The 43,745-nt window shown below is 73.1% G+C and carries 39 protein-coding genes and 1 tRNA gene; 25 read left to right on the top strand and 15 right to left on the bottom strand.

Going from position 1 to position 43,745, the window contains the following annotated elements:
• Positions 1-106: 106 nt before the first annotated feature.
• Positions 107-2,596 carry a M14 family metallopeptidase gene (locus F6X68_RS07040; RefSeq protein WP_151453482.1) on the bottom strand — a complete coding sequence of 830 codons (2,490 nt, stop codon included), beginning with the start codon at positions 2,594-2,596 and terminating at the stop codon, positions 107-109.
• A gap of 851 nt (positions 2,597-3,447) precedes the next feature.
• Complete coding sequence (locus F6X68_RS07030; protein WP_151453481.1) at positions 3,448-4,806, bottom strand: glycosyltransferase family 2 protein; 1,359 nt, start codon at positions 4,804-4,806, stop codon at positions 3,448-3,450.
• A 336-nt stretch (positions 4,807-5,142) separates the two neighbouring features.
• Between F6X68_RS07030 and F6X68_RS07025 the strand changes: the two genes are divergently transcribed.
• Positions 5,143-5,832 (top strand): hypothetical protein, encoded by a 690-nt coding sequence (locus F6X68_RS07025; protein WP_151453480.1) that lies wholly within the window; start codon positions 5,143-5,145, stop codon positions 5,830-5,832.
• Between the two features lie 89 nt (positions 5,833-5,921).
• Here F6X68_RS07025 and F6X68_RS07020 read toward each other — a convergent pair whose 3' ends face one another.
• Both F6X68_RS07020 and F6X68_RS07015 read right to left on the bottom strand, forming a co-directional pair.
• Complete coding sequence (locus F6X68_RS07020) at positions 5,922-7,058, bottom strand: hypothetical protein (protein WP_151453479.1); 1,137 nt, start codon at positions 7,056-7,058, stop codon at positions 5,922-5,924.
• Between the two features lie 121 nt (positions 7,059-7,179).
• A complete protein-coding gene (locus F6X68_RS07015) occupies positions 7,180-7,836 on the bottom strand; it encodes a 4'-phosphopantetheinyl transferase (protein WP_151453478.1) in 657 nt (218 codons plus the stop codon).
• Positions 7,837-8,105: 269 nt separating this feature from the next.
• Here F6X68_RS07015 and F6X68_RS07010 point away from each other — a divergent pair, with 269 nt between their 5' ends.
• Positions 8,106-8,375 carry a hypothetical protein gene (locus tag F6X68_RS07010; RefSeq protein ID WP_151453477.1) on the top strand — a complete coding sequence of 90 codons (270 nt, stop codon included), beginning with the start codon at positions 8,106-8,108 and terminating at the stop codon, positions 8,373-8,375.
• Between the two features lie 41 nt (positions 8,376-8,416).
• On the opposite strand, the gene F6X68_RS07005 is transcribed toward F6X68_RS07010, so the two are convergent.
• Positions 8,417-9,070 (bottom strand): HNH endonuclease family protein, encoded by a 654-nt coding sequence (locus tag F6X68_RS07005; protein ID WP_151453476.1) that lies wholly within the window; start codon positions 9,068-9,070, stop codon positions 8,417-8,419.
• A 453-nt stretch (positions 9,071-9,523) separates the two neighbouring features.
• Positions 9,524-11,239: a dolichyl-phosphate-mannose--protein mannosyltransferase gene (locus tag F6X68_RS07000; RefSeq protein WP_192581304.1), complete on the bottom strand. Its 1,716-nt coding sequence runs from the start codon at positions 11,237-11,239 to the stop codon at positions 9,524-9,526.
• A 66-nt stretch (positions 11,240-11,305) separates the two neighbouring features.
• On the opposite strand from F6X68_RS07000, the gene rsmI reads away from it, so the two are divergent.
• Complete coding sequence (gene rsmI, locus F6X68_RS06995; protein ID WP_370518919.1) at positions 11,306-12,172, top strand: 16S rRNA (cytidine(1402)-2'-O)-methyltransferase; 867 nt, start codon at positions 11,306-11,308, stop codon at positions 12,170-12,172.
• A gap of 102 nt (positions 12,173-12,274) precedes the next feature.
• Here the strand turns inward: rsmI and F6X68_RS06990 are convergent, their stop codons facing one another.
• Entirely contained in the window at positions 12,275-13,327 is a 1,053-nt protein-coding gene (locus tag F6X68_RS06990; RefSeq protein ID WP_225852030.1) for a hypothetical protein, read from the bottom strand.
• Positions 13,328-13,476: 149 nt separating this feature from the next.
• Here F6X68_RS06990 and metG point away from each other — a divergent pair, with 149 nt between their 5' ends.
• Positions 13,477-15,279 (top strand): methionine--tRNA ligase, encoded by a 1,803-nt coding sequence (metG, locus tag F6X68_RS06985; RefSeq protein WP_151453473.1) that lies wholly within the window; start codon positions 13,477-13,479, stop codon positions 15,277-15,279.
• A 94-nt stretch (positions 15,280-15,373) separates the two neighbouring features.
• Here the strand turns inward: metG and F6X68_RS06980 are convergent, their stop codons facing one another.
• Positions 15,374-16,225: an alpha/beta fold hydrolase gene (locus tag F6X68_RS06980; protein ID WP_151453472.1), complete on the bottom strand. Its 852-nt coding sequence runs from the start codon at positions 16,223-16,225 to the stop codon at positions 15,374-15,376.
• A gap of 89 nt (positions 16,226-16,314) precedes the next feature.
• Positions 16,315-17,547 (bottom strand): hypothetical protein, encoded by a 1,233-nt coding sequence (locus tag F6X68_RS06975; RefSeq protein WP_151453471.1) that lies wholly within the window; start codon positions 17,545-17,547, stop codon positions 16,315-16,317.
• Between the two features lie 82 nt (positions 17,548-17,629).
• On the opposite strand from F6X68_RS06975, the gene F6X68_RS06970 reads away from it, so the two are divergent.
• The 6 genes from F6X68_RS06970 (at position 17,630) to F6X68_RS06945 (ending at position 23,741) form a co-directional block, all read left to right on the top strand.
• Positions 17,630-18,556 (top strand): TatD family hydrolase, encoded by a 927-nt coding sequence (locus F6X68_RS06970; protein WP_151453470.1) that lies wholly within the window; start codon positions 17,630-17,632, stop codon positions 18,554-18,556.
• 55 nt (positions 18,557-18,611) lie between these two features.
• Positions 18,612-19,481 (top strand): 16S rRNA (adenine(1518)-N(6)/adenine(1519)-N(6))-dimethyltransferase RsmA, encoded by an 870-nt coding sequence (gene rsmA, locus F6X68_RS06965; protein ID WP_151453469.1) that lies wholly within the window; start codon positions 18,612-18,614, stop codon positions 19,479-19,481.
• A 10-nt stretch (positions 19,482-19,491) separates the two neighbouring features.
• Positions 19,492-20,448, top strand: a complete 957-nt coding sequence (locus F6X68_RS06960) for a 4-(cytidine 5'-diphospho)-2-C-methyl-D-erythritol kinase (RefSeq protein ID WP_151453468.1) — start codon at positions 19,492-19,494, stop codon at positions 20,446-20,448.
• 172 nt (positions 20,449-20,620) lie between these two features.
• Positions 20,621-22,426 (top strand): ABC-F family ATP-binding cassette domain-containing protein, encoded by a 1,806-nt coding sequence (locus F6X68_RS06955; protein ID WP_151453467.1) that lies wholly within the window; start codon positions 20,621-20,623, stop codon positions 22,424-22,426.
• 115 nt (positions 22,427-22,541) lie between these two features.
• The gene (locus tag F6X68_RS06950) at positions 22,542-22,997 is read left to right on the top strand and encodes a DUF4383 domain-containing protein (RefSeq protein ID WP_151453466.1); all 456 of its coding nucleotides are present in this window, start codon (positions 22,542-22,544) and stop codon (positions 22,995-22,997) included.
• Positions 22,998-23,264: 267 nt separating this feature from the next.
• Positions 23,265-23,741, top strand: a complete 477-nt coding sequence (locus F6X68_RS06945; RefSeq protein ID WP_151453465.1) for a DUF4383 domain-containing protein — start codon at positions 23,265-23,267, stop codon at positions 23,739-23,741.
• A gap of 12 nt (positions 23,742-23,753) precedes the next feature.
• On the opposite strand, the gene F6X68_RS06940 is transcribed toward F6X68_RS06945, so the two are convergent.
• Together F6X68_RS06940 and F6X68_RS06935 are read right to left on the bottom strand one after the other, a co-directional pair.
• Entirely contained in the window at positions 23,754-24,443 is a 690-nt protein-coding gene (locus F6X68_RS06940) for a TetR/AcrR family transcriptional regulator (protein WP_151453464.1), read from the bottom strand.
• A gap of 71 nt (positions 24,444-24,514) precedes the next feature.
• Positions 24,515-25,471, bottom strand: coding sequence for an acyl-CoA desaturase (locus F6X68_RS06935; RefSeq protein ID WP_151453463.1), 957 nt, complete (start codon positions 25,469-25,471; stop codon positions 24,515-24,517).
• A gap of 135 nt (positions 25,472-25,606) precedes the next feature.
• Here F6X68_RS06935 and F6X68_RS06930 point away from each other — a divergent pair, with 135 nt between their 5' ends.
• From F6X68_RS06930 to F6X68_RS06890, 9 genes are all read left to right on the top strand, one after another.
• Complete coding sequence (locus F6X68_RS06930; RefSeq protein ID WP_225852029.1) at positions 25,607-26,362, top strand: helix-turn-helix domain-containing protein; 756 nt, start codon at positions 25,607-25,609, stop codon at positions 26,360-26,362.
• A gap of 44 nt (positions 26,363-26,406) precedes the next feature.
• Positions 26,407-26,477: transfer RNA gene (locus F6X68_RS06925), tRNA-Gln, on the top strand.
• A gap of 74 nt (positions 26,478-26,551) precedes the next feature.
• Complete coding sequence (gene glmU, locus F6X68_RS06920) at positions 26,552-28,087, top strand: bifunctional UDP-N-acetylglucosamine diphosphorylase/glucosamine-1-phosphate N-acetyltransferase GlmU (RefSeq protein WP_370518918.1); 1,536 nt, start codon at positions 26,552-26,554, stop codon at positions 28,085-28,087.
• A gap of 55 nt (positions 28,088-28,142) precedes the next feature.
• The gene (locus F6X68_RS06915) at positions 28,143-29,123 is read left to right on the top strand and encodes a ribose-phosphate diphosphokinase (RefSeq protein WP_151453461.1); all 981 of its coding nucleotides are present in this window, start codon (positions 28,143-28,145) and stop codon (positions 29,121-29,123) included.
• Positions 29,124-29,556: 433 nt separating this feature from the next.
• The gene (locus tag F6X68_RS06910; RefSeq protein WP_151453460.1) at positions 29,557-30,246 is read left to right on the top strand and encodes a 50S ribosomal protein L25/general stress protein Ctc; all 690 of its coding nucleotides are present in this window, start codon (positions 29,557-29,559) and stop codon (positions 30,244-30,246) included.
• Between the two features lie 105 nt (positions 30,247-30,351).
• A complete protein-coding gene (gene pth, locus F6X68_RS06905) occupies positions 30,352-30,942 on the top strand; it encodes an aminoacyl-tRNA hydrolase (RefSeq protein ID WP_151453459.1) in 591 nt (196 codons plus the stop codon).
• 122 nt (positions 30,943-31,064) lie between these two features.
• Positions 31,065-31,898 carry an inositol monophosphatase family protein gene (locus tag F6X68_RS06900; RefSeq protein WP_151453458.1) on the top strand — a complete coding sequence of 278 codons (834 nt, stop codon included), beginning with the start codon at positions 31,065-31,067 and terminating at the stop codon, positions 31,896-31,898.
• Between the two features lie 81 nt (positions 31,899-31,979).
• On the top strand, positions 31,980-32,891 hold the full coding sequence (cysD, locus tag F6X68_RS06895; RefSeq protein ID WP_151453457.1) for a sulfate adenylyltransferase subunit CysD: 912 nt from the start codon (positions 31,980-31,982) through the stop codon (positions 32,889-32,891).
• The gene (locus F6X68_RS06890; protein WP_151453456.1) at positions 32,891-34,195 is read left to right on the top strand and encodes a sulfate adenylyltransferase subunit 1; all 1,305 of its coding nucleotides are present in this window, start codon (positions 32,891-32,893) and stop codon (positions 34,193-34,195) included. The genes cysD and F6X68_RS06890 overlap by 1 nt, the downstream gene beginning before the upstream one ends.
• A 125-nt stretch (positions 34,196-34,320) precedes the next feature.
• Here F6X68_RS06890 and galK read toward each other — a convergent pair whose 3' ends face one another.
• A complete protein-coding gene (galK, locus tag F6X68_RS06885; RefSeq protein WP_151453455.1) occupies positions 34,321-35,481 on the bottom strand; it encodes a galactokinase in 1,161 nt (386 codons plus the stop codon).
• Positions 35,478-36,461, bottom strand: coding sequence for a UDP-glucose 4-epimerase GalE (gene galE, locus F6X68_RS06880; RefSeq protein WP_151453454.1), 984 nt, complete (start codon positions 36,459-36,461; stop codon positions 35,478-35,480). Before galE ends, galK begins: the two co-directional genes overlap by 4 nt.
• 176 nt (positions 36,462-36,637) lie before the next feature.
• Here galE and F6X68_RS06875 point away from each other — a divergent pair, with 176 nt between their 5' ends.
• The 6 genes from F6X68_RS06875 to F6X68_RS06850 all read left to right on the top strand — a co-directional run bounded on the left by F6X68_RS06875 (position 36,638) and on the right by F6X68_RS06850 (position 41,297).
• Positions 36,638-37,663: a hemolysin family protein gene (locus F6X68_RS06875; RefSeq protein ID WP_151453453.1), complete on the top strand. Its 1,026-nt coding sequence runs from the start codon at positions 36,638-36,640 to the stop codon at positions 37,661-37,663.
• Positions 37,664-37,696: 33 nt separating this feature from the next.
• Complete coding sequence (gene trpS / locus F6X68_RS06870; protein ID WP_151453452.1) at positions 37,697-38,722, top strand: tryptophan--tRNA ligase; 1,026 nt, start codon at positions 37,697-37,699, stop codon at positions 38,720-38,722.
• 46 nt (positions 38,723-38,768) lie between these two features.
• On the top strand, positions 38,769-39,326 hold the full coding sequence (locus tag F6X68_RS06865; protein WP_151453451.1) for a 2'-5' RNA ligase family protein: 558 nt from the start codon (positions 38,769-38,771) through the stop codon (positions 39,324-39,326).
• 135 nt (positions 39,327-39,461) lie between these two features.
• Positions 39,462-40,385 carry a YihY/virulence factor BrkB family protein gene (locus tag F6X68_RS06860; protein ID WP_151453450.1) on the top strand — a complete coding sequence of 308 codons (924 nt, stop codon included), beginning with the start codon at positions 39,462-39,464 and terminating at the stop codon, positions 40,383-40,385.
• A gap of 14 nt (positions 40,386-40,399) precedes the next feature.
• Entirely contained in the window at positions 40,400-40,768 is a 369-nt protein-coding gene (locus tag F6X68_RS06855; protein ID WP_225852028.1) for a GntR family transcriptional regulator, read from the top strand.
• An 88-nt stretch (positions 40,769-40,856) separates the two neighbouring features.
• Complete coding sequence (locus F6X68_RS06850) at positions 40,857-41,297, top strand: hypothetical protein (protein WP_151453448.1); 441 nt, start codon at positions 40,857-40,859, stop codon at positions 41,295-41,297.
• Positions 41,298-41,336: 39 nt separating this feature from the next.
• Here F6X68_RS06850 and F6X68_RS06845 read toward each other — a convergent pair whose 3' ends face one another.
• Together F6X68_RS06845 and F6X68_RS06840 are read right to left on the bottom strand one after the other, a co-directional pair.
• Entirely contained in the window at positions 41,337-41,708 is a 372-nt protein-coding gene (locus F6X68_RS06845; RefSeq protein ID WP_151453447.1) for a VOC family protein, read from the bottom strand.
• Between the two features lie 177 nt (positions 41,709-41,885).
• Complete coding sequence (locus tag F6X68_RS06840) at positions 41,886-43,520, bottom strand: glycoside hydrolase family 13 protein (RefSeq protein WP_151453446.1); 1,635 nt, start codon at positions 43,518-43,520, stop codon at positions 41,886-41,888.
• Positions 43,521-43,745 lie beyond the last annotated feature (225 nt).

The raw sequence follows: 43,745 nt of genomic DNA, 5'->3' as shown, positions 1-43,745 counted from the left end.
CACGGCTGCGACGCTGACGCGCCCGGACTCACCATGGAAACGCTCGTTGCCTCGTCGGTGCGGCCTCCCGCACCGACGAGGCAACGAATTACCGGATGGGCGCTACCTACTTGACGATCGTCACCGTCGCCGAGCGGTAGTTCTTGCCGTTCTTCTCCGGGTCGTAGCCCTTCTCGACGTTGCCGGAGGCGTCGACCGAGAACCAGCGGAACGTGGTGGTGCTGGTGACGCGGAAGACCTGCCCCGGCTCACGGAACTCGGTGGCCTGGTAGCGCGGCGATTCGAGGGTCGGCCGGCTGCCATCCGTCGTGTAGTAGATGGTGGCCGGCTCGCTCGTCTCGAAGCGCACGTCGACGGACCCGGTGTACCTGCCGCCGCCAGGGACGAGCTCGGAGGTCGGCTTCTTCTTGTCCTTGCCCCACTCTGCCGCGATCCGGAACATCTCCATGATCCCGTTGGCGTACTCCATCGTCTCGGAGTGGCCGCTGACGAGCGCCGGATTGCCCTCCCACGCCGGCTGGAACGAGCCGCCCTGCCAGTTGCCGGTGGCCGGGTTGTAGATCGAGCCGCCGACCTCCCAGCCGAAGGAGTAGATCCCGTAGGTGTGGTACATGTCCTCACGGACGTTGCCGGCGGAGGAGTACAGGACGTCCGACGAGCCGCCGACGTTCTCCGGCGTGACGACGGTCTCCCGGTACGCCTTGACCTGCGACAGGATCCTGCCGGCCGACTGCCAGTAGAACGCCTCGTCGCCCAGCGGCGGACGCGGCGTGGTGACCCGGCCGTCCGCGATGTAGGCGCCGGGCTGCCAGAACAGCTGGCCGCCGTTGGAGTGCACCGACATCATGAACTTGATGTTCGAGTACTTCTCGACCAGCCAGACGATGTTCTTCGACTCGGGCTCGGACAGCTTCTCCGGCCCCTGGTAGGTGCCGCTCGTGCACACCGTCGACCCACCGGCGTAGCCGTCGTGGCCCGACCCGACCCGGTAGTTCCGGTTCAGGTCGACGCCCCACGAGTTACGGCGGTCCGGGTCGGCGTTCGCGTCCTCGCAGTGGTTCGTCAGGTTCTTACGCTGCGAGGCGTAGTTGTAGAAGCTGTAGTTCGCGCCGTCGGGGTTGTTCGACAGGACGAGGAAGATGTCCGTCTCCTGGACGATCTTCTTCGTGTCCTTGTCGGTCTTGTAGTTGTGCACCAGACGCTCGGCCGTCTCCAGCGTCGTCGTCGCGGGCACCCACTCGCGGGCGTGGTCCTGGGCCTGGATCAGGACACCGGGGTTGCGGCCGTCGCGGTGCTTGCCGATCCGCAGGACCGGGATGGTGGCCTCGCCGCGGGGCACCTCGCCCTCCGGCGCGCCGACGCGCTTCTGGTCGAGGAAGTCGCTCAGCGCGACCGGGGCGGACGTCGGCACGACGAGCCCGGTGCCCGCGTTGCTGCGGTACGGGTGCGCCCGGTCGATCAGGCCCTGCGACTGGGTCTCCAGTGCCGCCGCCACCTGCGCGGCGGTGCTGGCGAGCGCGCCGTTGGCGTCCTTCGCGAGGAGGACGCGGACCGCCTTGCCCGACACGTCGACGCCGAGCGGGAGGCTCGCCCCCGGCCGCTCCACGAATTCGACGGTGACGTCGTTGCCACCCTCGTGGCCCCACGCCGCCGAACTGACGACGACCGCCGCCTGCCCGGTACCGCCGATCGTGGCCTGCGCCTTGCGCTGGTAGCCGTTCGTCTTGTGCGGCAGGTAGACGATCTCGGCGATGTCCGGGTACTGCCGGGCGATCTCCTCGGCGCGGCTGAAGAGCTGCTGCGGATGCTTGTAGCCGTCGATGAAGTCCGACCTGTAGCCCGGGTTGTCCGTCAGCGGCGGCGGGGCGCCCTCGAGCCAGTTGGAGACCTTGCCGGTGGTGACGCCGCCGGTCGAGCTGCTGACCTTGATCTGGTCAGGACGCGCGTCGAGCTTGAACAGGTTCCGGTGGAACATGTACTGCCCGGAGTCGACGAAGCGGCTCATCGTCCGGGCGGAGCCGAACGGCGTACCGACGCCCGAGTCGTTCTCGAGCTGCATCAGGACGATCGGGTTGGCCTGCCCGCCTTCGGTGGTCCGTGCCTCGACGTAGAGGAAGCCCTGGCCCTTCGTGGTGAACCAGTCGGCGCGGACGACTCGTACCGTCGCGTCGTTCGCCTCGGTCACCTGCGCCGGCTGGGCGAGCGGCTGGGCGGCCCGTGCCCCGGCGGCCCGGAAGCCGCCGTCGGCCACGTCGCTCCAGGTGAAGCGCTCGTTCTCGCCGAGGATCTTGACGCCCATCGCCTTGAGCTCGGCGACCTGCCCGGCGTCCACGTGCGCCTCGCCCTCGATGCCGTCCGGCACGCGCGTGAGGCCGTGCTCGACGTCGTAGCCGGCGGCTACCACCTTGTCGAGCATGTCGGATCCGGTCAGCTTGATGCGTACGTGGTTCGACTCATGATCCGCGTGGTGGGCTCTTTCGGAGCCCGTGGCGGTGGGCTTCGTGGGGTCCGCGCCCGCAGGCGCGGTCGCGACGAAAGTGGTTGCCACCAGGGCGGACATCGCGAAGAACACGATGCGTGGCTGTCTACCTCGCATGCTCCCCTCCTTCTGTCTGTGGCCGTCAGTGATGTCGCGGCCGGCCCGAGCGCGGGCCGGACCGCATCGATTCATCCAAAGATGGACATGCTGCACCCGCGCACGACGAGCCCGGCTCCGACGGATCGCGTCGGAGGATCGTGCCGGGTGCGAGCGGGCCGGGTGCGTCGGATGCAGTGCGTCGTGTGTCCGCCCACAGCGATCCAGGCCTCGACGGATCGCGTCGAGGACCGTGTGGAGCATGGGCGGAACTGAGGCGGCGGAGGCGTCTTTCACGTCGACGACGTGGCTTGACCTGGATCTTTGCATCGCCTGAGCCGTTTGATCAACCCTTCGATGCGACGGCCAGAGGGAACCTTGAGGATTCGGTGTGCGGGCCAGCGCCGCAGGTGGCGCCCGTGCGTGACCGGCGACCACCACGACGGTGGCGCCGTCGAGGGCGACGGATGAAGGCCTACGGGCGCAGGTCGACCGAGACGTGCCCGGACAGGGCGCGAAGGAAGTCGGGCGCGTCGAAGATCGCGTCGGCGGAGGCGACGCCTACGGTCCTGGTCCGTCCCGTGAGGACAGGGTCGACGAGGCGAAGGTTTGCTACCTGGTCTGCCCGTCGTCACGCAGGGCGAGGAGCGCCGCTTCGAGCCGCAGCCCGAGCCCCCGTCATGACGAGCAGGGCGGCGAGGACGTATCCCCCGGTCGAAGGATTATCCGGGCTGATCATCAGTAGCGAGATGAGCAGCCCGGCGGCCAGGGCGACGTTGCCCATCACTCTGGTCGAGCCGCTACGCGTGTACCGGAGATCCACGCAAGTCACCGTATAGGGCTGGAGCGGGCGCCAATGTCCCTGGCCGACGTCACACGCGCGCCGGGCCCCTCCGAGCGGCGGCAGGCAGGGGCCGCAGGGTGAGCACCTCACCGAGCCCGTCGACGTGGGTCAGCCTGGTGGCGAACGCGGCGCTCAGGGCGCGGCGCAGGTAGTCCAGCACCGCCGGCCCCGGGGTGAGCGGCGCCGATCCGGTGTCGCCCGTGCCGACCAGGTGCACCTCGCGGGCGAGCCGTCCGGAGGTGTTGACGAACCGGCAGAGATCGTCCCACCGCAGGTACCGCCAGAAGTCGACGCTGACCACCGCGTCGAGGCTGCCCGGCGGGATGGGCGGGTCCATGCCGACCAGGTGGTGGTTCGTCGGGCCCGGCGGGGCGGAGTAGTCGAAGGTCAGCGCCCCGGTCGGCAGGTCGACCTGATCGCTGCCGGTGCCCACCCACAGCACGCGGGGGCCGGGCAGGCGGTCGGCGAGCCGGTCGAACGCCGGCCCGATCCGGCACGTCGAGCGCCGCGCGCAGTCGGTGGCCGCGGAGCGGTAGTACACGATGCGCTCCAGCGAGTCGTACACGTCCAGCAGGCCGTAGAACTCCCATTCGATGACGTGGTACTGCCCGGTCAGGAGGCTCCGGTTGGCCGCGAAGTCGGACCAGTTGCGGTCGGTGTTGCGGTGGTGCGGGAGGTGGAAGGCGCGGGCCTCGTCGTCGAAGGCGAAATTGAGTTCGGTCACGCCGAGGTGCCGGTGCACCCGATAGAACAGCTCGATGTCCTCCAGGCCCCAGCGCAGCCCGGAGCGTTCGTCGAATCCGCCGGTCCGGTCGAAGAGGTCACGGGCGAGCGAGATGTTGTGGGTGTAGGCGAGCGCCCAGCCCGCCCGGAGCCACTCCGGCCCCGGGGGCTGACCGTGCGGGAAGCGCAGGTCGCCGGCGCGGTCCGCGCGGCGGCGGGGGACGTCGGTCATCTCCCGGTCGTCGAGGGCGGCCTCGACGTGCTCCAGGCTCAGCTCGTCGCGCCGGCCCATCAGCACGGCGGGCCGGCCGGCGACCGCGTGGTGGGCCAGGTGGCGCTCCAGCAACTGCGGGGAGGCGTACGAGTCGGCGTCGAGGAACAACAGCAGCGGCGCCCGGGTGTGCCGGACCGCCTCGTTGCGGGCTGCGGAGCGTCCCCGCCGTCTGGGGAACTCCAGCAGGCGGAGGTCGAGACCGGTGGCGGCCTCGACGGCGTCGGCGTAACCGGCGGGGGAGCCGCCGTCGCGGATGACCACCACCTCGAAGCGCTCGGGGCTCACCGTCTGTCGCGTCAGCGACCGCAGCGTCAGCGCCAGGCACTGCGCGTCCTGGTAGGTGGGTATGACCACGCTCAGCTCGACCGCGTCGTTCGTCCGTGCCGTCATTCGACTTCCCCGTCATGGTGGTGGTGCACGATCTCCGTCGACGCGCCTCGCGCGGGAGCGCGGCCCGGCCGGGTCACGCGTGGTGGTTCACGCTCACCGGCCAGGACCATCGTCGTCGACGGTGCCGGTGGGAGCTAAGCAGCGCGCCAAATGAGGATCAATCGATTCGTCGATGTCTGGGGTGCGATCAGTGGATCGACAGGGGTCCCGACGACACCGGGTGACGAATGCGAGGCGCGGCGTCGAGGAAACCCCGCAACCCGGCCGGCAGCCGGATCCGCGGCCGCCACCGTCCGGGGACGGGCGCGCGTGCGGCCGGTCACTACGCTGCGGCCCGTGGAGCGGATGGCGGGTGTGTTCTGGACGGGTGGCTGCGCGGCAGTCGCCGTCCTGCTCGTGGCGGGCGTCGTCGCGCTGGTCGTGGCGTCCCACCGGCGGGAGCGGGAGCGGCGGGAGCACTGGCGACAGTGGGCCGCCCGGTACGGCTGGACCTTTGACGAGCGGCCCCAGATCACCTGGACCGACCGGGTGCCGGGCCGCAACCGCCGGGGCGTGCGGTTCGCGCTGACCGGGACGCTGCACGGCCGACCCGTCTGCGTGGCCGAGTACGCGTACACCGAGACGCACAGCTCGACCGGCGCGGACGGCAACCAGACGACCACCACGCACACCCACACGTACGTCGTCTGCTCGGTGTGGCTGCGGCGGCCGTTCCCGGCGCTCTCGGTCGGACCACGCCACGCGTTCTCGAAGCTGGGCCGCGCGCTGTTCGGCAGCGACACCTACGCCACCGGGCACGAGGAGTTCGACCGGCAGTGGCGGGTGGCCGCCGCGGCCCCGGGGCAGCAGGCGCTGGTCGGGCCGACCCTGATCGCCGCGCACCTGGCGGGAGCGGTGCCGGCGTGGAGCGTGCGGGGGGCGGAACTGGTCACCTACCGGCGCGGCCGGCTGGAGGACGCCGCCCTGGTGCCGTCGCTGGTGACCCCGCTGATCACGGTCGCCGACCTGCTGGAGCAGGGCCGCTGACGAGCGCCGGCCTCCCCGACGGGACGGCCGGCGGGAAGAGCGCGGGAGGCCGGACCCCAGGGGCCCGGCCTCCCGTCACGAGCTGTGGATCACGGCCGCCAGGAGCCGGTGGTCTCGAACCTGTGCAGGTACTCCAGCGCGCCGTTCTTGTCGGCCACGTTGAACACCACCGTGCCCGCGCGCCTGCTGCCCTCGGGCAGGTTGTTGCCGGAGTCCAGGGTGTCGCCGCAGCCGGAGAGCGCGCTCGCCAGGCCGTTGGCGGTGGTGCCGTTGGCGGCCACCCAGTTGAAGTAGAACGGGTTGATGGAGCTCTTGCCCTTGGTCACCGTCGCGGTGACGTGGGCGATCAGGTACATGCCCTTGTCGGGGGGCGGGGCGTACGACCGGCAGCCCTTGGTCTCCGTGGTGAACCGGGTGACCGTGATCTCCATGGTCCCGTCGTCGTCGGAGACCACCAGGGTGGCGCCGGGCTTCATGTTGAAGGTCTCGCCGTCCCTGGCCGACGGGGACGGGCCGTCCGGCTGCAGCGTGATTCGCGGGGCGGCTTTATTCAGGTCGTCCGCCGCCTTGTTGGCGCCGGCGATGAGCGCGACGACGCCGCCGACGCAGCAGAGCAGGGCCAGCACGGCCACCACGGCCACGACGATCAGGACGGTCTTGTTCTTCTTCGGCGGCGCGGCCGGATGCGGCGCGCCGAGGGGGTAACCGGGCGCGCCGCCCGGGTAGCCGGGCCCACCGGGCGCGTAGCCGGGCCCACCGGGCGGCGGGTAGCCGGGCCCGGCGGCCGGATACCCCGGCGTGCCGGACACCGGCGGGTACGGCGTGCCCGAGGTCGGCTGGTGCGGGGCGGCCCACGGCTCGCCCGGCATCCCGGACACCGGTGGCTGCGGCATCCCGGACACCGGTGGCTGCGGCACCCCCGAGACCGGCGGCTGCGCCCACGGCTCGCCGGGCGCGCCCGACACCGGTGGCTGCGGTGCCCCGGAGACCGGCGGCTGCGGCGCGGCCCACGGGTCGCCGGCCGGCTGCTGCGGCGGCACGGGCGGGAGCGGGGCCCACGGGTCGCCCGTGGCCTGCGGGGCGCCGGAGGTCGGCGGCTGCGGCGGGTGGCCGCCCTGGTCGGCGGGGAACTGCGGCATCGGTGCCGGCGGGTACGGCTGCGGCTGCTGCTCCGGGCTCGGTTGGTTCGGATCCTGCGGCCCGTAAGGGGGCGGGGGGTGACTCACCGTACTCCTAGGCACCTGACGACGACGGCAAACGCGGCTGACGCTACCGTGCGCGGACAACGGACCATCTTCGCGTCTCCGGCAGCGCCGCGCCGTCCCCTGTTCGGATTCCGTGCCCGGGTCAACCGGACAGCAGCACGGCGGCGGTGCGGACCAGCGCGTCGTCGACCGCGAACCGGCCGGTGACCAGCGCGGGCGGACGGGCGAGCGGAGTCGCGTCGAGTCGCGCCGGGGCGATCCGGGCGGTGAAGGTGCCGGCGTCCGGATCCAACTCCACCAGCGCGTCGTGGAAGTCCAGCCACGTGCCGACGACCGGGTGCCACACCTTGTAGACGGTCTCCTTGGCGCTGAACAGCACCGCCGGCCAGGAGGTGCCCACCGGCAGGCGGGCGCACCGGTCCTGCTCCTCGGGCAGGCAGATCAGCCGGCGTACGCCCGCGTTGAGCTCCCGGTGCCCCTCGGCGTCGATGCCGACCGACCGGACCTCGCCGGAGCGGGCCGCGACCGCCGCGCAGTAGCCGCGGGTGTGGGTGATGGCGCCGACCACGCCGGCCGGCCAGACCGGCGACCGGTCCGCGGCCGACGGCACCGCCACCGGGGGTACGCCGAGGGCCGCCATCGCCCGGCGGGCGCAGACCCGCCCGGCGGTGAAGTCGCGGCGGCGGCTCTGCACCGCGCGTTCGCCCAGGCAGGCCCGCTCGGCCGGCAACAGCTCGCCAGCCCAGTCCGACGCCCCGGCCACGGCCACCGCCACGGCCGGCGGCAGCAGGTCACGCACCGCCGCCCCCCGACAGGTGCGACCGTCCGCGCGCCCGCCCGGCTCCGAGCCCGTCGGCCGGTGGCCGGTGCGGCGGCTGGCGAGCGGACCGCCGGGCCGGCGCCCCGCCCACGGTCGGCGTCGCGAGGGTCATGGTTGGTGAACGTACCGCAAGGCGTAACACCGCAGCGTCCTGCGGCGCTGACAGGGCGTCGCCGGTGGGCGGGAATGGTCCACTGTCGACCAGCCCACCGGGGGCGGGTCGCCACGTGAACCGGAGAGGGAGTGCGATGACCGGTGGTGCGGAATCCTCGGCGTCCGGGGCGGACGAGCACGCTCCACTCGCTCCCGGCTGGACCTGCGGCACGTGCGGGGCGGAATGGCCGTGCCCGGCCAAACGGTCCCGGCTGCTGGAGGAGTACCGGCGGGACCGCGCCATGCTCAGCGTGTACCTGGGGTCCTGTCTCGCGGCCGCCGCGCAGGACCTGCCGCCGTCCTCCGGCACGTCCCTGCAGGACCGGTTCCTCGGCTGGCTGCCCCGCAACCCCCGGACGTCCTGACCGCACCCCGGGGCGACCGGTCGCCCCGGGGTGCCCGGCGGTCAGTACGCGTGCGTCACCGTGATCGTGATGTTCGTGCAGGAGTTCGCCCGGCTGGTCAACGCGCTCTTCTCGGCGCTGTCGACGCTCAGCCGCCACCGGGTCTTCACCGCCACCCACTCGCCGACGTACCGGCACTTCTCGTTGGTGGGCTGCCAGGTGGCCGGGTCCTGGTCGCCCTTGGCCTGGTTGACGTTGTCGGTCACCGCGACCAGCGACCTGACGTCGCCGAGGTCGTTGGCGAACGCCTGCCGCCGCGACGTGGTCCAGTTCCGGGCGCCCGAGTCCCACGCCTCGGCGAGCGGAACCATGTGGTCGATGTCCAGGTCGGACGGGTTGGTCCAGTAGGCGGCGTCGTAGTAGGAGCGCCAGCGCCCGCCGGTCAGTTGGCAGCCGGAGCCCACCGTGGGGCGGGTGGTGGCCTCGGCGATCAGCACCTCGTAGCGGGTGTTGCAGCCGTCGGAGTCCGCGTCGGTCCAGTGCGGGAACAGGTCCCGGTTGTAGCCGGTACGGCTCTCGGCGGCCACCGGCAGGTCGGCGACGAGGGTACGCAGCGGCACCGAGACGGTGGCCGCGTGGGCGGGGGCGGACAGGCCGAGGGTGGCGGCGGTGACGGTGGCCAGCAGGCCGCCGGTCCAGCGGAGGGTACGGGTCATCGTGAACTCCGTCCGATCGATCGGGATGGCTGACAGTGCAACCGGCCCGGGTGCCGACGGACCGGACCCAGGGTTACTGGAGAACCAAATCGATCGATACGTTACGGGAAGTCTCCCATCGATGGGAATCCCGATAGCTGCGAAATCTGGCAGATCCCGGTCCCGCCGGCGCTGTCGATCCGTACCGTTTGCGCGAGATGACGGACCGTTAGTGCCGGATGTAAACCATCCGTGCGGTGTCGCGTTGGTCGGAAATCTGACCGAAGTCGACCCGTTGTGCCAGTGGTAGGTGGTGGTTAAGCTCTTGATGCGCGCCCCAATCGCCCGCTTCCCCCGTGGCAGGCGATCGGGGCGCGCATCTATGTCGAACGGGCCCGCACGCCACCGCGTGCGGGCCCGTTCCTTGTGCACCCGCCGCGCCGCCCGGGGCGCGCGGCGGGTGCCGTGCCGTCCTCAGATCCAGCGGCCGTCCAGCCACATCCGCGCCGACCACTCGGCGTACGGCAGCACCTTCCCGACGAAGATCGGATGGAAGTACGCGAAGCAGAGCGCGACCAGCAGGACGTACGCCCCGGCGATCACCCCGCCGACCAGCCTGCGGTCCCGGACCTCGTCCGACTCCTCGCGCGCGGCGGCAGGTCCGCCGTCTCCCGGCTGCGCGGCGACGGCGCCCGGTGGACCGGCCGGCGTGATGATCGCGCCGAGCACGTAGACCACCGCCAGCACCAGGAACGGCAGGATCGGCGCGGTGTAGAAGGAGAACATCGTCCGGCCGTCGAGGGCGAACCAGAACCAGGGCAGCAGGCCGGCCGCCACGACGAGCAGGATCGCCCCCGCCCGCCAGTCCCGCCGGGCCAGGCCCAGCCAGACCAGCGCCGCCAGCGCGGGCAGGAACGACCACCAGAGCAGCGGGGTGCCCAGCAGCAGGACCTCGGAGGCGCAGCTCGGCGCCCCGCAGGGCCCGTTGCCAGCCCAGTAGAAGGCGACCGGCCGGCCGAGCAGCAGCCACTGCCACGGCCACGACTGGTACTTGTGCCCCTCGTCCAGCGTGCGGTGGAAGCCGTACGCGGCCTTGTGGTACTCGATCAGGTTGTTCAACGCGCCGAAGACCGGGGTGTCGCTCAGCGGGGCGTTCGGGTAGCGCTCGGCCAGCCGGTAGTAGCCCTCGTCGCTGAGCAGCCAGCCGGACCAGGTGGCGACGTAGGTGACCACGATCAGCACCCCGGCCAGCACCAGCCACGGCACCTCGTCGAGGAGGGTGTCCCGCCACGGTCGGCGTACGCCGGCGGAGCGGCGGACCCCGACCTCCCACAGGATCACCAGCAGCGCGAAGACCGGCAGGAAGTAGAGCGCGCTCCACTTGACCGCGCAGGCGCAGCCGAACAGGACCCCGGCGGCGAGCCGCCACCACGGCCAGTTCCGCCAGCCGCCCGCCGGACGCCCGGCCCGCCCGGGCTGGCCCGGGTCCAGGCCGGCCTCCAGCGCCCGGGCCCACCGGCGGCGCCGGGCGTCCCGGTCGAGCACCAGGGCGCCGAACGTGGCCAGCACGAAGAACAGCAGGAAGATGTCGAGCAGCGCGGTGCGGGAGAGCACCAGGTGGAAGCCGTCCAGCGCGAGCAGCAGGCCGGCGGCGCAGCCCAGCGCGGTCGAGCGGAACATCCGCCGGCCGATGCGGACCAGCAGCAGCACCGACAGGGTGCCGATGACCGCCGCCGAGACCCGCCAGCCGAACTCCGGGGCGGTCGTCATCAGGTGCCCCGGCACGGAGATGCCGTGCTCGGCGTCGGCGTAGCCGAAGGCCCACTCGCCGAACCCGATCAGCCACTTGCCCAGCGGCGGGTGGACCACGTACGACGCGCCGCCGTCCTTGTAGTTCCACTCGACGCCCTTGTCGATGAGCCCCCAGCCCTCCCGGGCGTAGTAGGTCTCGTCGAAGATCTTGCCCGGCGGGTGGCTCAGGCCGACGAAGCGCAGGATCGCCGCGATGGCGACGATCACGCCGGTGGCGAGCCAGGAACGCCCGTCCAGCCGGGCCTCGACGGTGGCCAGTCGCCGCCGGACCACGCCGGGGATCCCGCCGGAAGCCGGGGACCTGCCCTCCGGCGGACTCCCGTCCGTGAGGTCCTGCCCCGCCTGGTCCGCGCTCTGTGCTGTCGACGCACTCGTCACCCGGCGATCGTAGGCTGCGAAGGTGCCCGGTGGCGCCCGTCGTCCCCGATACCGGTAAAGCCGTCGATGAAGGAGTTGCATCTCGTGGGTGAAAAGTCCGAAACCGGGCGCCTGGTCCTGCTCGGCGCGCCGCTCGGCAACCCCGCCGACGCCTCCGCCCGGTTCCGTGAGGTGCTCGCCGCCGCGGACGTGGTGGCCGCCGAGGACACCCGCCGGCTGACCCGGCTGGCCCGGGACCTCGACGTCACCGTCGGCGGCCGCATCGTCTCCTACTTCGAGGGCAACGAGGAGCGGCGCACCCCCGAGCTGGTCGACGTGCTGACCGCCGGCTACCTGGTCGCCCTGGTCACCGACGGCGGCATGCCGAGCGTCTCCGACCCGGGCTACCGGCTGGTCCGGGCTGCCCTCGACGCCGGCGTGCCGGTCACCGCCGCGCCGGGCCCGAGCGCGGTCACCACCGCCCTGGCACTGTCCGGCCTGCCCTGCGACCGGTTCTGCTTCGAGGGCTTTCTGCCGCGCACCGGCGGCGCCCGGCGGTCCCGCCTGCGGGCGCTGGCCGCCGAGGAGCGGACGCTGGTCTTCTTCGAGGCGCCGCACCGGATCGCCGCCGCGCTCGCCGACCTGGCCGCCGCGTTCGGCGCCGACCGGCCCGCCGCACTCTGCCGCGAGCTGACCAAGACGTACGAGGAGATCGTCCGCCGCCCGCTCGGCGAGCTGGCCGACTGGGCGGCCGAGGGGGAGCCGCGCGGCGAGATCACCCTCGTCGTGGCCGGCGCGCCCGAGTCGGCCCCCGAGCGGCCCGACGACGACACGCTGCGGGCCGCCGTCGCCGCCCGCGAGGCCGCCGGGCTGTCCCGCCGGGACGCGATCACCGAGGTCGCCACGGAGTACGCCCTGCGCCGCCGCGACGTCTACGCCGTCGTGCACGCCTGACACCCGAGTCGGCACGCCTGACGCCCGACTGGAATTTCCACCCGGCCCGGCCGGGCACCCTCGGCGGCCCGGCCGTCGGGCGCCGCGCAGCACCCGACGGGTTCACCAGGCGGCGACGAGGAAGCCGAGGGTGATCGCCAGCGGGCCGGCCACGGCGCCCGTCACCGCCCAGCGGCGGGCGCGGGGGTCGGCGATCCGGGTGGACCCGGTCCACCGGACGATCCCCGCGCCGCAGCCCAGCACCACCAGCAGGCCGAGCAGCCAGCGCAGGTGCCCGGCCGCGCCGGTGTCCGCGTACGCGGTGCCGCCGTCCGGGCCGGTCATCCGGGCCGGCAGGATCGTGCCGGCCGCGGTGCGCTCCGCGGCCACCCCGCTCACCCGCACGCCGTACGCGGTCCACGTCTCGTCGGCGGGAGCGAAGTTGCCCCGGCAGCGCTGCGCGAGGCCGCCCCCGGTGCAGTCGGCGATCACCACCGTGCCCCGCGTGGCGTGCCCCACCGCCAGCCAGAACGGGCCCGCGCTGACCCAGGCGAAGAACGCCGCCATCAGGCTCAGCGCCAGCAGGGCGGCCAGCCCCGGCAGCGGATCGGGCGGACGCGGGGTGCGCCGGGCCCGACGCCGCGCGGCCTCCTCCCGGGCCGACCGCTCCCGCTCGTGCGGCGGTTCCTCCCGGATCGGGGTGCCGTCCCAGTGCACCAGCTCGATCGGCGGCCAGTACGCCCCGTCACCATCGTCGGACCCGTCCCCGCCGTCCGGCGTACGCCCGCCGTCGCCCCGGTCCGGAACAGGCCCACCACCCTCGCCGTCCGGCGTACGCCCGCCGTCGTCCCGGTCCGGCGGGTCACCGGCGGACGGACGCCCCCGGCGGGGCCAGCGGTTCGGCTGCCGGACGGGGACCCGGCGCGGTACGGCGTCGACCGGCGCCCCGGTCGTGGGCTCCACCTCGACGGCGGGCGCGGCGGACGGCGGGGCCGCCACCGGTCCGGCGGCCTCGACGGGCGGTTCCGGTGGCGACTCCGGCGGCGCGGCGGCCTGGACCGCCCGGGGGTGCGGCGCGCGGGTGCCCCGCGGCGCCCTCCCCGCGCCATCGTCCGTCGGGCCGGAGGGACGGTCGTCACGATCCCGGGCCGCTCGTCTGCCAGTCACGGCGTTCATTGCACCCCGCGACCAGGGCGTCCACCGGCAGCTCAGGCCGCGTGTCGGCGACAAATCGGGCGAACAGCGGACCCGGTCCCGCCGGGCCGCCGACCCGAGGGCCCTATTGGTTCGCGGTCACCGCGAGCGGGTCACTAGGCTTGCTGGTCATGAGTCACGTTCTCGCGGCGGTCGCCTGGCCGTACGCCAACGGCCCGCGCCACATCGGCCACGTCTCCGGTTTCGGCGTTCCCTCCGACGTCTTCAGCCGGTACATGCGGATGGCCGGGCACGACGTGCTCATGGTGTCGGGCACCGACGAGCACGGCACCCCCATCCAGGTGCAGGCGGACGCCGACGGCGTCACCCCGCGCGAGCTGGCCGACCGCTACAACCGGGTGATCGTGGAGGACCTGCACGGCCTCGGGCTCTCCTACGACCTGTTCACCCGCACCACCACCCGCAACCACTACGCGGTGGTGCAGGAGCTGTTCGAGGGGATGTACCGCAACGGCTACATCGTCCCGAAGACCACCATGGGGGCGATCTCCCCGTCCACCGGCCGGACGCTGCCCGACCGCTACATCGAGGGCACCTGCCCGATCTGCGGCTACGACAGCGCGCGCGGCGACCAGTGCGACAACTGCGGCAACCAGCTCGACCCGATCGACCTGATCGACCCGAAGTCGCGGATCAACGGGGAGACCCCGAAGTTCGTCGAGACCGAGCACTTCTTCCTCGACCTGCCCGCCCTCGCCGACGTGCTGCGGCAGTGGCTCGACACCCGCGAGGGCTGGCGGCCCAACGTGCTGCGCTTCTCGAAGAACCTGCTCGACGACCTCCAGCCCCGGGCCATCACCCGTGACCTGGAGTGGGGCGTGCCGATCCCGCTCGACGGCTGGCGGGACCGCCCCGACAAGCGCATCTACGTCTGGTTCGACGCGGTGATCGGCTACCTGTCGGCCTCGATCGAGTGGGCCCGCCGCTCCGGCGACCCCGAGGCGTGGCGCCGGTGGTGGTCCACCGACGGTGAGGGGAAGGACGCCCGCGCCTACTACTTCATGGGCAAGGACAACATCGTCTTCCACTCGGTGATCTGGCCGGCGCTGCTCTCCGGCTACTCGGGCGAGGGCAGCCGCGACGGCGCGCCGGGCGACCTGGGCCGGCTCAACCTGCCCACCGAGGTGGTCTCCAGCGAATACCTCACGATGGAGGGGAAGAAGTTCTCCTCGTCGCGCCGGGTCGTCATCTACGTACGGGACTTCCTGGAGCGCTACGACGCCGACGCGCTGCGCTACTTCATCGCCGCCGCCGGCCCGGAGAGCAACGACACCGACTTCACCTGGGCCGAGTTCCTCCGCCGCAACAACGACGAGCTGGTCGCCGGCTGGGGCAACCTGGTCAACCGGTCCGTCTCCATGGCGGCGAAGAACTTCGGCGCGATCCCGCCCGTCGACCCGGCCGGCCTCACCGAGGCCGACGAGGCGCTGCTCGCGGTCGCCCGGGCCGGCTTCGCCACCGTCGGCGACCTGATCGCCCGGCACCGCCAGAAGCAGGCCATCGGCGAGGCGATGAGGGTGGTCGCCGAGGCCAACCGGTACCTCTCCGAGCAGGCGCCGTGGAAGCTCAAGGGCGAGGACGACAAGCCGCGGATGGGCACCATCCTGCACGTCACCCTCCAGGTGGTCAGCGACGCCAACACGCTGCTCACCCCGTTCCTGCCGCACTCCGCGCAGAAGGTGCACGAGCTGCTCGGCGGCACCGGCGTCCACGCGCCGATGCCGGTCATCGAGGAGGTCGAGGACCTCGACGGCGGGCCCGCGTACCCGGTGCTGACCGGCGACTACACCGTCGGCGCGCGGTGGGAGTCCGTACCGCTGGAGGCCGGCCGGCCGCTGGCCGCGCCGAAGCCGGTCTTCCGCAAGCTCGACCCGTCGATCGTCGACGAGGAACTCGCCCGCCTGGCCGACTGACGGCCGCCTGCGTGCCGACGGGCGCGACCCCCGAGGGGGCCGCGCCCGTCGCCGTCGTGTCGGCTGCCACCCCCGGACCTGGCGCCGGTGCGCGTCAGGCCCGGGCCATCGCCGGCGCGCCGATGAAGTCCATGATGCTGCGGTTGACCTCGGCCGCGTTCGTCCACGGGGTGCCGTGCGGCGCGCCCTTCAGCGTGACCAGCTGGCTGCCGGGCAGCATGGGCTGCAGCCGCTGACCGGTCTTCGGGTACGGCAGCACCGCGTCGGCGTCGCCCTGCACGATCAGCACCGGCACGTCGATGCGGGACACGTCGCCCCGGAAGTCGGTCTGCCAGGCGTCCACGCTGTCGTGGGTGCCCTTCGCCGAGGCGCGGGCGCCGATCTCCCAGTGCGCCCGGAACGCCTCCTCGCTGACCAGCTTGCCCTTGTTCTCCTGGTAGTTGAAGAACGCCTCGCAGAAGGTGGTGAGGTAGGCGAACCGGTCGTCGATGATGGCCTGCTGGAAGCCCTGGAAGAGGCTCTTGTCGACGCCCTCCGGGTTGTCCGAGGTCTTCAGCAGGAACGGCGCGAGCGGGGCCAGCAGCACCGCCCGGTCGACCCGCTGCGAGCCGTACACGCCCAGGTAGCGGGTCACCTCGCCGGTGCCCATCGAGTGGCCGACCAGGATGACGTTCCGCAGGTCCAGCTCCGTCATCAGCACGTCGAGGTCGGCGGCGAACGTGTCGTAGTCGTACCCGGACGCCGGCTGGGCGGAGTTGCCGAAACCCCGCCGGTCGTAAGTGATCGTCCGGTATCCGGCGGCCTGCAACGGCCCGGTCTGCTTCTCCCAGGTCGACCCGCTGAACGGGAAGCCGTGGATCAGCACGATCGGCTGACCGGAGCCGTGGTCCTCGTAGTACAGGTCGACGGGGGCGGAGTTCTCCGTCCCCACTGTGATGAAAGGCATGCGCGTCTCCTGGTCACGTGACGATCGGACGCCCGCGCTTTCCCACCCCACCCGGGGTTATGCCGCCCGGGACCGGCGCCCAGCCCCGCTCACAGCGCGTACGGCAGGTCCACCACCCGGTCGTCGGTGACCTCGGAGGCGGGCGCCCACGTCTCGTAGACGCCCCGCTCCTGGCACTGCGCCCCGGTCTCCGCCACCGCGTCCGGGCCGGGCCGACGCAGGCGCAGGCGCAGCCACCCGGACTCCTCCCGCAACATTAGGCAGGGCACGCCCCGCCAGTCGGCCAGCCGCAGCCGGCGGGCCGCCGACTCCACCGGGTACCGGGCGGCCCGGGTCATCGCCAGCACCCGGAACCCGCCCGGCTGGTCGGCCACCGCCTCGTACTCGCCGCCGGCGTAGTCGCCGACCAGCCGGGTGGAGCGGGGCGTCTCGCCGGTCGGCACGTACTCCTGGTCGGGGGAGAGCCCCGGCACCGCCGCCAGCAGGTGCCGCCACTGCGGGCCGGCCATCCGCAGCCAGCCGCGCTGCTCGGCCTGGTAGCTGTAGAGCACCACCTCCACGCCGTCGGCCGGATAGGCGAGCAGGGTGGCGTTCGCCGGCATCGGCAGGTCCGCGAAGTCCCGGGTGACGAACTCCGGGACGAGCTGGGCGCTGCTGGGCACGAAGCCGGTGCCGAGCACCGCCCCGCCCAGCCGGTCCCGGGGCGCGAGCGCGGTCAGCCCCCGGTGCGCCCCGCCGACCGGCACGTCGTAGTCGGCCGGGTCGGCCGCCCGCCAGCGCAGCGCGTACGTCACGTCCGCGCCGTCGGTACCGGCCGCGCCGTCGGTGCGCAGCACGGCCGTCGCCGACGGCGTACGCAGGTGCGCCACGTCGTGCTCCCGGTAGCAGAAACCGTGCGGCAGCCACCCGCGCACGTAACCGGCGAGCTGCCGCGCGGAGAGCACCTTCACCATCCGGGTGCCCCGCCGGATTACCGCGGAGGCGCGCACCGCCGCCAGCGTCGGATCCCCGGCCGCCGCGGGCTGCTGGCTGAGCTGCTGCACGTACGCCCAGCCCCGCTCCCGGTGCAGCGGCACCAGCAGCGGGGACTCCGCCTCGTCGCCCGGGTCGGCCACGGGAGGCACGACGGTGACCTCGGTGGCGTGCACGAACCTGCGCCACGGCAGCGCGGCGCCGGACCGGGGCGCCCACTCGAAGCCGGGCGCCTCCTCGGCACTGAACAGCTCGTACGCCGCGCCCCGGGCGATCTCCTCCGCCGGGTACACCACGCCCCCGTACGTCACACGCGGGCCGTTTCCGCTGGCCTGAGGGGTGATGGTCACGCCGACGACGCTAGGCGCGAGATGTGCCGTCCCGGTGAACAGGCGGTGGCGTCCCCACGACACGGGCCACCGGCGGTGTGTGATGCTGGCCGCGATGAGCGAGCCCACCGAAACCCGCAAGCAGCGCGCCGCCCGCCGGGCCGGGGAGTTCCCGCCCGTGCCCGAGCCGCTGCCCCGCCCCGTGCTGGACAGCCACACCCACCTCGACATCACCGTCAGCGAGGCCGGCGTGCCCCCACAGCCGCGGGCGGACGGGGACCCGGGCGTCGTACCCGTCGAGGACCCGGTCGCCGTGGCCGTGGCCGTCGCCGCCTCGGTGGGCGTCGACCGGCTGGTGCAGGTCGGGGTGGACGTCGCCTCCTCCCGCTGGGGGGCCGACGTCGCCGACAGCCACCCGGCCGTGCTGGCCACCGTGGCGCTGCACCCGAACGAGGCCCCCCGCCTGCCCGACCTGGACGAGGCGCTGCGCGAGATCGAGGCGCTCGCCGCCCGGGACCGGGTACGGGGGATCGGCGAGACGGGGATGGACTTCTTCCGCACCGGCGAGGAGGGACGCGCCGTCCAGGAGGAGAGCTTCCGGGCGCACATCGCCATCGCCAAGCGGTACGGCAAGGCCCTGGTCGTGCACGACCGGGACGCGCACGCCGACGTGCTGCGGATCCTCGACGACGAGGGCGCGCCGGACACCGTGGTGCTGCACTGCTTCTCCGGCGACGCCGACTTCGCCCGCGAGTGCGTTCGCCGGGGCTACCTGCTCAGCTTCGCCGGCACGGTCACCTTCGGCAGCGCCGCCGCGCTGCGGGAGGCCGCCGCGCTGACCCCGGTCGAGCAGATCCTGGTGGAGACCGACGCGCCCTACCTGACCCCGATGCCGCACCGGGGCCGGCCGAACGCCTCGTACCTGATCCCGCTGACCGTACGGTCGCTGGCTGAGACGACGGGCACGGACCTGGACGAGCTCTGCGCCGCCGTCTCCGCCACCGGCGACCGCGTCTTCGGCCCGTGGTGAGCAGGAGGGCCCCTGGCCCGCGCGCCCCCCACGCCGCCCGCATAGGCTACGGGGCGTGACCGGTCTCCTCGGCCCGGCGGAGATCCGGGAACTGGCCGCCCGGCTGGGCGTCACCCCCACCAAGAGGCTCGGCCAGAACTTCGTGCACGACCCGAACACCGTCCGGCGCATCGTCACTGCCGCCGGGCTGGCCCCGGACGACGTGGCGCTGGAGGTCGGCCCCGGCCTCGGCTCCCTCACCCTCGCCCTGCTCCCGGCCGCCGCGCACGTGCACGCCGTGGAACTCGACGCGACGCTGGCCGGCGCGCTGCCCGACACCGCCGCCCGGCACGCCGGGCCCGACGCCGCGCGGCTCACCGTGCACCACGCCGACGCGCTGCGGGTCCGCGCCACCGAGTTGGCCGAACCCGCGCCCACCGCGCTGGTGGCGAACCTGCCCTACAACGTGGCCGTGCCGGTGGTGCTGCACCTGCTCGCCGAGCTGCCCAGCCTGCGGCACGGGCTGGTGATGGTGCAGAAGGAGGTCGCCGACCGGCTCGTCGCCGGCCCCGGCTCCAAGGTGTACGGCGTGCCGTCGGTCAAGCTCGCCTGGTACGCCTCGTCCCGCGCCGCCGGGAAGGTCCCGCCGAATGTCTTCTGGCCGGTGCCGAACGTCGACTCCGGGCTGGTCGCCTTCACCCGCCGCGAGCCGCCCCGCGCCGACGTACCCCGGAAACGGGTCTTCGCCGTGGTGGACGCGGCCTTCGCGCAGCGCCGCAAGACCCTGCGCGCCGCGTTGGCCGGCTGGGCCGGCGGCGCGGACCGGGCGGCCGAGGCGCTCACCTCCGCCGGCGTCGACCCCGGCGCGCGCGGGGAGTCGCTCACCGTCGAGCAGTTCGCCGCCATCGCCGCGTCGGCCCCGGCCGCCCCACCCGCCGCGCAGTAGGCTGACGCCCGTGACCGAGGCCTGGGGACCGGACGACGAGGACGAGCAGCGGCGGCGCGGAGCCAGCGGACCGGTGCGGGTCCGGGTGCCCGCCAAGGTCAACCTGCACCTCGGGGTGGGACCGCTGCGCTCCGACGGCTACCACGAGCTGAACACCGTCTACCACGCCATCTCCATCCACGACGAGCTGACCGCCCGCCGGGGCGACACGCTCACCCTCACCATGGAGGGCGAGGGCGCCGGCGAGCTGGCCCTGGACGACACCAACCTGGCCATCCGGGCGGCCCGCGCCCTCGCCGGCTACGCGGGGGTGCCGCCGCACGCCCGGCTGCACCTGCGCAAGCAGATCCCGCTGGCCGGTGGGCTGGCCGGAGGCAGCGCCGACGCGGCCGCGGCGCTGGTCGCCTGCGACACGCTCTGGGGGACCGGGCTGTCCCGCGACGAGCTGGCCCGGATCGCCGCCGACCTCGGCTCCGACGTGCCGTTCCTGATTCACGGCGGCACCGCGCTCGGCACCGGCCGGGGCGAGTCGGTCAGCCCCGTGCTGGCCCGCCCCACCACCTGGCACTGGGTGGTGGCCGTGGCCGACAGCGGCCTCTCCACCCCGGTCGCCTACCGGGAACTGGACCGGCTGCGCGAGGCCGGCACCGCCGGTGAGCCGCTGGGCAGCACCGACGCGCTCTTCGCCGCGCTGCGCCAGCGGGACCCGCGGGTGCTCGCCGCGGCCCTCGGCAACGACCTCCAGGACGCCGCCCTGGCCATGCGCCCGTCGCTGGCGGAGACGCTGAAGGCCGGCGAGGCGGCCGGCGCGCTGGCCGGCATCGTCTCCGGCTCGGGGCCGACCTGCGTCTTCCTCGCGGCGGACGCCGCCGACGCCGAGCGGATCGCCGCGGAGCTGGCCACCGCCGACGTGTGCCGCGAGGCGCGCACCGCGTACGGTCCGGTGCCCGGCGCGCGCATCGCCTGACCGGCCCACCCGCCCCGATCCCGCGCTCCCGGCCCCCGGGTACCGCCTCTCCAGGGGGCGCCGGGTGGAGCCCGCGCCCGGCGGGCGGCGGGGCGGTCCGCGTACGCTGGAGACTCAGGCGTCCCAGGTGCCGGCCCGGCACCGGGACGCCTTGATCATGGGAGGTGAGGTCGTGGCCAACATTGTCAACCTGGACCGGGTTTCCAAGGGCTACGGCGCCGCCGGGCCGCTGCTCACCGACGTGTCGCTCGGCCTGGACGACGCCGACCGGATCGGCGTGGTCGGCCTCAACGGCGCCGGCAAGTCCACCCTGCTGCGGTTGCTCACCCGCATCGAGGAACCGGACGACGGGCGGGTCACCCACCGCCGCGACCTGCGGGTCGCCTGGCTGCCGCAGAGCCTCCAGCTCGCCCCCGAGGCCACCGTCCGGGACGTGGTGCTCGGCACCGCCTGGCTCGGCGAGAGCATGGGCGCCGAGCACGAGTGGGCCGGCGACGCCGGCGTGCGGGCCATCCTCGACGGCCTCGGCATGCCCCACCTCGGCCTCGACCAGCCCGTCGGCCCGATGTCCGGCGGCGAGCGGCGGCGGGTCGCGCTGGCCGCGCTGCTGGTCCGCGAGTCCGACCTGCTCATCCTCGACGAGCCCACCAACCACCTCGACGTCGGCGGCGTCGACTGGCTGGCGAAGTACCTCGTCGGCCGCAAGGGCGCGCTCGTCGTGGTCACCCACGACCGGTGGTTCCTCGACGCCGTCTGCACCACCACCTGGGAGGTCGCCGACCAGACCGTCCGGGCGTACGAGGGCGGCTTCGCCGCCTGGACCCTCGCCCGCGCCGAGCGGGACCGGGTCGCCGCGGCCACCGAGGCCCGCCGGCAGAACCTGCTCCGCAAGGAGATCGCCTGGCTGCGGCGCGGCCCGCCCGCCCGCACCTCCAAGCCGCAGTTCCGCATCGACGCCGCCAACGCCCTCATCGCCGACGTCCCGCCGGCGCGCGACACCATGTCGCTGCAACGGCTCGCCACCGCCCGGCTCGGCAAGCAGGTGTACGACCTGGCGCAGGTCACCCTGCACGCCGGCCCGAAGGAGATCCTGCGCGACACCACCTGGCAGGTCGGCCCCGGCGACCGGATCGCCATCCTCGGCCGCAACGGGGCCGGCAAGACCACCCTGCTGCGGATGCTGGCCGGCATCACCCGCCCCGACGGCGGGCGCTTCGCCACCGGCTCGACCGTCCGGCCGGCCTTCCTCTCCCAGGAGCTGGCCGAACTGCCCGGCCACCTGCGGGTGCTCGAAGCGGTGGAGGAGGTCGCCCGGCGGGTGCAACTCGGCGACCGGGAGGTCTCCGCCGCCCAACTCGCCGAGGTCTTCGGCTTCGACGACCGGCGGCTCTGGACGCCCGTCAGCGACCTCTCCGGCGGCGAGCGTCGCCGGTTGCAGATGCTCCGCCTGCTGGCGGGGGAGCCGAACGTGCTGCTGTTCGACGAGCCCACCAACGACCTGGACACCGACACCCTCGCCGCGCTGGAGGACCTGCTCGACTCCTGGCCCGGCACCGTCATCGTGGCCAGCCACGACCGGTACCTCATCGAGCGGGTCACCGAGGTCGCGTACGGGATGTTCGGCGACGGGCGGCTGGTGCACCTGCCCGGGGGCGTCGACGAGTACCTCGCCCGGGCCGCCGGCCAGCCCGGCCCCGCGATGCCGGAGACGGCCCCCGGGGGCGGCGCCGACACCCCCGCCGCGACCGGCATGTCCGCCGCCGAGGCGCGGCAGGCCCGCAAGGAACTGGCCCGGCTGGAACGGCAGGTCGGCAAGCTGGAGCAGAAGGAGGCGACGCTGCTCGACCAGCTCGCCACGCACGCCACCGACTACGCGAAGGTCGCCGAGCTCGACGCACAGCTCAAGGAGCTGCGGGCCGAGCGGGAGCGGACCGAGGAGTCCTGGCTGGCCCTGGCCGAGGAGATCCCGGCGACCTGAGTCGCCCCCCTGGTCGCGGCGCCGTACACCGGAGGCCCCCGTGTGCGGCGTCACACCTCGGGGTGCGGGACAATCGTCGGCGACCCCTCACCCGAACGGCGTTGGAGACTCAGACATGGCCCACACCCCCGTCAACCACCCCGCGCGGCCGGTCTACCGGGCGATCGGCGGGCTGACCGGTCTGTACCTGGTGGCCTTCGGCGTGCTCGGCATCATCGCGAGCGCCGGCAACGAGGCCCTCGCCCAGGATGACACCCAGGTCCTCGGTCAGGGCACGAACCTCGGTTTCTCGCTGCTCAGCGTCCTGCTGGGGGCCGTGGTGCTGGCCGGTACCGCGATCGGCCGCAACATCGACGTCATGATCAACCAGTGGCTGGCGTACGCCATCATGGTGATCAGCCTCGCCGGTCTCGCCTTCATCCAGACCGAGGCCAACATCTTCAACTTCAGCATCTTCACCGTCATCGCGCTGATGGTGGTCAGCCTGGTCCTGCTGATGGTCGGCATGTACGGCAAGGTCGGCACGGACGAGGAGCAGGAGGCCTGGCAGAAGGCCCGGCTCGTGCTCTGAGTGGTTGTTGGGTTTTCGCCGGAGCCCGACCCCGCTCCGGGCGGTCAGGCTTGATCCCTGCGCGGGTCGGGCTCCGGCGAAAACCTGTCGTGGTCCCGCTCCCCGGCCGTTGCTGCCCGGTGGGGTGGGATCTTCGTGGTTGCGCCTGTCGTCGGTTGCCACGCCCGTCCTGGTCTCCTACGCCGTCCATCCTTTGCGCGGTTTGGCGGACGGGTGACCTCCTCCTTTGGGACAATCGGGGCGAATGTCCTGACTGGTGGAGGGGTCATGCCGCACTTTCCCGTGAACCATCCGGCGCGGCCGGTCTACCGGGTCCTCGCCGGCCTGGTGGGGCTCTACATCCTGGTCTTCGGGGTCTGGGGCGTCGCCCTGACGGCCGGCGACCCGCTCTTCGACCGGGGCGACAACTGGGCCCTCGGGCTCCGCACCAACCTGGCCTTCTCGCTGGCCTCCGTCGCATTCGGGATCGTGCTCATCGTCGGCGCGTCCCGGCGCGGCAACCTCGGCCACTACATGAACCTGACCGCCGGGGTCGTCTTCCTGGTCACCAGCGTCCTCATGATGTCCGTGCTCCAGACCGAGGCCAACTTCCTCAACTTCTCGATGTCCACGGTCATCGTGTCGATGCTCTTCGGCCTGCTCCTGCTCGGCACCGGCCTGTACGACAAGGTCGGCACCGACGAGCACGCCGAGGAGGAACGGCGGCTGCGGCACCACCCGGTCTCCGAGGCCCACGGCCGCTGACCGACGTCGGGGTCAGCGACCCCGCACCGTGATCAGGCCCGGCTTGGCCTCCAGGTGCGACAGCCCGCTCCAGGCCAGGTTGACCAGGTGCGCCGCCACCGTCTCCTTGCGCGGCTTGCGCACCTCCAGCCACCAGCGGCCGGTCAGCGCCACCATCCCCACCAGCGCCTGCGAGTAGAGCTCGGCCAGCTTCGGGTCGTAGCCCCGGCTGGAGAACTCGGCGCCCAGGATGTGCTCCACCTGGTGCGCGACGTCGTTCATGACGCTGCTGAAGTTGCCCGCCGCCGACAGCACCGGCGACTCCCGCACCAGCACCCGGAAGCCGCTGGTCTCCTCCTCGATGTACGTCAACAGGGCCAGCGCCGCCTGCTCCAGCAACTCGCGGGGGTGCCCGGCGGTCAGGGCCGTGGTGATCCGGTCCAGCAGGGCGCGTACCTCCCGGTCCACCACCACCGCGTAGAGCCCCTCCTTGCCGCCGAAGTGCTCGTAGACCACCGGCTTGGAGACCTTCGCGCGGGCCGCCACCTCCTCGATGGAGGTGGCGTCGAAGCCGCGCTCGGCGAAGATCTGCCGGGCGGTCGAGATCAGCTGCTCCCGGCGCTGGGCCGCCGACATGCGTACGCGTGAGGGGGGTTTGGGGGCCGCGGCGGGAATCGCCCGCCGCCGGCCGGTCGTGCCGTCGTTGCCAGGGACATCCGCCATGTTCTCGTCATTCCGCCGGCGCTCGGTCACCCGGCCATCCTGCCAGGCGGCCTCCGCGCCCATCGACCGCTCTACCGGCCGGTGGCCGGTGCGACGAGCTTGGCCGCGATGCGTTCGGGCTTCGGCCAGCGCACGTCCCACGCCGCGCCGACCCTCTCGAACAGCCAGATCACCCGGGCCGAGATGTCCACCTGGCCGCGCAGTACGCCGTGCCGGGCGCTGGTCGGGTCGGCGTGGTGCAGGTTGTGCCAGCTCTCGCCGAACGACACGATCGCCAGCGGCCAGAAGTTCGACGCGCGGTCGCCCTGGCGCATCGCGAACGGCCGCTCCCCGTAGACGTGACAGACGGAGTTGATGGACCAGGTCACGTGGTGCAGGAGCGCGATGCGCACCAGGCCGGCCCAGAAGAGCGCGGACAGCGCTCCCCGCCACGACCAGGTGAGCAGGCCGCCCATCAGCGCGGGACCGAGCACCGAGACCACCACCAGCAGCGGGAACAGCCGGTCCACCCGGTTGATGTCCCGGTCGGCGAGCAGGTCCGGCGCGAACCGCTTCCGGTTGGACAGCTCCCGGCCGAAGAGCCAGCCGACGTGTGCGTGGAACAGGCCCTTCGTCAGGCCGCGGAGGCTCTCCCCGAACCGCCACGGCGAGTGCGGGTCGCCCTCCAGGTCGGAGAAGGCGTGGTGGCGCCGGTGGTCGGCCACCCACTGGATGATCTCGCCCTGCACGGCCAGCGAGCCGGACACCGCCAGCGCGATCCGCAGCCAGCGCTTCGCCTTGAACGACCCGTGTGTGAAGTACCGGTGGTAGCCGACCGTGATGCCCAGCCCGGAGAGCACGTACCAGAACCCGGCGACGGCCACGTCGGTCCAGCTCAGCCAGCCACCCCAGGCGACCGGTACGGCGGCGACGAGGGCCAGGAAGGGGATCACCACGAACGCCCATAGGGCGATGAGGATGCCTCGGGACTGGGTGCCCTGGGTGAGGGGCTTCGGTCCGGCGGCGGGGTCGAGGGACGTAGCGGACATGGGCACCTCGCAGAGGGACGGAGTGATCACGAAGTTACGCCTACGTCACCGTAACTTAGGCGCTGGCGAGGCGCATGGGACAGCGTCAGGCATGAATATCTGACACTGTCGTACGTCTGTTCTAAAGTGCTGCTCATGAACGATCCGATACCTGATCAACCACACCCGCCGTCGGTTCGGAAATACCGTGGACCGACCCCGCATCTGCATGAGGAGGCGCTTCGCCTGCGGCGCCGAGGCTGCACCGTCCCGGAGATCGCGAAACGGGTCGGTGTGGCCCGCTCCACCGCCTATCAGTGGGTGCGGCACCTGCCGATAGATCGCGACTCCGAGGAGGTTCGGGCGCGCCGACGAGCGCACTCGAAGGCGATGACGGACGCCCAGTGGGGTGAATATCGTGCTGCCCGCGACGCAGCACGGGCGGAGACGGTCGCGAAGGTCGCCGCCTGGGTCAAGCGCCTGCGATATCGGGAGCTGGTCCTGGTGGGAGCGGCAATCTACTGGTGCGAGGGGGGCAAGGCGAAACCCTGGCGTCCGAACGACTGTCGGCTCAAGTTCATCAACAGCGATCCGACGCTGGTGCTGTTGTTCCTCCGGTTCGTCGAGGCGCTCGGAGTTGCCCGGACCACGCTTCGGTTCCGGGTCAGCATCCACGAGAGCGCGGACGAGGCGGAGGCGGTGCGATGGTGGGCCGGTCTGGTCGGGGTGCCGGCGGCGGAGTTTCAGCGTTCGTCACTGAAGCGGCACCGGCCGGCGACGAAACGGCAGAACGTCGGGGCGGACTATCGGGGCTGCCTCACGGTTTACGTCCCGCGATCGAGCCGCCTCTACTGGAAGGTCGAGGGGATCATGAAGGGAATGGGCGATGGCGTCACGGGCGAGGGGCGCTAAGGTGTAGGGGGCTGGCAAGCTGTTCCTTTGCCCGTTTTAGACCGTCCCGGGTCGTCTAATGGCAGGACGTCAGGTTTTGGTCCTGATTGTAGGGGTTCGAGTCCTCTCCCGGGAGCTTCCGTTCGTCGCGGACGATGTCTGGTTAGCATGGCCGCGAGACTGTTCGCCGTCCCGACGGGAGCCCGTGTCGTGTCCCAGCCCCACCTCCGCACCGTTGTCGTGCTCGCCGCCGGTGAGGGCAAGCGGATGAAGTCGGCGCTGCCCAAGGTGCTGCACCCGCTGCTCGGCCGTACTCTCGTCGGCCACGTGCTCGCCGCCGCCGCTCCGCTGGCCGCGGACCGCACGGTGGTCGTGGTGGGGCACGGCGCAGACCAGGTCCGCGCGCACCTCGCGGAGATCGCCCCCGAGGCCACCCCGGTGCTCCAGGCCGAGCAGCTCGGCACCGGGCACGCCGTCCGGATCGCGCTGGACGCCGCGCCGGACGCCACCGGCACCGTGGTCGTGATCAACGGTGACGTGCCGCTGCTCCGCCCGGAGACGGTGGCCGCGCTGGTGGCGGCGCACGAGGAGGCACGCGCTGCGGCGACCGTGCTCGCCGCCGAGGTGCCCGACCCGACCGGCCTGGGCCGGATCGTGCGGGACACCGACGGGCGGCTGGAGCAGATCGTCGAGGAGCGCGACGCGACCCCCGCGCAGCGGGCGATCCGGGAGATCAACGCCGGCATCTACGCGTTCGACGCCGCCCGGCTGCGCGACGCGCTGGGCAAGCTGTCGACCGACAACGACCAGGGCGAGGAGTACCTGACCGACGTCTTCGCCCTGCTGGGCTCGGCCGGCGAGCCGGTGGCGGTGCACGTGGCGGCGGACCACGTGGAGACGCTGGGCTGCAACGACCGGGTCGAGCTGGCCGCCCTGCGCCGGCTGCTGCGCGACCGGGTCAACGAGGCGTGGATGCGTACCGGGGTCAGCCTGCTCGACCCGGACACCACCTGGATCGACGTGACGGTCGCTCTCGACCGGGACGCGGTGGTCGACCAGAACACCCAGCTGCGCGGCGGCACGGTGGTCGGCACGGGCGCGGTGGTCGGGCCGGACGTGACGCTGATCGACACCGTCGTCGGCCCGGGCGCCACGGTGCTGCGCAGCCACGCGGTGGGCGCGGAGGTCGGTGCGGGCGCCAGCGTCGGGCCGTACGCGTACCTGCGGCCGGACGCCCGGCTCGCCGAGAAGGCCAAGGTCGGCACGTTCGTCGAGGTGAAGAACTCGGAGGTGGGTGCGGGCGCGAAGGTGCCGCACCTGTCGTACGTGGGGGACGCGACGATCGGCGCGAAGGCCAACATCGGCGCGGCGACGATCTTCGTGAACTACGACGGGGTGAACAAGCACCGCACCACGGTCGGCGAGGGCGCGTTCGTCGGCTGCGACACCAGCCTCATCGCGCCCGTCGAGGTGGGCGCCGGGGCGTACGTGGCGGCGGGCAGCGCGATCGCGCAGGACGTGCCGGCGGGCGCGCTCGGGGTGACCCGGGCGCCGCAGCGCAACATCGACGGCTGGGTGGCCCGCAAGCGGGCGGGCACGGTCTCCGCCGAGGCGGCCGCGCGGGCCCAGGCAGCGGATGAGGGTGCGTCGGCGCCGGGATCCGGGGCAAGTGAAGGTGAGGCAATCCACGGGGATGCCGAGCCGGTCAGGTCGGCCCCGGGCGCGGGGGATACTGCAACCGAATAGTCCCCGGCCCACCACCACCGCCGGGTACCACCGACCAACGGGAGCAGACGGGCCCATGGGCAGCATCGTCGCCGAAAACCGCAAGAGCCTGATGCTTTTTTCCGGACGTGGCTTTCCGGAGTTGGCCAAGGAGATCGGTGAGGTGCTCGGCGTCGCGCCGACGCCGGCCGACGCGTACGAGTTCGCCAACGGCGAGATCTTCGTACGGTTCAAGGACTCGGTACGCGGTTCGGACGCCTTCGTGGTGCAGTCCGTCACGCACGGGGTCAACACGTGGGTCATGGAGACCCTCATCATGATCGACGCGCTGAAGCGCGGTTCGGCCAAGCGCATCACCGTGGTGCTGCCCTTCTACCCGTACGCCCGGCAGGACAAGAAGCACCGCGGCCGGGAGCCGATCTCGGCCCGGCTGGTGGCGGACCTGCTGAAGACGGCCGGGGCGAACCGGATCCTCACCGTCGACCTGCACACCGCGCAGATCCAGGGCTTCTTCGACGGCCCCGTCGACCACCTCTTCGCGATGGACATCCTCGCCGAGTACGTCCAGCACAAGTACGCCGGCCGCCCGATGACGGTGGTCGCGCCGGACTCGGGCCGGGTGCGGGTGGCCGAGCGGTGGACCGACCGGCTGGGCGGCTGCCCGCTGGCGTTCATCCACAAGACCCGGGACCCGCTGAAGCCGAACCAGGTGGTGGCGAACCGGGTGGTCGGCGAGGTCGAGGGCCGGGTCTGCCTGATCGTCGACGACATGATCGACACGGGCGGCACGATCTGCGGGGCGGCGGACATCCTCCGGGAGTCCGGCGCGGCCGACGTGATCGTGGCCTCGACGCACGCGCTGCTCTCCGACCCGGCGACCGAGCGGCTGAAGAACGCCCCGATCAGCGAGGTCCTGGTCACCAACACGCTGCCGCTGCCGCCGGAGAAGCAGCTCGACAAGATCACCGTGCTGTCGATCGCGCCGCTGCTGGCGCGGGCGATCCGCGAGGTCTTCGACGACGGCTCCGTGACGACCCTCTTCGGCGGCCTGAGCTGACCGTCTGACGCCGGGCCGGGCGGGCACCGCCGCCCCGGTCCGGCGTCGACCGCCGTGGCGGCGACGCTGCATCGACCGGTCACGGGCGGAAAGGCCGGTCGGCGGCGGGCCGGCCCGGCGGCCGGGCGGTCGCCCTACAGCGGCGTCGCGCGGCTCCCGGCGGCGGGTGCCGCCGGGGCAGGCCGAAATCGCCCTGCGGGCCTGCGGGAACGGTGATAAGGGGACTGCCGGAACGCGCGGAATCACCTCGGGTAGACTGGTGCGGTTGCCACGGCGAGGGTGCCCGGCGGGCCGCTGAGAAGCGCCGCACGGAGGCACCGTCATCGACGCGGTGCTCCGGGCAGTCGTTCTCGACGCATGAGCCCCAGCGAGCCCCTCGCCCCAGCACCGCCAGACGACAAGCCGCCGCAGCGAAAGCATCAGGAGTTCTCCCGTGTCCGAGGTAAAGATCAGCGCCGAGCCCCGCACCGAGTTCGGCAAGGGTGGTGCCCGTCGTACCCGCCGGGCCGGCAAGGTGCCCGCCGTGCTGTACGGCCACGGCGAGAAGCCCAAGCACATCGCGCTGCCGTCGCGTGAGTTCGCCGCCGCGATCCGCAAGGGCGGCGCCAACCAGCTCTTCGCGATCGAGGTCAGCGACGGCACCCAGGTGCTGGCGCTGCCGAAGGCGATCCAGCGCGACCCGATCAAGGACACCTTCGAGCACGTGGACCTGCTGCTGGTCCGCCGGGGCGAGAAGGTCACCGTCGAGGTCCCGGTGCAGCTGACCGGCGAGGCCGCGCGGGACACCCTGATCGTGCACGACCACGACACCCTGTCGGTCACCGCCGACGCCACCAAGGTGCCGGACCACCTGGAGGCCTCGATCGAGGGCCTGGAGGCCGGCACCCAGGTCACCGCCGGCGACGTGGAGCTGCCGGCCGGCGTCGAGCTGGCCGCCGACTCGGAGCAGACCGTCGCTTCGGTGACCGCCGCGCCGACCGCCGAGCAGCTCGAGGCGACCCTCCCCGAGGTCGAGGAGGCCACCGAGGAGGCCGAGGCCGGCGTCGGCGAGGAGACCGCCGAGGCCGCCGAGGCTCCGGCCGTGGAGGGCGAGGAGAACGCCGAGGCGAAGACCGAGGCCTGACCGGTTCGCATCGTTGCGACAGGCGTCCCCGCGCGGTCGGGGGCGCCTGTCGGCGTATCGGTGTCCGGGCGGGCGGGTGACGGCGAGCAGCGGGAGGGACGGGGCGTGACGGACGAGACGGGGCCGTGGCTGGTGGTCGGCCTGGGCAACCCGGGTCGGGAGTACGCCGGCAACCGGCACAACGTCGGCTTCATGGTGGCCGACCTGCTGGCGGGCCGGCTCGGCGCGAGGTTCGGCCGGCACAAGCGGGCGGTGGCGGAGGTCGCCGAGGGGCGGCTCGGGCTCGGCGGGCCGAAGCTGGTGCTGGTCAAGCCGCTGACGTACATGAACCTCTCCGGCGGGCCGGTGACCGGGCTGGCCCAGTTCCACAAGGTGCCGCCGGGCCGGGTGGTCGCGGTGCACGACGAGTTGGACATCGGGTACGGGCAGGTGCGGGTGAAGTGCGGCGGTGGCGAGGGCGGGCACAACGGCCTGCGCTCGATGTCGAAGTCGCTGGGCACGAAGGAGTACGTCCGGGTGCGGTTCGGCGTCGGCCGGCCTCCGGGGCGGCAGGACCCGGCGGACTACGTACTGTCGGATTTCGGCGCGGCGGAGCGCAAGGAGCTGGAGTTCCTGGTGGACCGGGCCGCGGATGTGGTGGAGTCGGTGATCACCAGGGGCGTGGAGCCGACGCAGAACCTCTACCACGGGGTGTGAGGGCCGGGTCGGGCGCCGGGGGCCGGTAGTCTTCGCCTTTCGGCGCGACGCGACCGTCGGGGCGGCTCGTCGGCGGCGGCGTGCCGGGTGCGGAGCACGGCGAGGCGACGGGAGCAGGAGTCATGGGCAGTCCTCCGATGATCGACGGCGCTTTCGCCCGGTGGCTGGCGGCCCGGGCCGGTCAGGCGCTGCTCGGCCTGCGGTCCGAGATGGGTTTCGCCGACGCGGGGGCGTTGAAGTCGGCGGGCGACAAGGTCTCGCACGACCTGATCCGCACCGAGCTGGCGAAGTGGCGGCCGGGTGACGCGGTCCTCTCCGAGGAGGACGAGGGGTCGCGGCTGGCCTGGGCGGCGGAGGTGAACGCCGAGGCGGTCTCCCGGCTGGCGGCGGACCGGGTGTGGATCATCGACCCGCTGGACGGCACCCGGGAGTTCGCCGAGGAGGGCCGTTCGGACTGGGCGGTGCACGTGGCGCTCTGGGCGCGTGACGCGCCGACGCCGCACGGGCTGGTGGCGGGCGCGGTCGGGCTGCCGGCGCAGCAACGGGTGCTGGGCACCGACTATCCGCCGGCGTACCCGCAGCTGACCCCGGAGGCGGCCGCGGCGCCCGGCGGGCGGACGATCCGCCTGGCGGCGAGCCGGAGCCGGCCGCCGGTGTTCCTGACCGACCTGGCGGAGGACGTCGGGGCGCACCTGGTGCCGATGGGCTCGGCCGGGGCGAAGATCGCCGCGGTGGTCACCGGTGAGGTGGACGCCTACATCCACGCGGGCGGCCAGTACGAGTGGGACTCGGCCGCGCCGGTCGCTGTGGCGACGGCCACCGGGCTGCACGCTTCCCGGATCGACGGTTCTGCGCTGAGATACAACGAGGCGGATCCGCGCCTGCCGGACCTGCTGGTCTGCCGCGAGGATCTCGCCAGTCGGTTGCTTGCAGCGTTGCAGCGTCATTCCGGGTAGCCTGAGCGGCACTTCTTGGCATGCCCGACCGGAAAGGTCTGGAATATCGATGAGCGGATTCGAGCGAAGCGAGCCCGTGTCATGACCGCCCCCGCCGCCTACCAGGTGTCGCACCTCGACGCGCTGGAGGCCGAGAGCATCTTCGTGATGCGCGAGGTGGTCGCCGAGATGGAGCGGCCGGTGCTGCTCTTCTCGGGCGGCAAGGACTCGATCGTGATGCTCCGGCTGGCCCAGAAGGCGTTCGCCCCGGCCAACATCCCGTTCCCGGTCATGCACGTGGACACCGGGCACAACTTCCCCGAGGTCCTGGAATACCGGGACCAGCGGGTCGCCGAGCTGGGGCTGCAACTGGTGGTGGCGAGCGTGCCGGAGGCGCTGACCAGCGGGCTGGTGCGGGAGTCGGGCGACGGGATGCGCAACCGGATCCAGACGCCGGTGCTGCTGGACGCGGTGGAGAAGCACCGGTTCGACGCGCTCTTCGGCGGCGCCCGCCGCGACGAGGAGAAGGCCCGCGCCAAGGAGCGGGTGTTCAGCTTCCGCGACGAGTTCGGCCAGTGGGACCCGAAGAACCAGCGCCCGGAGCTGTGGTCGCTCTACAACGGCCGCCACCACCCGGGCGAGTCGATCCGGGTCTTCCCGCTGTCCAACTGGACCGAGCTGGACGTCTGGCACTACATCGCGCGCGAGCGCATCGCCCTGCCGTCGATCTACTACGCCCACGAGCGCGAGGTGGTCGAGCGCGACGGGATGCTCTACGCGGTCAACGAGTTCTTCCGCCCCCGGGCGGGCGAGGACCGGTTCAAGGCGCGGGTGCGCTACCGGACGGTGGGCGACGCGTCCTGCACGGCGGCGGTCCGTTCCGACGCCGACACGGTCGAGAAGGTCATCGAGGAGGTCGCCGCCACCCGGATCACCGAGCGCGGCGCCACCCGGGGCGACGACCGGGTCAGCGAGGCCGCCATGGAGGACCGCAAGCGGGAGGGCTACTTCTGATGACCACCGAGACCGTCGCGCCCGCGGCCACCGAGACGCCCGGCAGGCCGATGGACCTGCTGCGCTTCGCCACCGCCGGCAGCGTCGACGACGGCAAGTCGACGCTGATCGGCCGGCTGCTCTACGACACGAAGTCGCTCTTCACCGACCAGCTCGCCGCCGTCGAGGCGGTCAGCGCGGCCCGGGGCGACGAGTACACGAACCTGGCGCTGCTCACCGACGGCCTGCGGGCCGAGCGCGAGCAGGGCATCACCATCGACGTGGCGTACCGCTACTTCGCCACCCCCCGGCGAAAGTTCATCATCGCGGACACCCCGGGGCACATCCAGTACACGCGCAACATGGTCACCGGGGCGTCGACGGCCGACCTGGCGCTGATCCTGGTGGACGCCCGCAAGGGCCTGGTCGAGCAGTCCCGCCGGCACGCGTTCCTCTGCTCGCTGCTGCGCGTGCCGCACCTGGTCCTCTGCGTCAACAAGATGGACCTGGTCGACTTCTCGCAGGAGGTCTTCGAGCGGATCGCGGACGAGTTCACCGCGTTCGCCGCGAAGCTCGACGTGCCCGACCTGACGGTGGTGCCGATCTCGGCGCTGCGCGGCGACAACATCGTCGCCCGGTCGGAGAACATGCCCTGGTACGAGGGCCCGTCGCTGCTGCACCACCTGGAGCGGGTGCACATCGCGAGCGACCGCAACCTGGTCGACGTCCGGTTCCCGGTGCAGTACGTGATCCGCCCGCAGTCCACCACCGTCACCGACTACCGGGGCTACGCCGGCCAGGTCGCCTCCGGCGTGCTCAAGCCGGGCGACGAGGTGATGGTGCTGCCGTCCGGGTTCACCAGCCGGATCGCCGCCGTGGAGACCGCCGACGGGCCGGTCGCGGAGGCGTTCCCGCCGATGTCGGTGACCGTACGCCTGGAAGACGAGATCGACATCTCCCGGGGCGACATGATCTGCCGTCCCAACAACGCGCCGGCGGTGTCCCAGGACATCGAGGCGATGGTGTGCTGGATGGACGAGACCCGTCCGCTCCAGGTCGGCGGCAGGTACGCGATCAAGCACACCACCCGCTCCGCGCGGGCGATCGTGCGCGGGCTGCACTACCGGCTGGACGTCAACTCGTTGCACCGCGACGAGTCCGCCGACGGGCTCGGGCTCAACGAGATCGGCCGGGTGCGGTTGCGGACCACCGTGCCGCTGCTCGCGGACGAGTACCGCCGCAACCGCACCACCGGCGGTTTCGTGATCATCGACGAGGCCACCAACCGTACGGTCGGCGCGGGGATGATCGTCGAGGCGCAGTGAGTCCCGCCGACGGGCGGGTGCCGACACCCGCCCGTCGACTGCCGGGCTGACCGCGTCCGGCGCAGGGCCCCGGGCCGGCAGCCGCCGCTGCCCGCCGGGCGGCCGGCGGGGCGCCGCGTCGGTGCTCAGTCCAGCCGGGTCGCCCCGGGGCCGGGCAGGACGGTGACGTGGCCGGGCGCGGTGAAGCCCCGCTCGGCGTACGCGGCCGTGACGGCGGCGGCGACCGCGTCGGCCCGTTCCGCGTCGACGAGGGCGAGGACGCAGCCGCCGAAGCCGCCGCCGGTCATCCGGGCACCGAGCGCCCCGGCGCCCAGGGCCGCCTCGACGGCCGTGTCGATCTCCGGGACGGTGATCTCGAAGTCGTCGCGCATCGAGGCGTGCGAGGCGGTCAGCAGCGGGCCGATCTCGCGTACCCGCCCGGCGCGCAGCAGCGCGACCGTGTCGAGCACCCGCTGGTTCTCGGTGACGACGTGCCGTACCCGGCGGCGGGTCTCGTCCTCGTCGAGCCGGGCCAGGGCGTCGGCCAGCCCGTCGGCCGGGACGTCCCGCAGCGCCGCGACGCCGAGCAGCCCGGCGGCCCGCTCGCAGGAGCCGCGGCGGGCGGCGTACTCGCCGTCGGCGTGCCGGTGCGGGGCCCGGCTGTCGACGACCAGCACGGCGAGGCCGGCGGCGTCCAGGTCGAAGGGGACCTGCTCGACGGACTCGTCCCGGCAGTCGAGGAAGAGCGCGTGCCCGGCGCGGCACCGGATCACCGCCGACTGGTCCATGATCCCGGTCGGCGCGCCCACGTAGTCGTTCTCCGCCCGCTGGGCCAGCCGGGGCCGTCGCTCGGCGGGCAGGTCCAGCCCGCCCAGGTCCACCAGGGCGGCCAGCACGGCGGCCTCCAGCGCGGCCGAGGAGGACAGCCCGGCGCCCAGCGGCACGTCGGAGGCGATGGCCAGGCGCGCGCCGGGTGGCGCGTGCCCCGCCTCCCGCAGCGCCCAGACGACCCCGGCCACGTACGCGCCCCAGCCGTCGACCCGGCCGGGCCCGGCCAGCTCGTCGGCGCCGAAGGCGACCGTCTCGCCGGTGAGCTCGGAGCAGACCGTCCAGGTGCCGCCGGGCTGCGGGGCGGCTGCCACCACCGTGCGCAGCGGCAGGGCGAAGGGGAGCACGAAGCCGTCGTTGTAGTCGGTGTGCTCACCGATGAGGTTCGCCCGCCCGGGAGCCGCCCAGCGGCCGGCGGGCGGCTCGCCGTACGCCGAGCGGAAGCCGGCGGTGGCGCGGGCCGCGACGTCGTCGGTCACCGCGGCCCCGCGACGTGCGTGCGGTAGAAGGCCCAGGCGTCGGCGACGATGTCGGGCAGGGTCGGCTTCTGCGGCACCCAGCCCAGCTCCTCACGGGCCAGCGCGGACGACGCGACCAGCTCGGCGGGGTCGCCCTCGCGGCGCGGCGCCACCTCGACCGGCACGGGGTGGCCGGTGACCTCGCGGACCACGTCGACCACCTGCCGGTTGGTGAAGCCGTTGCCGTTGCCCAGGTTGTAGATCCGGTGCTGGCCGGCGGTGGCGGCGCCGAGCGCCAGCAGGTGGGCGCGGGCCAGGTCGGCGACGTGGATGTAGTCGCGCACGCAGGTGCCGTCGACGGTCGGGTAGTCGTCGCCGAAGAGCTGGAGCTTCTCCCGCCGGCCGGCGGCCACCTCCAGCGCGATCGGGATCAGGTGGGTCTCGGGGTCGTGCCGCTCGCCGAGCGCGACGTCGCCGTCGAGGTAGGCGCCGGCCACGTTGAAGTAGCGCAGCGAGACGGCGGCCAGGCCGTGCCCGATCGCCTCGGAGGTGAGGGCCATGTCGACGGCGAGCTTGGTGGCGCCGTACGTGTTGGTGGGGGCCTTGACCGCGGTCTCCGGGATCGGCAGCTCGGTGGGGTTGCCGTAGACGGCGGCGGTGGAGGAGAAGACCAGGCGGGGCACGCCGGCGGCCCGGACGGCGTCGATCAGGGCGATCGAGCCGACCGTGTTGGCGTGCCAGTAGAGCTCGGGCCTGGTCATCGACTCGCCGGCGGCGATCAGCGCGGCGAAGTGCAGCACCCCGTCGAAGCCCGCGCCCGGGGTGAGCACCCGCGCGGCGTCGTGGACGGACGCGTCGACGTACGTCGCGTCGGCGGCGAGCGCCTCCCGGTGACCGGTGCGCAGGTTGTCGAGCACCACCACCTCGTGGCCGGCGTCGAGCAGCATCCGGGTCACCACGCTGCCGATGAAGCCGGCGCCGCCGGTGACGAGCAGTTTCACGTCGGTCTCCTCCTAGCCTGGCCGCCCGGCAGCGGCCCGTGTCGTGATCACCCTACGGCCGGTCGCCCGGTGGCCGCCCTCCGTCGGCGACCTTGCCATTCCACCATGATTCCCCAACTTCGAACAGAGCCGAACACGGACAGCCTGTCGGCGCCGTGCTGTCTACCATCACAGTCATGCGGGAAGCGGGTGCTCCCGGGCCGCGGCGACGCGCCCGGGGCCGGCCACGCCGCGAGCCGGGGCCGCTGCCCCGGGCCGTCGCCCGGATGGTGGTGCGCGCCGCCGACGCCGCCACCCGGGCGGTGACGGCCCTGCTCGGCGCCAGCCCGGCGGCCGGCCGGGAGCGGATCAGCGAGGCGGAGCTGCGCGACCTGGTGGCCGCCAACACCCTGCTCGACCCGGTCGAGCGCCGGATCATCGACGAGGTGCTGGCCGCGGGCGCGAGCCTGGTCCGCGAGGTGATGATGCCGCGCACCGAGGTCGTCTTCCTCTCCGCCCGGCACACCATCGCCGAGGCGGAGCGGCTGGTCCGGGCCGAGACGCACACCCGCTACCCCGTGGTCGACGGCACCCACGACGACGTGGTCGGCTTCGTGCACCTGCGCGACGTGCTGCTCCGCCCCGACCTCGACCCCCGCACCACCGTCGGCGAGCTGACCCGGGAGGTGAAGCGGCTGCCCGGCAGCAAACGGGTGCTCGCCGCGCTCAGCGAGATGCGCCGGGAACGCCACCACCTCGCCGTGGTGGTCGACGAGTACGGCGGCACCGCCGGCATCGTCACCCTGGAGGACCTGATCGAGGAGCTGATCGGGGAGATCCACGACGAGTACGACACCGCTCCCGAGCCGGTGCACGCGGGCCTGCCCGCCGTGGTGGACGGCCGGCTCAACCTCGCCGACTTCGCCGAGCGCACCGGGGTGAGCCTGCCACCCGGCCCGTACGAGACGGTCGGTGGATTCGTGATGGCCGCGCTGGGCCGGCTCCCGGTCGCCGGCGACGAGGTGCCGGTGACCGCCGGCCCGGCCGGCGACGGCGGCGCGGCACCCGACGACCCGTCCGGCGGATGGCTGCTGCGGGTGCTCACGCTGGAGGGACGACGGGTGGCCCGGCTCACGGTCACCGCCGGGCGCCTGCCGGAGCCACGGCGCGAGGCCGCCGCCCCGACACCGACGGGGCGGAGCCGACCCGCCGGGCCGTCATGACGCGCACCGGGTCTTGCTGACAGAATTGCCGCCATGTCCGACGTACCCGCCCGCCCCCGCGTCTTCTCCGGCATCCAGCCGACGGCCGACTCGTTCCACCTCGGCAACTACCTGGGCGCCGTGCGGCACTGGGTGGCGTTGCAGGACACCCACGACGCCTACTACTGCGTGGTCGACCTGCACGCGATCACCGCGGGGCACGACCCGAAGACGCTCATGCAGCGTTCCCGGATGGCGGCCGCCCAGCTCTTCGCCGTCGGCCTCGACGCGGAGCGCAGCACGCTCTTCGTGCAGTCGCAGGTGCCCGAGCACTCGCAGCTCGCCTGGGTGCTGGGCTGCATCACCGGGTTCGGCGAGGCGAGCCGGATGACGCAGTTCAAGGACAAGTCGCAGAAGCAGGGCGGCGAGCGGGCGAGCGTGGGCCTGTTCACCTACCCGGTCCTGCAGGCCGCCGACATCCTGCTCTACCAGGCCAACGCCGTGCCGGTGGGCGAGGACCAGCGCCAGCACCTGGAGCTCTCCCGCGACCTGGCCCAGCGGTTCAACTCGCTGTTCGGGCCGACCCTGACGGTGCCCGCGCCGCACATCGTCAAGGACACCGCGAAGATCACCGACCTCCAGGACCCGACGGCCAAGATGTCGAAGTCGTCCTCGTCGCCGGCCGGCATCGTCAACCTGCTGGAGGACCCGGCCCGCTCGGCCAAGAAGATCCGTTCCGCGGTCACGGACACGGGGCGGGAGATCGTCTTCGACACCGAGACCAAGCCCGGCATCTCCAACCTGCTGACCATCTACTCGGCCCTGAGCGGGCGCAGCGTCGACGACCTGGTCGCCGCGTACGCCGGCAAGGGCTACGGCGACCTGAAGAAGGACCTCGGCGAGGTGGTGCGGGAGTTCGTCGGCCCGATCCAGGAACGCACCCGGACCTACCTCGACGACCCGGCGCAGCTGGACAAGCTGCTCGCCGCCGGCGCGGAGAAGGCCCGCGCGACCGCCGGCGAGACGCTGCGCACCGTGTACGAACGGGTGGGCTTCTTCCCGCCGGTGCGCGGCGAGTAGCGCCCCGGCGCGACGGGTGAGGGCGGACGGGCCGGTGGCCGGAGGGATGACGCACAGCGTGGATCGCAGGGACGGGACGCCGGACGCCGGTGACACCATCGAGATCGGCATCGCGGTCGACATCCCGGAGCCGTGGGGCGGCATGCTCACCCGGCGGCGGGTCGAGGCCGGCGACCCTCGGGTCGTGCCCGCGCACGTGACCCTGCTCGGGCCGACGGAGATCCCGGTGGCGACGCTGCCGGCGGTGGAACGGCACCTCGGGGCGGTCGCCGCCGCCCACCTGCCGTTCACCCTGCACCTGCGGGGCACCGGGACGTTCCGGCCGGTGACCCAGGTCGTCTTCGTGGCGGTGGCCGCCGGGATCAGCGAGTGCGAGCTGCTCGCCGCCGCGATCAGGGCCGCCCCGGAGCTGCACCGCGAGACGCGCTTCCCGTACCACCCGCACGTCACGGTCGCGCAGGACGTCGCGCCGGAGGCGCTGGACCGGGCGTACGAGGACCTGGCCGACTTCTCGGCCATGTTCGAGGTCGAGGCGTTCACCCTCTTCTCGCACAGCGGGCAGACCCGGTGGCAGCCGCGCCGGGACTTCCGGCTGGGCGGCTGAGCGGTCGGCCCGGGTGCGCCACGAGCGCCACGGCGCCCACCTTCCCGGCGCCGGCCCGCGTCGGACGACCGCCGCCCGGTGCGGGGCGGCGTCCGGTTGCCCGCGCGGGGGCGAAGGATCGGCGAGGATGACGGCGTGAACGTGCTGAGCCGCATCGAGGCGGGCATCGACAGCAGGATCAGCGCGGTGCGCCGCCGGTGGGGCGTCGCGGACCACCTGTGGCGGGCCGGCGTGCTCTACACCGACGTGCTGGGCGGACGGCTGGCCGCCGCGATCGCCTACTACGGCTTCTTCGCGGTCTTCGCGCTGGCGCTGGTCGGGTACTCGATCTTCGGGGCCATCCTGGAGGACAACGACGAGGTCAGCGACGCCGCCGCCGACTTCCTCCGGGAGAACCTGCCGTTCCTCGACCCCGTGCAGATCGCCGACAGCAGCGGCACGGTCGGGGTGGTCGGCCTGATCATCCTGGCGTTCACCGGGATCGGCTGGGTCGAGGCGATCCGCTCCTCCCAGCGGCTCATGTACGGGCTCAACCAGCAACCGGGCAACCTGGTGGTCCGCCGCCTGGTCGACCTCGGCGTGCTGGTGGTCATCTTCGTGCTGCTCGGCGTCTCGGTGGCGGCGGTGGACACCCTGGAGTCGCTGCTGCGCTTCCTGCTGCGCAGCACCGGCTCGGCGGGCCTGACCACGGTCAGCGCGGTGCTCAGCGTGCTGGTCAACGCGGTGCTGGCCACCCTGCTGCTGGTGGCGGTGCCGAGGCTGCGGATGACCCGGTCCCGGCTACGCCCCGTGGTGCTGCTGGTCGCGGTCGGCATCACGCTGCTGAACACCGTCGGGCGCTTCTACGTGGTACGCACCGAGCGGAACCCGGCGTACACGGTCGTGGCGGGCGCCGTGGGCCTGCTGCTCTACCTCTACCTGCTCAACCAGTTGGTGCTCTTCGGCGCGGCGCTGGCCGCGACCAGCCCGCGCGGTCGGGTGGTGGACCTGGCGGCGAGCCCGGCGCCGGCCGAGACGGACGCGGAGACGGATCCCGGCACCCCGGGCGGGGCCGGATGAGCGGGGGAGCGGGCGTGCGGATCTCGGTCGACCAGGCCTCGGCGGTGCCGCCGTACGAGCAGGTGCGCGGGCAGCTCGCGGAGCTGATCGGGACGGGCCGGCTGGCGGTGGGCACCCGGCTGCCCACCGTCCGGGCGTTCGCGGCCGACCTCGGGCTGGCGGTCAACACCGTGGCGCGGGCCTACCGGGAGCTGGAGGCGGCCGGTCTGCTGGAGACCCGCGGCCGGCACGGCACCTTCGTCGCGCCCGGGCGCGACGACGCGACGGACCGGTTGCAGCGGGTCGCGGCCGACTACGCCGCCGAGGCCGCCCGGTTGGGCGTGCCGCCCGCGGCGGCGCTGGCCCTGGTCCGCGCGGCGTTGAACGCGGCCCGGCCGGGCTGACGCGCGGCGGAGTCCTGACAGCCACGACGGCGGTGAATTAGGGGCGAATGCCTCCCGGTCCGGGGGCGTGACGGACCATGATGGGCGCGTGGGCGCACTCGTGACACTGGACCTGCCGGACGACTCGCCGATGCTCGGCCTGCCGTGGATCATCACCTTCGGCCCGCTCGGCGACGCCGACGAGTGGGAGCCGGTGGTCTGCGGCCCCTACGAGCGGCCGCACGCCCTCGCGCTGGCCGAGGCGATCGTCGCCGAGGAGCAGCTGATGGCGGTGGTCGAGCCGCTGCTGCCCGCGGTCTCGGCCGAGGAGATCCGGGGCGAGATCGCCGCGGCGCAGGTCGCCGCCGAGGACGAGGCGGCGCAACTCGACCAGGCCGACCTCTACGGCGACTTCGAGGACACCATCGACGAGGAACTGGAGGCGGCGGCCGAGGAGGCCGACCTGGCGGAGCCGCTGGCGCCGCCCACCGAGGCCGAGCTGCGAGCGGGCTTCGGGCGCATCGCCGCCAAGCTCACCAACGGCGCCTGAGCCGGCCCGGGCGGGGCCGGGCCGCCCGGGCGGCGCGGGTCAGCGGCGGTGGGGCGAGCTGTGCAGTACGCAGAACTCGTTGCCCTCCGGGTCGGCCAGCACCGTGAACCCCTCGTCGCTGCGCTGCCCCACGTCCGCGGGCCGGGCGCCGAGCCCGATCAACCGGCTCACCTCGTCCGCCGGATCGCCGTCGGCGACCACGTCCAGGTGCAGCCGGTTCTTCCCGTGCTTGGGCGTGCCGGAGCCCTGCAACCAGACGGTGGGAGCCCCGACCCGGTCGTCCGGGGGATGGAGCTTCGCGCTGCCGTCGCCGCCGGCGTCGACGGCGTAGCCGAGCGCCGCCGCCCAGAAGCCGGCCATCAGGTCGAGATCGACGACGTCGAGGGTGTACTGCGCGACGCGAACCACCATGGGTCCGTCGTACCCGCAGGGGCCGGGGGCGACACGCGCTCCGATGGACGCCGGCGCCGCCGGAGCGGACTCCGATGACGCCGGCGCCACCTCACCCCCCACCACAAGGGGTCGGTAGCCCAGTCGCCCGTCGGCGCGGGGCACAACGGACGACCAGGTCGATGACGGGTTACCCGCTCAGCGCCGTTCGAACCAGGCCGCCGCGTCGACTCCGAGCAGATGGCCGGAGCCCTGCCCGGTGAGCGGCTCGCTGGCGGCGATCGGCACGCCGTACCCGTCGATCAGGGCCGGCGCACCGCTGATGTTGACCACGCAGGTCAGCACGGTGTCGCCGGCGGCGCGGCTGAAGGCGAGCATGCCCGGCCCGGCCTCCAACCAGGTGACTCCGCCCGCGTCGGCGGCCAGCGCCGGGTGTTCCCGGCGGATCCGCAGCGCGGTGCGGTAGAGCTCCAGCGTCGAGCCGGGCACGCCGGCCTGGGCGGCGACCGAGAGGCCGCGCCAGGTCGCGGGGGCCGGCAGCCAGCTCAGCTCGCTGCCCTGCGGCCCGAAGCCGTACGGGGCCAGCTCGCCGCTCCACGGGATCGGCACGCGGCAACCGTCCCGGCTCTGGCCGGTGCGCAGGAACGCCGGGTCCTGGCGCAGCTCGTCCGGCAGGTCGAGCACCTCCGGCAGGCCCAGTTCCTCGCCCTGGTAGATGTAGGCGCAGCCGGGCAGGGCGAGCATCAGCAGGGTGGCGGCCCGCGCCCGGCGCAGCCCCTCGGCGCCGTCGCCGTAGCGGGTGACGTGCCGCTGCTTGTCGTGGTTGGACAGCACCCAGGTGGTGGGCGCGCCGACGATCGTCGACTCGGCGAGCGCGGTGTCGATGACCTTGCGGAACGAGTCGGCCGACCAGGTCGCGTCGAGGAAGTCGAAGCTGAACGCCTGGTGCAGCTCGTCCGGGCCGATGTAGCGGGCGAGGCGCTGCGGGGTCTCGGCCCACGCCTCGGCGACCGCCATCCGGCCGCCGGGGTAGCTGTCCAGGATCGGCCGCCAGGCGCGGTAGATGTCGTGCACCTCGTCCTGGTCGAAGTAGGGGAGCCGGCCCTTGCCGAGCAGCTCCGCCTGGCGCTGACCGGTGGTCATCGAGCTGAACCCGACGTCCGGCAGTCCCTCGGCCTTGATCATGCCGTGTGCGACGTCGATCCGGAAGCCGTCCACGCCCCGGTCGAGCCAGAAGCGCAGGACGCCCTCGAACTCGGCGCGCACCTCGGGGTGGCGCCAGTTCAGGTCCGGCTGGGCCGGGTCGAACAGGTGCAGGTACCACTGGCCGTCGTCGATGCGCGTCCAGGCGGGGCCGCCGAAGATGCTCTCCCAGTCGTTCGGGGGCAGCTCGCCGTTCTCGCCCGTGCCCTCGGCGAAGAGGTAGCGCGCGCGCTCGGCGGAGCCCGGGCCGGCGGCCAGCGCGGCCTGGAACCACGGGTGCGCGCTGGAGGTGTGGTTGGGCACCAGGTCGACGATGATCCGCAGGCCGAGGGCGTGCGCGTCGGTGATCATGTTGTCGAAGTCGGTGAGGGTGCCGAACATCGGGTCGACGTCGCGGTAGTCGGCGACGTCGTACCCGCCGTCGATCATCGGGGAGGTGTAGAAGGGGGTCAGCCAGAGCGCGTCCACCCCGAGTTCGCGCAGGTACGGCAGGCGCTCACGGATGCCCTGGAGGTCGCCGACGCCGTCGCCGTTGGAGTCGGCGAAGCTGCGTACGTACACCTGGTAGACGACCGCGGAGCGCCACCAGTCGTCGTCGGAGGTCAGCGGGGTGGGGTTGCTGACGGTCATCGGTGGCGTTCCCCGTTCTGTGGCGCGGGCCGGCGGCACCCGGCGTGGCGCGGGTGCGGGTGCGGTGTCTGAGCAGAATGCCGCCCGCGACTGCAAGAGTCAAGCATTCCTTGCGCAAGAAATGGCAATGATCACGCCAAGACTCCGCCGGCTCACGCCCGGTGAGCCCTTCCGGGGCGTGCGGCCGGGTCGGAGAGGGCGGTCAGGCGGGAGCCGGGGCGGTCA

This window comes from Micromonospora sp. AMSO12t, assembly GCF_008806585.1.
Lineage (GTDB): Bacteria > Actinomycetota > Actinomycetes > Mycobacteriales > Micromonosporaceae > Micromonospora > Micromonospora reichwaldensis.
Note: the sequence above shows the minus strand (reverse complement) of the source record. Positions and strands in the feature narration are given on the sequence as shown.

Coding starts and splice junctions, on each gene's coding strand:
- F6X68_RS07040 (WP_151453482.1), bottom strand. CDS start 2,596: ATGCGAGGTAGACAGCCACGCATCGTGTTCTTCGCGATGTCCGCCCTG.
- F6X68_RS07030 (WP_151453481.1), bottom strand. CDS start 4,806: ATGACGGCACGGACGAACGACGCGGTCGAGCTGAGCGTGGTCATACCC.
- F6X68_RS07010 (WP_151453477.1), top strand. CDS start 8,106: ATGACCGGTGGTGCGGAATCCTCGGCGTCCGGGGCGGACGAGCACGCT.
- F6X68_RS07005 (WP_151453476.1), bottom strand. CDS start 9,070: ATGACCCGTACCCTCCGCTGGACCGGCGGCCTGCTGGCCACCGTCACC.
- rsmI (WP_370518919.1), top strand. CDS start 11,306: ATGAAGGAGTTGCATCTCGTGGGTGAAAAGTCCGAAACCGGGCGCCTG.
- F6X68_RS06990 (WP_225852030.1), bottom strand. CDS start 13,327: ATGAACGCCGTGACTGGCAGACGAGCGGCCCGGGATCGTGACGACCGT.
- metG (WP_151453473.1), top strand. CDS start 13,477: ATGAGTCACGTTCTCGCGGCGGTCGCCTGGCCGTACGCCAACGGCCCG.
- F6X68_RS06980 (WP_151453472.1), bottom strand. CDS start 16,225: ATGCCTTTCATCACAGTGGGGACGGAGAACTCCGCCCCCGTCGACCTG.
- F6X68_RS06970 (WP_151453470.1), top strand. CDS start 17,630: ATGCTGGCCGCGATGAGCGAGCCCACCGAAACCCGCAAGCAGCGCGCC.
- F6X68_RS06950 (WP_151453466.1), top strand. CDS start 22,542: ATGGCCCACACCCCCGTCAACCACCCCGCGCGGCCGGTCTACCGGGCG.
- F6X68_RS06945 (WP_151453465.1), top strand. CDS start 23,265: ATGCCGCACTTTCCCGTGAACCATCCGGCGCGGCCGGTCTACCGGGTC.
- F6X68_RS06940 (WP_151453464.1), bottom strand. CDS start 24,443: ATGGCGGATGTCCCTGGCAACGACGGCACGACCGGCCGGCGGCGGGCG.
- F6X68_RS06935 (WP_151453463.1), bottom strand. CDS start 25,471: ATGTCCGCTACGTCCCTCGACCCCGCCGCCGGACCGAAGCCCCTCACC.
- F6X68_RS06930 (WP_225852029.1), top strand. CDS start 25,607: ATGAACGATCCGATACCTGATCAACCACACCCGCCGTCGGTTCGGAAA.
- F6X68_RS06915 (WP_151453461.1), top strand. CDS start 28,143: ATGGGCAGCATCGTCGCCGAAAACCGCAAGAGCCTGATGCTTTTTTCC.
- F6X68_RS06900 (WP_151453458.1), top strand. CDS start 31,065: ATGGGCAGTCCTCCGATGATCGACGGCGCTTTCGCCCGGTGGCTGGCG.
- cysD (WP_151453457.1), top strand. CDS start 31,980: ATGACCGCCCCCGCCGCCTACCAGGTGTCGCACCTCGACGCGCTGGAG.
- F6X68_RS06890 (WP_151453456.1), top strand. CDS start 32,891: ATGACCACCGAGACCGTCGCGCCCGCGGCCACCGAGACGCCCGGCAGG.
- F6X68_RS06875 (WP_151453453.1), top strand. CDS start 36,638: ATGCGGGAAGCGGGTGCTCCCGGGCCGCGGCGACGCGCCCGGGGCCGG.
- trpS (WP_151453452.1), top strand. CDS start 37,697: ATGTCCGACGTACCCGCCCGCCCCCGCGTCTTCTCCGGCATCCAGCCG.
- F6X68_RS06865 (WP_151453451.1), top strand. CDS start 38,769: ATGACGCACAGCGTGGATCGCAGGGACGGGACGCCGGACGCCGGTGAC.
- F6X68_RS06845 (WP_151453447.1), bottom strand. CDS start 41,708: ATGGTGGTTCGCGTCGCGCAGTACACCCTCGACGTCGTCGATCTCGAC.
- F6X68_RS06840 (WP_151453446.1), bottom strand. CDS start 43,520: ATGACCGTCAGCAACCCCACCCCGCTGACCTCCGACGACGACTGGTGG.